This is a genomic window from Pedobacter sp., from assembly GCF_031119335.1.
Lineage (GTDB): Bacteria > Bacteroidota > Bacteroidia > Sphingobacteriales > Sphingobacteriaceae > Pedobacter.
This window is the reverse complement of the sequence record NZ_JAVHXT010000004.1, coordinates 1-46,673: the sequence shown is the minus strand read 5'-3', so window position 1 is coordinate 46,673 and position 46,673 is coordinate 1. Positions and strand designations below refer to the sequence as shown.

The 46,673-nt window shown below is 38.3% G+C and carries 35 protein-coding genes and 1 tRNA gene; 22 read left to right on the top strand and 14 right to left on the bottom strand.

Features of this window, described 5'->3' with window-relative positions:
• Positions 1-535 (bottom strand): hypothetical protein (locus tag REI64_RS05750; RefSeq protein WP_308849150.1); only part of this gene is annotated, 535 nt, incomplete at its 3' end.
• A 231-nt stretch (positions 536-766) separates the two neighbouring features.
• Here REI64_RS05750 and REI64_RS05745 point away from each other — a divergent pair.
• The 19 genes from REI64_RS05745 to REI64_RS05655 all read left to right on the top strand — a co-directional run bounded on the left by REI64_RS05745 (position 767) and on the right by REI64_RS05655 (position 28,922).
• Complete coding sequence (locus REI64_RS05745; RefSeq protein ID WP_308849149.1) at positions 767-1,930, top strand: amidohydrolase family protein; 1,164 nt, start codon at positions 767-769, stop codon at positions 1,928-1,930.
• A 72-nt stretch (positions 1,931-2,002) separates the two neighbouring features.
• Positions 2,003-2,827, top strand: a complete 825-nt coding sequence (locus REI64_RS05740) for a BRO family protein (RefSeq protein WP_308849148.1) — start codon at positions 2,003-2,005, stop codon at positions 2,825-2,827.
• Between the two features lie 14 nt (positions 2,828-2,841).
• A complete protein-coding gene (locus REI64_RS05735) occupies positions 2,842-3,789 on the top strand; it encodes a nitronate monooxygenase (RefSeq protein ID WP_308849147.1) in 948 nt (315 codons plus the stop codon).
• A gap of 212 nt (positions 3,790-4,001) precedes the next feature.
• The gene (locus REI64_RS05730) at positions 4,002-4,286 is read left to right on the top strand and encodes an acylphosphatase (RefSeq protein ID WP_308849146.1); all 285 of its coding nucleotides are present in this window, start codon (positions 4,002-4,004) and stop codon (positions 4,284-4,286) included.
• Between the two features lie 73 nt (positions 4,287-4,359).
• Entirely contained in the window at positions 4,360-5,841 is a 1,482-nt protein-coding gene (locus REI64_RS05725; RefSeq protein ID WP_308849145.1) for a polysaccharide biosynthesis C-terminal domain-containing protein, read from the top strand.
• A gap of 27 nt (positions 5,842-5,868) precedes the next feature.
• Positions 5,869-6,303, top strand: a complete 435-nt coding sequence (gene dut, locus REI64_RS05720; RefSeq protein ID WP_308849144.1) for a dUTP diphosphatase — start codon at positions 5,869-5,871, stop codon at positions 6,301-6,303.
• 61 nt (positions 6,304-6,364) lie between these two features.
• Entirely contained in the window at positions 6,365-8,056 is a 1,692-nt protein-coding gene (locus tag REI64_RS05715) for a tetratricopeptide repeat protein (RefSeq protein WP_308849143.1), read from the top strand.
• Positions 8,034-8,987 (top strand): DUF4292 domain-containing protein, encoded by a 954-nt coding sequence (locus tag REI64_RS05710; RefSeq protein WP_308849142.1) that lies wholly within the window; start codon positions 8,034-8,036, stop codon positions 8,985-8,987. The genes REI64_RS05715 and REI64_RS05710 overlap by 23 nt, the downstream gene beginning before the upstream one ends.
• A gap of 20 nt (positions 8,988-9,007) precedes the next feature.
• Positions 9,008-10,285, top strand: a complete 1,278-nt coding sequence (locus tag REI64_RS05705) for a peptidoglycan DD-metalloendopeptidase family protein (protein ID WP_308849141.1) — start codon at positions 9,008-9,010, stop codon at positions 10,283-10,285.
• Positions 10,286-10,336: 51 nt separating this feature from the next.
• A complete protein-coding gene (locus tag REI64_RS05700) occupies positions 10,337-10,705 on the top strand; it encodes a twin-arginine translocase TatA/TatE family subunit (protein ID WP_308849140.1) in 369 nt (122 codons plus the stop codon).
• A gap of 54 nt (positions 10,706-10,759) precedes the next feature.
• Positions 10,760-10,960 carry a twin-arginine translocase TatA/TatE family subunit gene (locus REI64_RS05695; protein ID WP_308849139.1) on the top strand — a complete coding sequence of 67 codons (201 nt, stop codon included), beginning with the start codon at positions 10,760-10,762 and terminating at the stop codon, positions 10,958-10,960.
• A gap of 29 nt (positions 10,961-10,989) precedes the next feature.
• Positions 10,990-12,432, top strand: coding sequence for an Asp-tRNA(Asn)/Glu-tRNA(Gln) amidotransferase subunit GatA (gene gatA, locus REI64_RS05690; protein WP_308849138.1), 1,443 nt, complete (start codon positions 10,990-10,992; stop codon positions 12,430-12,432).
• 124 nt (positions 12,433-12,556) lie between these two features.
• A complete protein-coding gene (locus REI64_RS05685) occupies positions 12,557-13,957 on the top strand; it encodes a transglycosylase SLT domain-containing protein (RefSeq protein ID WP_308849137.1) in 1,401 nt (466 codons plus the stop codon).
• Between the two features lie 643 nt (positions 13,958-14,600).
• On the top strand, positions 14,601-16,910 hold the full coding sequence (locus REI64_RS05680) for an NADP-dependent malic enzyme (RefSeq protein ID WP_308849136.1): 2,310 nt from the start codon (positions 14,601-14,603) through the stop codon (positions 16,908-16,910).
• Between the two features lie 221 nt (positions 16,911-17,131).
• Positions 17,132-17,716: a Holliday junction branch migration protein RuvA gene (ruvA, locus tag REI64_RS05675; protein ID WP_308849135.1), complete on the top strand. Its 585-nt coding sequence runs from the start codon at positions 17,132-17,134 to the stop codon at positions 17,714-17,716.
• 15 nt (positions 17,717-17,731) lie between these two features.
• A complete protein-coding gene (gene sprA, locus REI64_RS05670; protein ID WP_308849134.1) occupies positions 17,732-24,880 on the top strand; it encodes a cell surface protein SprA in 7,149 nt (2,382 codons plus the stop codon).
• Between the two features lie 163 nt (positions 24,881-25,043).
• Positions 25,044-25,424, top strand: coding sequence for a glycine cleavage system protein GcvH (gene gcvH / locus REI64_RS05665; RefSeq protein WP_308849133.1), 381 nt, complete (start codon positions 25,044-25,046; stop codon positions 25,422-25,424).
• A gap of 2 nt (positions 25,425-25,426) precedes the next feature.
• The gene (locus REI64_RS05660; protein ID WP_308849132.1) at positions 25,427-25,843 is read left to right on the top strand and encodes a VanZ family protein; all 417 of its coding nucleotides are present in this window, start codon (positions 25,427-25,429) and stop codon (positions 25,841-25,843) included.
• A gap of 280 nt (positions 25,844-26,123) precedes the next feature.
• Positions 26,124-28,922 (top strand): outer membrane beta-barrel family protein, encoded by a 2,799-nt coding sequence (locus tag REI64_RS05655; RefSeq protein ID WP_308849131.1) that lies wholly within the window; start codon positions 26,124-26,126, stop codon positions 28,920-28,922.
• 141 nt (positions 28,923-29,063) lie between these two features.
• Here the strand turns inward: REI64_RS05655 and REI64_RS05650 are convergent, their stop codons facing one another.
• Positions 29,064-29,933, bottom strand: a complete 870-nt coding sequence (locus REI64_RS05650) for a glycerophosphodiester phosphodiesterase family protein (protein WP_308849130.1) — start codon at positions 29,931-29,933, stop codon at positions 29,064-29,066.
• A 193-nt stretch (positions 29,934-30,126) separates the two neighbouring features.
• Between REI64_RS05650 and REI64_RS05645 the strand changes: the two genes are divergently transcribed.
• The 3 genes from REI64_RS05645 (at position 30,127) to REI64_RS05635 (ending at position 33,143) form a co-directional block, all read left to right on the top strand.
• Complete coding sequence (locus REI64_RS05645; RefSeq protein ID WP_308849129.1) at positions 30,127-30,342, top strand: FeoA family protein; 216 nt, start codon at positions 30,127-30,129, stop codon at positions 30,340-30,342.
• A 1-nt stretch (position 30,343) separates the two neighbouring features.
• A complete protein-coding gene (gene feoB / locus REI64_RS05640; RefSeq protein ID WP_308849379.1) occupies positions 30,344-32,470 on the top strand; it encodes a ferrous iron transport protein B in 2,127 nt (708 codons plus the stop codon).
• A 70-nt stretch (positions 32,471-32,540) separates the two neighbouring features.
• Entirely contained in the window at positions 32,541-33,143 is a 603-nt protein-coding gene (locus tag REI64_RS05635) for a SprT-like domain-containing protein (protein WP_308849128.1), read from the top strand.
• On the opposite strand, the gene REI64_RS05630 is transcribed toward REI64_RS05635, so the two are convergent.
• From REI64_RS05630 to REI64_RS05575, 12 genes are all read right to left on the bottom strand, one after another.
• On the bottom strand, positions 33,131-33,439 hold the full coding sequence (locus tag REI64_RS05630) for a helix-turn-helix transcriptional regulator (RefSeq protein ID WP_308849127.1): 309 nt from the start codon (positions 33,437-33,439) through the stop codon (positions 33,131-33,133). The genes REI64_RS05635 and REI64_RS05630 overlap by 13 nt on opposite strands.
• Before the next feature lie 272 nt (positions 33,440-33,711).
• Positions 33,712-35,688, bottom strand: a complete 1,977-nt coding sequence (locus tag REI64_RS05625; RefSeq protein ID WP_308849126.1) for a dehydrogenase E1 component subunit alpha/beta — start codon at positions 35,686-35,688, stop codon at positions 33,712-33,714.
• A gap of 96 nt (positions 35,689-35,784) precedes the next feature.
• Positions 35,785-37,173: a LutB/LldF family L-lactate oxidation iron-sulfur protein gene (locus REI64_RS05620; protein WP_308849125.1), complete on the bottom strand. Its 1,389-nt coding sequence runs from the start codon at positions 37,171-37,173 to the stop codon at positions 35,785-35,787.
• A 960-nt stretch (positions 37,174-38,133) separates the two neighbouring features.
• On the bottom strand, positions 38,134-38,676 hold the full coding sequence (locus REI64_RS05615) for a hypothetical protein (protein WP_308849124.1): 543 nt from the start codon (positions 38,674-38,676) through the stop codon (positions 38,134-38,136).
• Between the two features lie 307 nt (positions 38,677-38,983).
• Positions 38,984-40,606, bottom strand: a complete 1,623-nt coding sequence (locus REI64_RS05610) for a M28 family peptidase (protein WP_308849123.1) — start codon at positions 40,604-40,606, stop codon at positions 38,984-38,986.
• Between the two features lie 97 nt (positions 40,607-40,703).
• Positions 40,704-41,156, bottom strand: coding sequence for a ribose 5-phosphate isomerase B (gene rpiB / locus REI64_RS05605; protein ID WP_308849122.1), 453 nt, complete (start codon positions 41,154-41,156; stop codon positions 40,704-40,706).
• Between the two features lie 93 nt (positions 41,157-41,249).
• On the bottom strand, positions 41,250-42,134 hold the full coding sequence (gene tatC / locus REI64_RS05600) for a twin-arginine translocase subunit TatC (protein WP_308849121.1): 885 nt from the start codon (positions 42,132-42,134) through the stop codon (positions 41,250-41,252).
• A 78-nt stretch (positions 42,135-42,212) separates the two neighbouring features.
• Positions 42,213-44,501: a glycoside hydrolase family 3 N-terminal domain-containing protein gene (locus REI64_RS05595; RefSeq protein WP_308849120.1), complete on the bottom strand. Its 2,289-nt coding sequence runs from the start codon at positions 44,499-44,501 to the stop codon at positions 42,213-42,215.
• 200 nt (positions 44,502-44,701) lie between these two features.
• On the bottom strand, positions 44,702-45,034 hold the full coding sequence (locus tag REI64_RS05590; protein WP_308849119.1) for a hypothetical protein: 333 nt from the start codon (positions 45,032-45,034) through the stop codon (positions 44,702-44,704).
• 102 nt (positions 45,035-45,136) lie between these two features.
• Positions 45,137-45,676 (bottom strand): dihydrofolate reductase family protein, encoded by a 540-nt coding sequence (locus REI64_RS05585; RefSeq protein WP_308849118.1) that lies wholly within the window; start codon positions 45,674-45,676, stop codon positions 45,137-45,139.
• Between the two features lie 62 nt (positions 45,677-45,738).
• Complete coding sequence (locus REI64_RS05580; protein ID WP_308849117.1) at positions 45,739-46,518, bottom strand: helix-turn-helix domain-containing protein; 780 nt, start codon at positions 46,516-46,518, stop codon at positions 45,739-45,741.
• Between the two features lie 82 nt (positions 46,519-46,600).
• A tRNA-Glu gene (locus REI64_RS05575) sits at positions 46,601-46,672 on the bottom strand.
• Position 46,673 lies beyond the last annotated feature (1 nt).

The following is a 46,673-nucleotide window of genomic DNA, read 5'->3' as shown; positions in this document are numbered from 1 at the left end:
CTGTTTCTTCTTCTTTCTTCACGTCAACTTGGAAGTAGTTTTTATCACCATCTTTTACACTGAAAGCTGCTGTTGGCGTCCAATCTTTGTATGGATCTGTTCCTAATACTGTTTTAATAGCGTCAGGTAATGCCGATATTTCAATTGGAGTTTTTACTACACTGTCTTGTACCGACACATTTTCTTCGTTAGCAATCGAAGCAGTTGCTTGTGTTAGGTTAGTTCCAGCAAAATCTACTGGTTTACCATCAGCGTCAAATTTTAATGAAGCTGTTTCTTCTTCTTTCTTCACGTCAACTTGGAAGTAGTTTTTATCACCATCTTTAACGCTGAATGCTGCTGTTGGTGTCCAATCTTTATATGGATCTGTTGCCAATACTGTTTTAATTGCATCTGGTAAAGCTGATATTTCGATAGGAGTTTTCACTACGCTGTCTTGAACCGAAACAATTTCTACTTTATTGATTGAAGCCTGAGCTTGAGTTGCTGTAAAACCTGCGAATGCTACGATAGCTGCTACAAATAACTTTTTCATAATATCTATTTTTTTAAGTTTAATACATTTTGTGAATTATACTAACCTAATGCTACATAATGATGCCAGAGGCTGTTATTGCATCGTGCCAAAATGTAAATGGTTAAAAGTAAGTCATTTATGTGTTTTTTGCTGAATTTAATATTGTAGAATTTCTCTACAACTTGTTACCTAAGGCGGCAAAAAAGTTTTAAATTTCGAATTTAAGGTGCATTCCGCTTAATTTGTACTATGCAAAGATACTTATCAGCTAATTGGATATATCCTGTAACCAGCGAGCCTATAGCCAATGGTGTAATAGAAGTTGCTGACACGGGTGAGATCACCGCCATATTAAAGCAGGAAGAAACAATACAGCAAAATATTGAAGGGATAGAACAGTTTGAAGGTGTGTTGGTGCCTGGGTTTGTAAATACGCATTGCCATTTGGAACTTTCGCATCTATTTGAAAAAATTCCCGAACAAACTGGATTGCCAGCTTTCGTGAGAGAAATTGTAGCACAGCGTGCAGCAGCAGATGAAGTGGTTATTGCCGCAATGGATGCCGCCGATAAGCAAATGCTTGAAAATGGAATTGTTGCCGTGGGCGATATTTCAAACCAGCTACTTTCTAAGGAGGTAAAGCAGCACAGCACATTACATTACCATACTTTTGTGGAAGTTTTTGGATTTAATTGGCCTTCGCAACCTATTATAGATGAGGCGTTGAAAATTAGAGATAGCTATTGGCCACTTAAGGCTTCAATTGTGCCACATGCGCCTTACTCAGTATCCAATGAGTTGTTCCAATATATTGAAAGGAACACCCGACCGCAAGATATACTGAGTATTCATAATCAGGAAACAGCTGCCGAAAGCGAATTTTTTGAAAGAGGTACTGGAGATTTTGAAGTGATGTACCAACGCATGGGAGTGCCGAAGAGCGAAGCACATGGCACTGGAGAAAATTCACTGCGATATCACTTGCCAAAAATGCCATCGAACAAAAGTTTATTAGTACACAATACTTTTACCAGCAAAGCTGATATCGATTTTGCTACTGCACAGCATAAAGATTTGTATTGGTGCTTATGTCCAAATGCAAATTTGTACATAGAAAATAACCTGCCGGATGTTACGCTTTTCATCGACCCACGTATTAAAGTAACTTTAGGTACTGATAGTTTGGCGAGCAATCACCAGCTATCTATTTTGGCAGAGATGCAAACCTTACAACAGAAGAAAAGAATACCTTTTGATGAACTGTTGAAATGGGCAACAATTAACGGTGCGGAGTTTTTAGGTATCGATAACCAATATGGAAGCTTTGAAGTTGGTAAAACACCTGGCGTAAATTTGATAGAGCTTAGTGCGGGTAAAATTATCAAGTCTAACGATGTGAAAAGATTAGTTTAATGTATTTAGGTTTGGTGGTTTTTCTTTCGGATATTTAAGAATTATCTATCTACAATTATTAAAAATTATCCTATGGCAAACATTAAACTATTTGAAAGCAAGCAAATACGTTCCGTATGGAACGAGACAGATGAGAAGTGGTATTTTTCTGTGCAGGATGTTGTTGAAACACTTACTGACAGCTCTGATGTAAAGCAGTATATTAAAAGAATGTTGAGCCGAGACGGTCAGCTTAAAAGCAACTGGGGTACAATTTGTACCCCGGTTGAAATGGTAGCAGCGGATGGTAAAAAAAGGAAAATACAAGCTGCCGATACTAAAGGTCTTCTACGCATTATCCAATCTATACCTTCCCCTAAAGCAGAACCTTTTAAACTTTGGTTGGCGCAGGTAGGTTCCGATCGTTTAGAAGAAATAGAAAATCCGGAGCTGGCCACACAGCGAACAAGAGAGCTCTACAAACTTAAAGGCTATTCGGACGATTGGATTGAAAAGCGCATGCGCAGCATTGCTATTCGTGAAGAACTTACCGACGAATGGAAGAGTAGAGAGGTAAAGGAGCAAAAGGAGTACGCAATTTTAACAGCCGAAATATCCAAAGCTACTTTTGGACTTACGCCATCCGAATACAAAAAAGTTAAAGGATTAAAGAGCCAAAACTTGCGAGATCACATGACCGACCTTGAATTGATTTTCTCGATGTTAGGTGAAGCATCCACTACAGCTATTGTTAAAACACAAAATCCTATTGGCTTTAAAGAGAACCAAAAAGTGGCTAAACAGGGTGGGGCAGTTGCAGGAAATGCAAGAAAGGAATTAGAAAGCAAAACGGGGCAAAAAGTAGTGTCGGAACAAAATTATTTACCCGAGAAAAAGAAAATTGATAAGAAAAACTAAAAGTCTGTGAACAGATGAGCAACCCCATAACTTCCCTTTTTAATATCAAATACCCCATTATTCAGGCTGGTATGGTTTGGTGCAGTGGTTGGCGCTTAGCTGCTGCCGTTTCTAACGCTGGTGGTTTAGGTATTATTGGTGCAGGTTCCATGTATCCAGCCGTTTTACGTGAGCATATTCAAAAATGCAAAGAAGCCACAAATCAGCCATTTGCCGTAAATGTGCCATTGCTATATCCAAACATTCAAGAAATAATGGATATCTTAGTAGAAGAAGATATCAAGATTGTATTTACTTCTGCGGGCAACCCAGCAACGTGGACTAGTTTTTTGAAGGATAAAGGAATGATTGTTGTTCACGTAATTGCCAATACCAAATTTGCTTTAAAGGCACAACAAAGTGGGGTAGATGCAATAGTTGCCGAAGGTTTTGAAGCTGGAGGTCACAATGGAAGGGAAGAAACTACTACACTTTGTCTCATCCCAATGATTAAAGCAGCAGTAAATATTCCAGTAATTGCTGCGGGTGGCATTGCTAGCGGAAAATCGATGTTGGCGGCTTTTGCTTTAGGAGCAGATGCCGTGCAAATAGGTTCAGCATTTGCAGTAGCCGAGGAGTCATCCGCACATCCAAATTTTAAGGAACGCATTATTTCATCCGCCGAAGGCGATACCAAACTAAGGATGAAAAAACTGGTACCTGTGCGGTTGCTCAAAAATGAATTTGCTGATGCAGTTGCACATGCTGAAGCTAATGGCGCAAGTACCGCAGAACTTGCTGCTTTATTAGGTAGAGCAAGAGCAAAACTCGGGATGTTCGAAGGAGATATGGAAGAAGGAGAATTGGAAATAGGACAGGTCTCAGCTATGCTTAATGAAATTAAACCAGCTGCAACAATTTTAAATGAAATTTGGGAAGAGTTTTTAGTAGAAAAGCATAAGTTGAACACCCTAGAGTTTTAAGTTTTACCACCTTAGACATTTTAGAAAATCCAAGTTTTTTACGAAATGTAATTGCCTGCATAGGGTGGCAGAAAAATTATTACAGATTATATTTTCATCGATTTATCATCTTAAATGCGCTTAGGTGTCTTAGGTGGTTCAAAATAATTACTTTTGTAGGCAAATAAGTTTCGGGTAGTCTTAATACTCGATACTCATATCTCAATACTAAAATGAAACACATCAAAATAAAAGTAGTAGGCAAGGTACAGGGCGTTTTTTTTAGGGCCAGCACCAAAGCCGTAGCCGACCAAATGGGCGTGAAAGGAAAAGTGAAGAATGAAAAAGATGGTTCGGTTTTAATTGAAGCAGAAGCTGACGAGATTACTTTAGAGATGTTTGTAGAGTGGTGCAATAAAGGGCCTGAGAAATCAATCGTGGAGCAAGTGGTTGTAGAAGAAGGAGAGTTACAAGGTTATACGAACTTTGTGGTAATTAAAAAGAACTTGCTTTGGTAAAGATGGCTCAATTGTTAAATTGTTTTATTGTTGAGATTTGTCACCTATCTCATATCTCAATACGCACATCTTAATGGTTTTAAAAAAATTCCTAGGGCAAACAGCAATATATGGATTGAGCACTGTATTCTCACGCTTGTTCAATTTCATTCTAACTCCAATTTACACCGGAGTTTACAAAACGGGTGTATATGGGATTTTTACAAATATGTACGCCAATGCTTCCATCATCAATGCGGTATTGGCATTTGGTATGGAAAGTACATTTTTCAGATACCTAAATAAACACGAAGACAAGAAACAAGAGGTTTACAATAACTCATTTTGGTGTATTGCATTTATATCAACTTTGTTTTTGGTAACAGGGTTGATATTTCTTGATCCAATTGCCAATTACCTAGCAAGTTCTCCCGAAGATGTTGGTGATTATAAAAAATACACAATTTACTTTTTGTTGATCCTATTTTTAGACGCCATTAGTGTTATCCCTTTTGCTAAAATCAGGGCAGATGAAAGGCCGATAAAATACAGTGCTGTCAAATTTCTTAACATTGGTTTTTTCGTTGGGTTTAACTTAGTGTTTTTGTTTGTGCTTCCAGCTATGATCAAACACCAATGGATTGGTGCACAATGGGTAGAAAGTTGGTACAGAACCCAGTGGATTGGCTATGTTTTTATTTCTAATCTAATTGCAAGTGCAGCAACGCTGGTGATGCTTTTACCAGAGTTTGCTAAAATCCAATTGAAATTCGACAAAGCTTTATTCAAGCAGATGTACGCTTACAGCTGGCCGGTTTTAGTTGCTAACCTTTCATTTACCATCAACGAAAGTTTAGATAAAATTGTGCTGAACAAGTTACTGCCAGAAGACATTGCAGCCAGTGAGGTTGGGATTTATGGCGCAGTTTGCAAGATTGCAGTTTTCATCAGTATTTTTATTACCGCTTTTAGGTTAGGTGCCGAACCTTTCTTTTTCAGCTATGCAAAGCAGGAGAATGCAAAGAAAATTTATGCCATTATACTTCAATACTTTGTAGTTGCTTTGGCTATTTTGTTTGTAGCGCTAATAGCGAATATCGAGATCCTTAAATATTTTATCCGAAATCAAGATTATTGGGTAGGCTTACCAGCTGTTCCATTTTTATTGTTAGGTTACGTTTGCTTAGGTGTTTACATGAATTTATCTATTTGGTATAGATTGTCTGATCAAACTAAATTCGGCTTGTATATCTCGTTAGTTGGTGCAATAATTACCATCGTTTTTAATCCGCTACTTATTCCTAAATTTGGGTACATGGGCTCGGCTTGGGTAAGCATGATTACTTACTTCACCATGATGGTAATTTCTTATGTTTTAGGTCAAAAGCACTATCCAATTCCGTACAATCTCAAAAGAATTTTACTCTATCTAGTTATCTCGATAGTTATCGGTTTTAGTTCATTTTTCCTATTCAATAAAAATATATTCATTGGTAATGGCCTGTTAATTTTATTTTTGGCATTAGTATACTTCTTGGAAAAGAACGAACTGAAGCAATTTTTTAGGAAAGCCTAGTTTCAAATCTCAATACTCAAATCTAATATGCAAATCAAAATCATCAATAAATCTGCCCATCAATTACCAGCTTATGAAACTGCGCACGCTGCAGGTATGGATTTAAGAGCCAATATAGAAGAGCAAATCATAATTAAACCTTTACAGCGTTCTTTAATTCCAACGGGTTTGTTTATAGAATTGCCTATAGGCTACGAAGCGCAAATTAGACCACGTAGTGGTTTGGCTTATAAACATGGTGTTACCGTATTAAATTCGCCTGGTACCATTGATGCAGATTACCGTGGAGAGTTAAAAGTGCTTTTGGTAAATTTGTCGGATACCGATTTTGTAGTGAACAATGGCGAGCGTATTGCTCAAATGGTAATAGCTAAACACGAAACTGTGGTTTGGGAAACTACAGAAGAGTTAAGTAACACTGATAGAGGCGCCGGTGGCTACGGACATACAGGCAAGGGTTAATATACGGCGTTACAAATGTTGTCAGTCTGAGCTTGTCGAAGACTAATTTGAGGTAAAATCAATGAATAAACTATTTTTTGCAGCAGTATTTATAAGTTCGTGCTTTTCATTAAAAGCGCAACAGAAGCCTCTTGCCGTAAAAGATAGCAATGCTATAAAAGAATTTTACTTCGCAGGTTTAAAGGAAAAGCTGAGCGAAAATTATGTAAATGCCAGCAACAGCTTTTCGAAGATTTTAATCATAGACCCAGATAACAGCGCCGCCCATTTCGAGATTGCTAATATCCAACTACGCCAAAATAAACTGCTCGATGCAGAAGTTTCTATCAAAAAGGCGTTAGCGGGACAACCCAACAATGTTTGGTATTTGAAGCTACAAAGCGAAATCTACAAGCGTAGCGGTAACATGGATGCCTTAGTTCAAATTTTCGATCAACTCATTAAGCTAGAGCCAGAAACAGAAAGCTTCTATTTTGATAGAGCAAACGCATTGTACATTGCGGGTAAGGTAGATGAATCAAAAAAAGCTTATGATTTACTCGAAGATAAATTCGGTGTATCAAAAGCATCGACCACAGCCAAGCAGCGTTTCAAAAGTGTAAATGATCCTACAAAAAGCAACGACCTGCAAAAACAGATTAACGATAATCCTAGTGACCTTAAAAACTACCTAGACCTAAGTGGTACGTTGTTAGAGAAAAACCAAAATGATGAAGCTTTGGCAACGCTATTAAAAGCTAAACAGCTAGATGCCGATAACTATGAATTGAACTTAGCATTGGCTGATGTATATTATGCACTTAAAAAGCCGGAAGAAGCTTTTAGTTCGCTTAAAGCTGCATTCACAAATGCCGAAATGCCGTTACCAAATAAAGTGAAGATTTTGAGCCAAATGTTATTGCGTTTCAACAAGCCGGAAGTAGTAAAAAATGCGACAGAACTAGGTTTAATCACGCTAAACGAACATAAAAACGATGCTAAAATAGTGCTGCTTTATGGCGATATTTTATACCAGCAAGGAAATTTAAGTGGCGCTAAGGAGCAGTACTTAGCTGCAATTAAGCAGTCTGAACAACTTTATATTGCATGGGAAAAACTGCTTGGCGTACAAACGTTGATGGGGAGTTATGCAGAGGCAATTAAATCTGGAGAAGAAGCCTTGCAGATTTATCCCAACCAAGCCATTTTATATTATTACCGAGCATTTGCGCTGCATCGTAACGGACAAAACGCTGAGGCAGGCTTTGAACTAAAAAACGCTCTGCAATTGGAGCCGGAAGATGCTAATTTAAAGGCTATGATCTTGGCTTTGCAGGCAGAAGTGCTGATAGACCAAGGGAAGTTAAAAGAGGCTGATTTAGCTTTCGACAAAGCAGTATCATTAGCGCCAAATAATTATCTCACTTTGAGCAATTATGCATATTACCTCGCTTTGCGTAATCACGATTTGCCAAAGGCTGAGAAATTGGCATCTAAGGCAGCATCGGCTATGCCACAAAATTCTTCAATTTTAGATACCTATGCTATCGTACTTTTAAAATTAAACAAGGTTGATGACGCATTAGTTTACATCCAAAAGGCTTTACAAAACAACGAAGCCAATAATCCTGTTTATTTGGAACATTACGGTGATATTTTGTTTTTAAAAGGTGATAAAGAAAATGCTGTAATGCAGTGGCAAAGGGCAAAAGCTGCAGGAAATCAATCGGAGAAGTTAAATAGAAAGATAAATGAAAAGAAATATATTAAATAGAACTTATGCCGTCATTGCGAGGAACGAATCAATCTTACAACGATGGCTAATTAATAGTGGAACTATCGCTTTAAGATTGCTTCGTAAGCTCGCAATGACGCCCGTATTATCGCCATTTCGAGGTATCTTTTACCTCCATTTTTCGGGAAGGCAATCCCCGTATTTTGCAACGTTGTTTATTGCCTTGTTTATGGTAAGCTGTAGACCAAAAAAGGAAATTGTAAAAGCTCCACCAGTGGCAGAAACTGCTCCAGTTAAAGATAATAAATCTGAAAACTTAGCTATTTTACTTGGCAAAGATTTACAATATAATACCCTATCGTTAAGAGGAAAAGCTGATTTAGATATTGATGGAAACACGAATAACGTGACGCTAAACCTACGTATCAAAAAAGATGAAAAAATATGGTTCAGTGTTACTGCTTTAGGCGGAGCTTTAGAAGCCGCCCGTGGTGTAATTACGCCAGACAGTATTTTACTTATGAACCGACTACAGAAAACTGTTTTGCGAAAGCCTTTCTCTTACGTTCATGCTTATACCAATAAGCAAGTAAATTTCGGTTGGTTACAGTCAATTTTAACTGGTAATACGATTAAAGATTTTATGGCAGAAAAATCTGATTTGAAGCAGGAGAATGGCGTTTGGGTGGTAAATGGAACTGAGCAGAATTTAGCGTATAGAACACTTTTTAATACCTTGTTGAAATCGGTAGAGTTAACCTTAAACGATGCTAAAGCTGCCCAAGGACTTAAAGTAACCTACGATAAGCACACGCCAGTAAACAACGGACTTTTTCCATCTGTAATGAAAATTAACTCTGCAGTAGGCAATAAAAAAATAAGTGTAGCCGTTGAGTTTGTAAAAATCGATGCTAATGTTGCTGTAGAATTCCCTTTTACGGTTCCAAAGAGTTTTGAGCTAATCAATTAATTTTTTTATACTTTTGGTTAATGAAGTTAAACAAAGTCCTCCTTGTAATTGTTGCTATATGTCTTTGCGCTAATGCTTTTGCGCAATCTAGTAAAGAATTAAAGCGTAAAAAAGAAGCTTTACAAAGAGAAATTGAACTAGCCGAACGTAATTTGAAAAAAGCGGCAAGTGGTAAAAAACTAACCTTAGGGCAAATCAACACCATTAAAGCGCAGATCAGGTTACGACAAGAGAAAATTTCTACCATCAATTCTGAGATTAAAAACCTCGATCATCAAATTCACGAGAACGCCAATAAGGTTCAAAACCTAAAAGGACGATTGGCCGATCTGAAAAAGGAATATGCAGGTATGATCCGCTTTGCGCAACGCAATAAAAACTCATACGATAAGATGATGTTTATTTTTGCAGCAAACGACTTTAACCAAGCCTACAAGCGCATCAAATATCTGCAGCAATTTGGTCAATATCGTAAAAAGCAGGCAGCTTATATTCAGGGTACAGAGAAGCAGTTGAGCAATCAAATTGTTGTGCTAGATAAAACCTTGAAAAACAAGAGTAGTTTGTTAAAGGAAGAAGAAACCGAGAAGAGCAAGCTAGATAAAAATAGAAGCGAGCAGACGGTAGTGCTCAATAAGTTAAGCAAGCAGGAGAAAACTTACCAACAAGATATCAGAAAGAAAAGACAGCAACAAGCTACCATTGATAGACAAATTCAAGCCGCTATTGCTAGAGAGATCGAAGCTGCAAGAAGGAAAGCCGAGGAAGAAGCAAGGGAGCGTGAGAGAATTGCAGCAGCAAAAGCGAAAGCAGAAAATAAGCCGGCACCTGCAGCTACAGCACCATCAAAGCCTAAGTCTGCAAATGAGGCGTTGAGGTCTACACCAGAAGCCGCAAAGCTGTCTGATGCTTTTGAAGCAAATAGAGGTAGTTTACCTTCGCCAGTAGCTTCGGGCTACATAACAGGTCGTTTTGGAGCTTATAAAGTAGACCAAGCAACCGCAATGCGTAATGGCGTTGTTTTTCAAACTAGTGAAGGTGCTGCTGTTAGAGCAGTATTCAACGGCACGGTTTCAAATGTATTTCCAAATTTTGGAAAGTATTATGTGATTATTAATCATGGAGAATACTTTACCGTTTATGAAGGATTGAAGGATGTGAGCGTAAGTAAAGGCGATAAAGTTTCTACAAAGCAGTCAATTGGGGTAGCAGGAATAGAAGGCGGTGTTCCAGAAGTCGGCTTCCAGATCCATAGAGGTCGTGTTCCTCAAAACCCAGAAAGCTGGTTAGCTCGTTAAAAGTGGATATTTGGCTAAATAAACCCTATATTTGTATAAAATTAGCTTAAAATGTACAACACGCCGTTATTAGAGTTTTTGAATATGGGGGGAGGCGAGATGATTATCATCATGATTGCCGTACTTTTGTTATTTGGAGGTAAAAAATTACCTGAATTAGCAAGGGGCTTAGGTAAGGGCATACGTGAGTTTAAAGATGCTTCAGAAGGTGTAAAGAGAGAAATTCATCGTAACATCAACTCGTTCGATGTAGATGAAGAGGACCGAAAAGCTGACGAAAACAGAAGATACCGAGAACCAGAAGAGGATCACTCGCATTCTATTCATGATGATGCTCCCGAACAAGCAGCCTCAGAAAACCAAAACGAAACATCTACCGTAGATACAAAAGAAGATAAAGAATCGAAAAGCTCGGTTTGAGAACGTTTTTAAGAGGAGCGTTTTAAAAGAAATTGAATAAATAAAAAAACAGTCATGTTACAATCAACAATGCTAGCAGCGCTAGGAACAACCGAAATCATCTTAATTATTGTGGCAATTTTATTGCTTTTCGGAGGTAAAAAAATTCCTGAATTAATGCGTGGTTTAGGTAAGGGTATGAAGGAGTTTAAAGATGGTAAAGACGGAGTTGATTCTTCTACAACCACTACTGATAACACTAACAAGCCTCAATAAGTAGCTTTTTAAACGCTTTATTTTAGATTTTGAAGAAATACACCTCGTTAACGGAGATACAGGGAGAACTTGCGCAAAAGCAACTAACTTTAAAAGAACTAATTGCCTACTATTTTAAGCAAATAGAGCAGCATCAACACCTCAATGCGTTCAATGAGGTGTTTTTTGATTCTGCAACAAAGCAAGCCGAAGAGATTCAAGCTAAGCTAGAAAATGGCTCGGCAGGAAAGTTGGCGGGCATGGTTATCGGCATTAAAGACAATATCTGCTACGAAGGTCATGTGGTTACCGCATCATCTAAAATGTTAGAGAACTTTGTTTCTCCTTATTCTTCAACAGTAGTTAAGCGATTACTCGCCGAAGATGCCATCATTATTGGTCGCTTAAACTGCGATGAATTTGCGATGGGCGGCTCTAACGAAACTTCTTACTTCGGCCCTGTAAAAAATGCCGCAGATGAAGAACGTGTTGCAGGCGGTTCATCTGGGGGGTCGGCAGTTGCAGTACAGGCAGATATGTGTTTGGCTGCTCTAGGAACTGATACGGGTGGTTCTGTTCGTCAACCAGCGGCGTTTTGTGGCAACATAGGCTTTAAACCAACTTACGGGCGTATTTCTCGTTATGGCGTAATTGCTTATGCTTCATCTTTTGATCAAGTTGGTACAATTACTTCATCAGTTGCTGATGCGGCTTTATTATTAGAAGTTTTAGCAGGAGCCGATGAAAATGATAGTACAGTTTCGCAACTACCTGTGCCGTCTTATAGCTCCCACCTCCCCCCTCACGCCAAACGCCAAACGCCAAACGCTTGCAAAATAGCTGTACTAAAAGAAACGATAGAAAGCGATGCGCTAGATCCAGAAACTAAGGAGGCGATACTAGTTGCTATCGAAAAGTTTAAACAAGATGGACACGAAGTAACCGAAGTATCTTTCGATTTATTGGAGTACTTGGTGCCAACTTACTATATCCTCACTACTGCAGAAGCATCTTCAAATTTATCTAGATATGATGGTGTGCACTACGGTTACCGTAACACCCAAGCACAAAGCTTAAACCAGCTGTACAAGAGTTCAAGAGCAGAAGGTTTTGGTGAAGAAGTAAAACGTCGTATCATGTTAGGCGCATTTGTTTTAAGTGCCGGATATTATGATGCTTACTACCAAAAAGCGCAAAAGGTACGCCGCCTAATTAGAGAGAGAATAGAAGAGCTGCTAAAAAATCACGATGTGCTGGTAAGTCCAGTTGCACCTACACCAGCTTTTAAAATTGGCGAAAATGTACAAGATCCATTAGTGATGTACATGGCAGATATTTATACCGTATTGGCTTCCTTGGCTGGTATTCCGGCAGTAGCATTGCCTTTGGGCAATAATAAGGCTGGTTTGCCGTTAAGTATCCAATTAATGACCAAGCATTTTAATGAGCAGGCTTTGCTCTCATTGTCGCATAGTTTTTTAGAAAAGGCATAATCATCGCAAAATTAAAACACATAGACACATAGAAATATTAGGTTTTAAACTGTTTCGATAAAAAAGTTGCTCGATGTTTTTTGAAAATTTAACCTATGTTTCTATGTGGTTAAAAAAATAGCTTATGAGGAAATTGATACTTACTATTTTGAGTTTTGTAATTGCTTTCAGCGCTCAAGCTCAAATTCCAGTTAAAATCCAAAGTGATACAATCTTAAAAAGGTTAACTACTGCGCCTATAACAGACACGGTGGCGATGCCTATAATTGAACAACCTCTACTTTTTGGTCAAAGTTTATTGTATAAAATGCGATTAGATTCTATACAACAAACTGTTCCGTTAGATTATAACGAATACGTACAAAGCTACATCGATATTTATACCAAACGAAAAGCGATGTACGGAGATATGCTTGGGCTTTCAACCTACTATTTTCCGATTTTTGAAAAAGCGTTAAAAACTTATAACATTCCAACAGAAATTAAATACTTATCGATAGTAGAATCTTCTTTAAATCCTCATGCGGTTTCTAGAGTTGGGGCAACAGGTTTGTGGCAGTTTATGTTCGGTACAGCCAAAGCCTACGGCTTAAATATGGATAACTTTGTAGATGAGCGCAAAGATCCAATACAAGCTAGCTATGCAGCTGCGGCATATTTCAGAGATGCTTACGAAGAATTAGGCGATTGGTTGCTGGCAATAGCTGCTTATAATTGTGGTAAAGGGAATGTAAATAGAGCCATTGACAAAGCAGGCTCACGTAATTTCTGGGATATCAGAAAGTTTTTGCCGAAAGAAACGAGCAACTATGTACCTGCTTTTATTGCAGCTGTTTATGTGATGAAATATGCACCAAGTCATCAAATTGTGGCTAAACCAAACGCTTTTGCTTTTAAGACCGATACGGTACAGGTTCGAAATTTTGTAGCGTTAGGAGATGTTGCGCAAGCTATCAACCATAAAGAGGAAACATTGGTGGCCTTAAATCCGAGTTATAAAAAGAAGATCATCAACGGAACTGATATTTCGCCAAAGCGTATTGTTATTCCAAGACCAGATCATCAGTATTATGAACCGCTTTTTGAGGTTTTGAATAATGATATAGAAACAGACAGAGAAATTATTTTGGCATCAACAGATGATGTTAGAGATTTAAGAAAGAAAGCTTTGCCTAAAAAAGAAGCGTCAGTTTCGAACGTTTTGTTGCATAAGGTCCTTCCGGGTCAGAGTTTAACGGCTATTGCTAACAAGTATGGCGTAGAAGTTCAAGATTTAAAAGTTTGGAATAAGTTAAATGTGACCACAATTATTCCAGGACAAAAGTTGAAAATTTACCGAGATACAATTCCATCTAAGATTATACCAAAAGCCAAAGCTAGTTTTGTGAGTTATAAGGTAAAGCAAGGTGATACTTTGTCGAGCATTGCTGAGAAATTTGATGGCATTACCGTAGCTAGTTTGAAGGCTGCTAATGGCTTGAAATCTGCAAAAATTACCGAAGGTATGGTTTTGAAGGTGATGTAGATTAAACACTTTCTCGTCATTTCGATGAAGCAACGAAGAGAAATCTCACGATTTTTAATAATCTGTTGCTGATGGCGCATTAGTCTGAAGGAAACCTTATTGCCAAAAACTAATATTGCCCTTTCAGGGCGTTTGATTAGCATTTATATTCGTCACCAAAGCTGTTGGCTTTGGCTAGTGGATTTAAGGCTTACAGCCTTCTGCATTGCGCTTTTGTTTTTGATAAGGATGATTATGTTGATTAAGCCGAAGGGCCAAATTTAGGTTCCTTGAAAGGGATGCATATTTAAGCCCAACGCATCGCTTTGGGCTTATGAGGCACATAAACATCAATAGCCTGAAGGGCTTATATAACTATGTTCTATATCCATTTTTGTGCAAAAACCTTCGTTTTCTAAACCCTATTGAGGCGGCAGCCCACAGTGATCCGCCTTTGGCGGAGAGCGAGGACTACAGCCGAAAGAGGGACTTTCTGTTGATCGCAGCTGTAAATTGCTTTTCAAAAAAAATACTTTTTCGGTCCCTTCCCTCAATTATAGCGACTAATTTTAGAAGTTTCTGTAGGCCTGTAACCGCTTAATTGCGGTTCACATTGTATCCCTAAAAAAAGATTGTAACTTTGACCGCTACAAAAGATTGAAAAATGAGCAAGACTAATAGAAAACAAGACGCTTTAGATTATCACTCGCAGGGAAGACCTGGCAAAATTGAAGTAATTCCAACAAAACCATATTCATCACAGAGAGATTTAACTTTGGCTTACTCGCCAGGTGTGGCAGAGCCTTGTTTAAAAATTGCAGAAAATAAAGACGACGTTTATAAGTATACCGCAAAAGGAAACTTAGTAGCGGTAATAAGTAACGGTACGGCTGTACTTGGCCTAGGAGATATTGGAGCCGAAGCTGGTAAGCCAGTAATGGAAGGTAAAGGCCTTTTATTTAAGATTTTTGCCGATATAGACGTTTTTGACTTAGAATTGGATACTAAAAACGTTGATGAGTTTGTAAATATCGTTAAGGCTTTAGAGCCAACTTTTGGTGGTGTAAACTTAGAAGATATCAAAGCGCCAGAGTGTTTCGAAATTGAGCGTAGGCTTAAAGAAGAAATGAATATTCCGGTAATGCATGATGACCAACACGGTACGGCTATTATTTCTGCAGCAGCGTTATTGAACGCTTGTGAGTTGCAGAAAAAGAAAATGGATAAAATCAAGATTGTAGTGAACGGCGCTGGTGCTGCCGCTATTTCTTGTTCGCGTTTGTACGTGGCGTTGGGTGCTAAGAAAGAGAATATTGTAATGTGCGACAGAAGCGGAGTAATTCGTGCTGATCGTGAGAAAATAGATCCAATTAAGGCTGAGTTTGTAACCAAAAGAGATTTACATACGCTTGAAGAAGCAATGAAAGATTCTGATGTTTTCATCGGTCTTTCTTCGGCAGATTGCGTTTCGGTAGATATGCTAAAATCGATGGCTAAAAACCCGATTGTAATGGCAATGGCTAATCCAAACCCAGAAATTGCTTACGATTTAGCTATTAACTCACGTAAGGATATCATTATGGCAACTGGCCGTTCTGATTATCCTAACCAAGTGAACAACGTTTTGGGTTTCCCTTACATTTTTAGAGGTGCTTTAGACGTAAGAGCTACAGCAATTAACGAAGAAATGAAAATTGCTGCCGTTCGTGCTATCGCAGAATTGGCTAAAAAGACAGTTCCAGAAGCGGTGAATATGGCTTACAATGCCAAAAACATCAAATTTGGTAAAGATTATATCATCCCTAAACCAATGGACTTCCGTTTAATGACCAACGTTTCTATGGCGGTGGCAAAAGCGGCAATTGAAAGTGGTGTAGCTCGTAAAACCATTACCGATTGGGATGCTTATGCGGAAGAATTGAGAAAGCGTTTAGGTACAGATGATGCCATTATGCGTGCTATCACCAACAAAGCTAAATCTGATCCTAAGCGTGTGGTTTTCGCAGAGGCGGATAACTACAAAATCTTAAAAGCAGCTCAAATTGTTAAGGATGATAACATTGCTATTCCAATTTTATTGGGTAACAAAGAGAAAATCCAACAAATTATTGAGGAAAGTGCATTAGAGTTGGATGGCGTTCAAATCATCGATCCAGCTTTAGAGCCTGCAAGAACTCAGAAATATGCGCAATCGTTATACGAAAAAAGACAGAGAAGAGGCGTTACTTCGGTAGCCGAAGCTGCAAAAATGATGCGTGATAGAAACTACTTCGGTTCGTCGATGGTAGAGTTTGGCGAAGCTGATGCGATGATTTCTGGTTTGACTAAAAACTATGCAACAACCATTAAACCTGCTTTGCAGATTATCGGTACAGAGCCTGGCGTAAGTCGTGTGGCGGGTATGTACATGATGATGACCGAAAAAGGCCCAGTTTTCTTTGGTGATACCACGGTAAATGTAGATCCAACTGCAGAAGAATTGGTAGATTTAACTTTGTTGTTAGAAAAATCGGTGCGTAAGTTTAACATCACGCCTCGTATTGCGATGCTTTCTTATTCTAACTTCGGTTCTAATGATGGCGTTATTCCAGAAAAAACTAGAAAAGCTGTTAAAATTCTTCACGAAAAACATCCAGATATTATTGTTGACGGCGAGATGCAAGGAAACTTTGCCATTAACAATGCAATGTTAAAAGACAATTTTCCTTTTAGTAGATTGGCAGATGCACCAGCAAATACTTTGGTGTTCCCTAACTTAGAATCGGGTAATATTGCTTATAAATTATTACAGGAACTTGGCGGTGCCGAAGCTGTTGGACCAATTCTTTTAGGTTTAAAAAAACCTGTTCACATTGTACAATTAGGTAGCTCTGTAAGGGAAATTGTAAATATGGTTACCATTGCCGTATTAGATTCGCAAGCTAAGGAAGAGGAAGCAGAACCTAAAAAGAAAGGTCTGTTTAAAAAGAAATAAGAGGAAACTATTTAAGCATTGACGAGGACGCCAACGCTTGATACGCTGTTGTTGGCGTCCTCGCCAACAATTTTAGATGTTTAGTTAATGCCAAAAAAATATGGTGACATTTCTAAGCAGTTTCTTCTTCTTTAGATAGATAAGTGGTAAAAAACTTCATTTAATGAGTTAAAAAGCTAAAAGTTTCTGTTACTTTTAGCTTTTTAATTTAAGACGGGATTATGTACGCTTATATAGATGGCAAACTAACTTTTAAAGGGCCTACTTTTATTGTTGTAGAAGCGGGTGGCGTTGGTTATCACATCAATATATCATTAAATACTTATGCTGCTTTAGGTAGCGCAGAGCGATGTAAAATCTACACTTGGCTACACGTTAAGGAAGATGCGCATACACTTTACGGATTTGCAGATGAAGGCGAAAGAAAATTGTTTCTTCATTTGATTTCTGTTTCGGGCATTGGCCCAACCACCTGCCGAATGATGTTGTCGTCAATAACTCCGGCAGAAATACAACAAGCTATTGTAAATGCAGATGTTGCGCTGATACAAAAAATTAAAGGTATTGGAGCTAAATCGGCACAACGTATAGTATTAGAATTACAAGACAAACTAAAAAAAGAAGGTATAGAATCATTAATTTCTATGCCAATTCACAATACAATTAAAGATGAAGCGTTATCTGCTTTGATCATGCTTGGCTTTGGCAAACAGGTGGCAGAGAAAGCTTTGGATAGTGTGATGAAGAAGGCTGATAGTGAACTGACTGTCGAGCAAATGATCAAACAAGCTTTGAAGAATTTATAATAAACCAAACCATATTTGAAAAACAAACTTACCTATTTTGTTTTATTGGTAGGCCTATGTGTGGGCCAAAAATCGTTCTCGCAAGTAAATACTGCTGGGTCTAGGATAGACTCTGCGAAGAACACATTTACCCCAAAAGAAAAACAATGGATGGGATTGCGCAACTTTAGCAATCCATTTTTTAAACTTCCGGAGAATATTAAGCGAGAGGTAGAATACGATGCCGCTAATAATCGCTATGTAATTACAGAGCGCATTGGCGATAAACTCTATACACCGCCACAATACCTTACTGTAGAGCAATATCTGCGTATGGTAAATAGTGATATCAAACGTGAAAACTGGCGTTTGTTCTCTAACCAAGAGATTGATGATATCCGTAAAACTGGAATTATTCCAGAGGTAAAAATCAACAGTAGGATGTTCGAAAAGATTTTCGGAGGAACTACAATTGATATTCAACCTAGCGGCGAGGCAGAATTGACTTTCTTAGGTCGGGTAAATAAAAACGAAAATCCACTTTTTAACGAACGCCAAAGGGTACAAAGCAATTTTGATTTTACACAGCGTATCCAAATGGATGTGGTAGGTAACATCGGTACCAAGATGAAAATCAAAATGAACTACAACACCGAGGCGCAGTTCGATTTTGAAAACCAGATCAAGTTAGATTACACCGGCGGACCAGACGATATCATTAAAAAAATTGAAGCAGGTAATGTTAGTTTGCCATTAAATACATCGCTCATTACAGGTACGCAGGCATTATTCGGTATAAAAACGCAGTTGCAATTCGGTAAATTGGGTTTAACCACCGTTTTTACGCAGCAGAAATCTCAATCTAAGCAGATAGAAATTAGTAACGGAGCGCAGCAAAACGATTATCGCATTAGTGGTAGCGAGTACGAAGCGAACAAGCACTACTTTTTAGCTCAATACTTCCGTAATCGGTACAATACTGCATTAAGCAAAGCGCCAGCAATTTTATCGGGCGTTAATATTACCAAAATTGAAGTTTGGATCACCAACAAAACAGGTAACACATCAGACTCGAGAGATGTTGTTGGTTTTATGGATTTGGGTGAGCAAACACCTTACAATACCACTTTGGTTAGCCCAGGGCCAACTGCATCTCCATCTGCTTTTGCCAACCCTAGTTTTCCTCCGCATTCTAATAATCTATTGGCTAACTTACCTGCTGGGGCTAGATTGTCTAACAATAACGACTTGTTACAATATTTTCAGACTACAGGAGCTACAGATAACTTTGCGAAAATTACCTACGCTCGTAGATTAACTGATAGAGAATTTACGATACATCCGCAATTAGGTTATATTTCCTTAAACGTGCAGCTTAATACCGACGAATTATTGGCTGTAGCTTATCGTTACACTGAAAACGGGAGAGAATACCAAGTAGGTGAGTTTTCTACGGATGTACCTTTTGACCAGAATACGCCAAATGTTTTATTTGCCAAGTTACTGAAAAACGAAACCACCAAACCTCAATTGCCAATTTGGGATTTGATGATGAAAAACATCTATAACATTGGTGGTTATCAAATCAGTAACCAAAACTTTAGGTTAGATGTTTTTAGGTTAGATGAAACTTCTGGCGTTGAGCGTGCCGTAATTACCGAAGGTGCAAATACACAAAATAAAATCTGGGTACAGGCAGTTGGTTTAGATCGCTTAAATCCGCAAAGAGAAGCTAAGCCAGATGGTGTTTTTGATTTTGAATCGCAAAATAGTCCATTTGCTTCGGCACAAAGCAATATCGGAACTACCAATAACCCGAATTTTGGTAGCGGTGTTTCTGCTACATCGTTAACAAATAGTATTAGTGGTTACATCACCATCGATCCACAAAATGGGCGTATCATTTTCCCATTTGTTGAGCCATTTGGAGAGTCTTTAGCAGCGCAGTTTAACGCTGGAGAAACCAACTTGATAGAAAAATATACTTATCCGCAATTGTACGATTCTACAAAAGTGGTAGCGCAACAAAATTTTCCGGGTAAAGACAGATATATCATCAAAGGGCACTATCAATCAGAGATTTCATCAGAATTTAGCTTAAACTCTATCAACGTACCAGAAGGTTCTGTAAAAGTTTTTATGGGTAGTATTCCTTTAATAGAAGGTAATGATTACACCGTTGATTACATGAGCGGTCGAGTGAAAATCCTGAACACTGCTTTGTTAAGCTCCGGCCAGTCTATCCGTATTTCTACAGAAAATAACGAGCTTTTTGGCTTGCAACAGCGCTCTTTATTTGGTATTCGTGGCGATTATCGTGTAAACAATAAGTTAAACATCGGGGGTACGTTTATGAACCTCACCGAACGCCCAATTACACCAAAAGTAAATTTCGGTGAAGAACCAATATCCAATTCTATTTGGGGAATGGACGTAAACTACACTTCTTCGTCTAGGTTTTTAACTAAGATGGTAGATAAACTTCCTTTCATTTCAACAAAAGAGAAGTCTAACATCACCTTCTATGGAGAGTTTGCTCAATTAGTTCCTGGTCATCCTTCAGCATTAAATATGGGCGGTAGTAGAGGTGGTACCAGTTTCATCGATGATTTTGAAGCCTCACGTTCAGTAATCGATTTAAAAAGCGCTATTGCTTGGCAAATTTCTGGAACACCTCAAATGTTTCCAGAATCGGCTTTAAATAATGATTTGGCTTATGGCTACAACCGTGCAAAAATTGCTTTCTACAACATCGACCCAATTTTTTACGGAAGAGGTGGGCAAGGACAACTGCCAGCTAATTTGCGTAACAACAAGAACGAGCTGTCTAATCACTATGTGAGAGAAATTTTAGAAACCGAAGTTTTCCCTTTCAAACAGATCAGTACTGGTCAAGCAATTACTTTGCAAACTTTAGATTTAGCTTACTACCCAACATTACGTGGACCATATAACTTCACCACTACGGGCTTTAATCCGAATGGTACGTTACAAAATCCACGTAGCAGATGGGGCGGTTTAATGCGTAGGGTAGATGTAAACGATTTCGAAGCTAACAATATCGAATATATTGAACTTTGGTTGTTAGATCCGTTTATGTACAAGCCAGGTTCACAGGGTGGAGATTTGTATTTCAACCTTGGTAATATTTCTGAGGATATTCTTAAAGACGGTAGAAAATCTATGGAGAATGCTTTGCCAGGAAACGGCGATGCCTCTAAATATGATGAAACACAGTGGGGTAGGGTAGCGAAGTTGCAACCAGTTATTCAGGTTTTTGATAACGATCCTAATGTTCGTAGAGCGCAAGATGTTGGTTTAGATGGATTATCAAACGCAGATGAAAGAACATTTGTTCACTATCAATCTGCCATTGCTCAAATTAAAGCCTTATTAAATCCAGACGCTGCTGCGGCGTTCGATAATGACCCTTCATCAGATGATTATTCTTATTTTAGAGGTGGAGCACTTGACCAAGAAGGTGCGGGTATTTTAAAGCGTTACATGAACTTTAACGGTTTAGAAGGCAACTCGAAAACTTCTCAACAATCGCAAGAAGAGCTAGGTTTAGAAAACTCTGCTTCAACCGCTTTACCAGACGCAGAGGATGTAAATCGTGATAACAACATGACCCCATCTGATGAATATTTTCAGTACAAAGTATCTATTCGTCCGGGTGATTTGCAGGTTGGACAAGGTTTTGTAACCGACAAAGTGGTTTCTGCAGTGAAGTTGGCTAACGGACAAACGCAGAATGCGACTTGGTATCAAATCAGGGTACCAATAGCACAATATGAAAGAGCTTTTGGGTCTATCCAAGATTTTAAATCTATCCGTTTTGTAAGAATGTTCATGACCGATTTCGCTGATACTGCGGTATTGAGATTTGCAAAAATCCAATTTGTAAGGGGTGAGTGGAGACAGTACAACGTAAAGAACGAGAGCAACAAAGTAATTGCAGATCCAAGTTTGGGTTTAACACCATCGGCTGATAATTCTGTTTTGGAATTGGGAACGGTAAACATCGAAGAAAATGGAAGAAGAACGCCAATACCTTATGTTGTGCCTCCTGGTATCGAGAGAGAAAGAGATTTTAGTAACTACCGAGGTGATACTCGCCAAAATGAGCAGTCTTTATCATTAATCGTTAAAAATTTACGAGATGGATATGGCAGGGCAGCATTTAAAACCGCAGTCAACGATTTCCGATCTTACAAACGATTGGAAATGTACGTCCATTTAGAGGGAGATGGAATTCATCCGCTAGAAAACAATGACCTTAATGCGTTTATAAGAATTGGTACCGATAATAACGATAACTATTACGAATACAACAAACCGTTGCGAGTTACCAATCCAGGTACGAGCGATCCTTACGCCATTTGGCCAGAAGACAATAAAATTGATATTGAACTGGAGCTGTTCCAGAGAGCTAAAATTGCTCGTAACCAGAGCGGTTGGCCAGTTAATCAACCTTTCCGTTATACGGACGGAGTGAATACGATTATCGTAAAAGGGCAGCCAGACATGAGTAAGGTTCGCGTTTACATGCTTGGTTTGAAAAATCCGTTGAGAGGTGCTGTTGGTTCGCCAGCAAATGATGATGGATTAGAAAAATTCGGTCAGGTTTGGTTCAATGAATTGCGTTTAACAGAGTTTGATGAACGAGGCGGATGGGCAGCTACCGGCAGAATGAGTATGAAATTGGCTGATTTTGCAGATGTTAACGTGTCTGGAACAAAATCTACCATTGGTTTCGGTTCTATCGATAGCAAAGTGAGCGAACGTAGCAGGTCAGAAAATCAGTCGTTTGATTTATCATCTAATATGGAGCTCGGTAAGTTTTTACCGCAAAAAAGTGGTGTTAAAATACCAATGTACGTAAGCTACTCTAAGCAAGTTGCTACACCTCAATTCGATCCTCGTACACCAGATATTGAGTTGTCTAAAGCGCTAGATAATGCATCTAAATCACAGCGTGATTCGATCTTAAACTTTGCCCAAGATTATACCACTCGTAGCAGTTTGGCATTTACGAACGTGCGTAAGGATAGAGTAGGAGAAGATGCGAAGGTAAGGTTGTGGGATATCGAGAACTTCAACGTTTCTTATGCACAGAGTAAAATTTCGCACCGCGATTTTATCAATGAAGTTACCATACAGAACACTTACAAAGCTTCGTTAGCATACAACTACAGCTATAATTCTAAGAATTATCAGCCGTTCGATAAGCTCATTAAGTCTAACACTTTAAAGTTATTGAAGGATTTCAACTTCACTTTGGTGCCAAATTCAATCAATTTTAGGGTAGATTTAGATCGTTTTTACTCTGAAAATACGTTAAGGAACAACGATCCGAATACCTATATTCCTATCAATACCACTTTCAACAAAAACTTCTTGATGACTAGGGTTTACGGTATTGCTTGGGATTTAACCAAATCATTAAGTTTAGATTTCGATGCTACCAATTACTCAATTATCGATGAACCTGATGGTCGTATTGATGGCATTAAGAGAGATATTGTTTGGAACAACTTGAAGAACTTAGGTCGTACTACAGATTACAACCATAGCTTAAACGTAAGGTACAATTGGCCAATTGGCAAAATACCTTACATGGATTGGATGACCGTTGCTACTACTTACGGTACAACCTTTACTTGGCAAACGGAGGCTTTGGCTACTTTGAACGATCCAACCATCGATCTAGGAAATACAGTGCAAAACTCTAGGACCATACAGGTAAATCCAACCTTGAACATGGTTTCTTTGTACAATAAGTTTGGTTTTATTAGACGAACATTGAACAACAGAGATACAACGTTTAAGCTCTCGAATTTTATGGTTGGTTTGCTTACCAGCGTTAAAAATGTAAACGTAGCATTTACGCAAACCAAAGGTACTTTCTTACCAGGATATTTACCTCAAACAAGGTTCTTTGGTATGGATCAAATGGGTGCGCCAGGTTTGGGATTTGTGTTTGGTAGTCAGCGAGATATTAGGTTAATGGCAATTAATAACGGCTGGATTACCTTAGATGAACAGCAAATGCAATTGTACGTAAATACCATGCGTGAAGATTTCCAGTTAACCAGTACCATAGAGCCGTTACGTGATTTAAAAGTAACACTAACGGCAACTAAAAATAGAACACTTAACTATTCTACCAATTTCAAATATGATACACCAACTGGTGGATTTACCAACCTAAGCCCAAATACAACGGGTGATTATAGCGTTTCTACCATCACCTTTGGTACAGCATTTAGAGATAAGAGCGGTGCAACATTGTCTAGCGTGTTTAACGAATTTATGAGCAACAGACAGGTGATCTCCCGCAGGTTAGGGGCTCAAAATCCTAATTCTGGAGGTGTTGTGAATGGTTATGCTGCAGGTTACGATAAAAGTTCGCAAGACGTGGTGGTGTTAGCATTTTTGGCGGCTTACAGAGGTAAAGATCCTGGGTCATCAAGTTTGAATAGCTTGCCAAGAATACCTTTGCCAAACTGGCGTTTAACTTACGCAGGATTAACGAAATATCCTTTCATTGCCGACCGTTTTTCTGAAGTAAGCTTAAGACATGGTTATCGTTCTACGTACAACGTTAATGGCTTTAACACCTTATTAAAATATGAAGAAACTAATGGGGCAGTAAGTAGCACAGACGTGAACGGTAACTTCTTGCCGATGTATCAATTTGCTCAGGTCGCTATTTCAGAGCAATTTGCACCATTAGTTGGTATTGATACCCGCTTAAAAAATAACATGACTTTGAATTTCGAAATCAATAAAACGAGGTTGTTAGGTTTAAGTTTGGCGAATAGCCAATTGGCACATCTTTCTGAGAATAACTTGGTGTTTGGTTTGGGATATCGTACCACTAAATTCAGATTTCCTTTCGGATTATTTAAAGATCTGAAGATGGATAACAACATGGATTTCAAACTTGATGTTTCGGTTAGAGATAATAAGACGGTAATTTATAGAGCTGATATTACAGAAGCCGAAGTATCGTCTGGTGCAAAAAACATTACTTTACGCCCAAGTGTAGATTATGTGCTTAACCAACGTTTTAATGTAAGATTGTTCTATGATTCTAATATCACCAAGCCTTACACTTCTCAATCGTTCAATACATCGTTTAGTAACTTTGGTTTTAGCTTAAGGGCAACTTTAAACTAGGTAGGCTGAGTAGATATTGTAAGGGTGAATTTTTTTTCGCCCCAACTATTTCGCCAACAAAAATTATTAACTTTGACATTATCAATTAATCGGGAACAAATGAGTTGAAAAGCTTAGCATTTTCGTTAACAAAATAGTAGAAATAAAACTTAATCATATAAAAATGAACTTTCCATCAGAATTAAAGTACACTAAAGACCACGAATGGGTTTCGGTATCTGGTAACGTTGCAACTATTGGTATCACCGATTTTGCTCAAAGAGAATTAGGTGATATTGTTTATATCGATATCAATACTGTGGGTTCTGAAGTTGCCGCAGAAGAAGTATTCGGTACAGTTGAGGCGGTTAAGACCGTGTCTGATCTTTTTATGCCCGTTGCTGGAGCGGTAGATGAATTTAACGCTGCATTAAATGATAATCCTGAGTTGGTAAATTCTGATCCTTACGGCGAAGGCTGGATGGTTAAAGTTACTTTGGCTAATGCTGCTGACGTTGACGGTTTGTTAAGTGCTGACGAGTACAAAGCGTTAATTGGCGCATAAAAATGGCCGGTTTCAAAGCACTAAAGTACCAACGTTGGGCCATATTGTGGACTGTACTAACTTTAGTGCTTTGTAATATTGATCTATCTAGTGGTAGCAATTCAGGCTTTTTCTTTGTAGGTTTTGATAAGTTAGCCCATTTGGGCTTTTTCTACGTTCTAACCATTTTACTTTTCTACGGGAAAATCAAATACCAACATAACTATAGTTTCCGTTCCCTAACCATCTTTAAAGTTATCATGATTTCGGTAATAATTGGTGGAGGAATAGAATTGCTGCAATGGAAAGTATTCACTTATCGTTCTGCAGAGTGGTGGGATTTTGCTTGCGACATGATTGGTTGCTTAATGGCAGTATTTAGCTACGTGTTGTTGCACCTTTCAAATTACAATGAAAACAGCGCTGTTAATGCAAAATGATATGATTAAGAGAAGGTTTAATTTAATTTGGATTTTTTTTATTTTAATTCTGCTCAATTCTTGCAGCATTTTTAAACCTAGCTGTAAATGTCCTAAAGTAAGTCAAACTAGCTTTAAAGCAGTATAATCATATCATACTGTGAACCTTTACTTTTGTTTTGTAACGATAAAGTTAGTTGTATTTAAATTGTTACCACGCTTTTCATGTTCACTGCCAAACCTTTTCGCATTTGTATAGTCTGATTAGGTAATTTCAAAAAAATATTTTTCTAGAACATCAATGAATAAACATTTACAAAGATTATTATTTGTAGCTATGCTTTGCCTAGCTAATTTAGCCTTTGCACAGGCGCAGGGAACTGTGAGTGGAAAGGTGCTCAATCAAAAAGATAAACAACCAATAGACTACGCATCTGTAGCTATTAAAAAATTAAGTGCAGACTCTACCGTAGTTGGCGCAGGTTCTACCAATGCAAACGGTACATTTTCTTTAGCCAATATTGCTGCTGGTAAGTACCGTTTGTACGTAGTGTATCTTGGTTTAAAAACTATCAATAAAGATTTCGAATTAACTGCTGCAAAACCTAGTATTAACCTTGGCGAATTGTTAATGGAAGATACTGGCGTTACCCTTAAAGGTGTTGAAATTAAAGGAGAGACACCTCCAGTAGTAGTTAAAAAGGATACCTTAGAAATTAATGCAGCTACTTTAAAAGTTAAAGAAAACTCGGTAGTGGAAGATTTGTTAAAGAAAGTGCCAGGAGTAGAGGTTTCTAAAGATGGTACGGTGACTACCCAAGGCGAGACCATTAAGAGGGTACGAGTAGATGGTAAAGACTTTATGGGTAACGACCCATTGCTAGCTACCAGAAATTTACCTGCTGATATGGTAGATAAAATTCAGATTATTGACGATATGTCTGAGCAGTCTAAATTCTCAGGGGTTGATGACGGTAATCGTGAGAAGATCTTAAACATCGTTACCAAAAACGGCGTTAAAAATAAAGGATACATTGGCAACAGTACTTTTGGTTATGGTACCGATGAGCGTCATGATGTGAATATCAACGTTAACCGCTTTGATGGTTCACAAAGAATTTCATTGCTGGGTCAGTTCAACAACGTAAACAAACAGAATTTTGGTGGTGGTATTGGCGGTGGCGGCGGTGGCCGTGGAATGATGTTTGGCGGCGGCGGTGGCGGTCAGCAGCAACAAGGTATTACCACTACAAGTGCAGCGGGTATAGATTTTGCAGATACTTTTGATGATGGTATGCAGTTTAATGGAAGTTACTTCTTCAATAAAACATCGTTGTTCAACACTAACACAACAAGCTCGCAAAACTTTATCAATAACAATACTGTAACCAACAATAGTAATTTGGAAAGTGATACAGAGCGTTTAAACCATCGTTTAAACTTTATGATTGATACAAAGTTGGATTCTGCTACTTCGATCAGGATACAGCCTAACATATCGTACACAGAAAACTCGGCAAACAGTTTAAGTAATTATGTACGTAATAATATTATTGGAAATGCAGTTGGTTCTCAAAATTTGATTACTAATTCTACCACACCATCTATTAGCAATAATATATTGTTAAGGAGAAAGTTCCTTCGTCGCGGGCGTACACTTTCATTAAATATCAATACAAACATTAATGATAGTGAGTCAAGTACGAACAATAAGAACCCTGAGGTGGTAACAAACTCGGGAGGTGTAATAGTCAAAAATCAAGATCTAGATCAGCTAAATGATAATAATGTAGGTTCTTTTAGTAATACTTCTAGATTGGTGTATACTGAGCCTCTTTCAAAAGTTTTAAGTTTGGAACTTAATTTCCAAAATGGTTATTTTCAGGATAACAGACAACGAAATGTTTATGAATTTAATTCTTTAAGCCAACAATACGATATCGTAAACACACTTTATAGTAACGATTTCGAAAATACTACATGGACAAATGCAGTTGGCTTTAGCTTAAACAAAAATGAGAAAAAGTATAACTGGAATGTTGGTGTTGCCGGACAGCTTACTAATAGAAAAAATGAAAACATAACATCGGGCAAGATACTAAAGCAAGATTTTGTAAATATTACACCCACCGCTCAATTCAGGTATAACTTTAGTAACAATAAGCGATTAAATATACGATATGATGGAAGAACAAACCAACCAAGTATCGATCAAATACAGCCAGTTGTAGATAATACAAATAATCTATCAGCTCCAGTAGGTAATCCAGATTTGAAACCGTCGTTCGTGAATAATTTGAGAATTTTCTATAATAATTTTGATTTTGCAACTTACCGTACTTTATTTATTGGTGCTTTTATCACACAAACTTTTAACGATTTTGGTAATCAGCAGAGAGAAATAGAAACTGGAGCTGATGCTGGAAAAATTGAAAATAGATTTGTGAACGTTAAGGGTAATTATAACGCAAATATTTTCGGTAACCTTGGCATTCCAATCATCAAAGGAAATAAGCTAAACCTACAAATAGATGGTGGTTTGTCTAATAGCAGAGGTACTAATATAACTTTCACTGGTGCTGAGAACGTAACAAAAAATTTCGGAGTAAGAAATGGTTACAAACTAGTTTCTAATATGGATAAGCTTGATTTGATTGCCGGTGTTTCTGGTAGATGGGATCATGGAACTTATACCGTTGGCGAAGAAACCAATTTTTATACATTTTCTCCAAATATCGATATCAGTTATATGTTTCCTGGCAATATCCGTTTGCAAACAGATGTTACACATAATAGATTATCTGGTAGAGGTGAAGGCTTTAACACCTCGTTTACTCAAGTAAACGGTTACATCAGCCGTCAGTTCTTCAAAAATAAAGGGACCTTCAAGCTTTCAGTTTACGATTTGTTTAACGAAAATATTGGAATTGTTCGTACTGCGAGCGCTAACTCAATTGTCGATCAAAACTTTAACGTGCTAAAACGTTACTTTATGTTCTCGTTCACTTACTCTTTAAGTACTATTGCAGGTATGAACCCGCAACAACAGCAAGGAAGAGGGCAGGGGAACTTCAGAATGGGTGGCCCGGGAAGAATGTAAGGTTTTTAAAATAAATAATAGAGGCTGTCTAAAACGGTCGTCATTGCCAGCTCGACTGGCAATCTTAATGCGGTAAAAAATGCTTTGCGTATTGAGATCTCCTTTTAAGGAAATGATGGTCTAAGTTTTTAGATAGCCTTTTTATTTTGCAATATTCAATGCTTTTTTGGCGTGGATATTATCTGTATGAATAAAATCTGGATCCTTGGCAACAACTGGTCTTAGTTCATCCCTAAAATATGGAGTCCAAAGCTGTACCTTAAGACCAGCAGCTTTTGCTTTTTGTACTTCTTCGGCCGTAGCCTTAATTCCTTCTACACTAACACCATCGTAACCTCTGGCCAAGGCAGTAGCAATATGGGCTTCCATGCCTCCGTCACCAGTATAATACCTTACCATTTTTTGCGTTTTTTCCTGTAGCTTAAGCTGTGAAAGAAAACGTGGGCTATCAAACTCTAGAAATATTTTCTCTGTTCCATCTGCAGAAGTAGGTAGACTAGCTAAACTAGCTGCAAACCTATCATAATAATTCGAGCGCCCCCCGGCCAATTCAAATACCCAAGAAGGAAAAGTTGGCTTAACATCTAAGGAAATGTAAAAACTTTTGCCTCTGCTTTCCCAAAAAGCTACCAATTCAGCGAACTTATATACCCTGTCTTTTTTACTTTCGTGGCATAGCATAACTTGCTCTAACTCCTCGTCACGCATTGCAGGAATAAAACGCTCGGGTGCTTCATCACAGGCGTAATCGTTTACATCTTGGTTATGATACATCCAAATGGTGCCGTCTAAGCTCATAGCAACATCTGTTTCAACACCATCAAGGGTTTCTATGGCTTGTGCAAAAGAAGGGATGGTATTTTCCATGTGATCATCATTAAAAAAATTGCTTCCCGCCCCTTTATGACCTAGAAATTTAACGTTGGTAACTAATTTATCCTTTTTACAGCTGAAACAACAAACAACGATTAGGAGTAAGCATGAGGTCGATAATTTTTGTGCTAAATTCATAAGTGGTTGTGTATAAGATGCAAAGGTAATAATTAAAGCTGGTTTGGGCAAGAATTGCGTCGTTTTACAATAGTATCTCTTTACCTTATTGTTACACTTGCTTATTTTGATTTATTATAAATAAGGGTTAACTTGCGACAGTTTAAACAGCGCATAAAATTGTATTTTTAAGCGTGTAAGTAAAGATTTTTGTATGACACTTTCGCAATTAAGCCCAGGCCAAAAAGCAACCATTGTTTCTTTCACAGATACTGAAATGGCAGTAAAATTAATGGAAATGGGTTGCCTTCCTGGCGAAGTTGTTGAAGTGGAAAGATGTGCTCCTCTAGGTTGTCCTATTGCTATTCGCGTAGCCGGATATCAACTTTGTTTACGTAAAGCAGAGGCAGCTGTAATTATAATTCAATAGTATTTTGGCTGATTTAAAAGTTGCTCTAGTTGGGAATCCGAATACCGGAAAATCTACCCTATTTAACCTTCTGACAGGATTAAATCAAAAAATCGGAAATTTTCCAGGTATTACCGTTGATAAGAAAACTGGTTTCTGCAAATTGCCCTCGGGCAAAACAGCAGAAATTATTGATTTGCCTGGAACTTATAGCTTGTATCCAAAAAGTAAGGATGAAAGTATCGTTTTCCAGGTACTGGCAGATAGGAACAACAAAAGCTATCCAGATGTAATTGTGTTGGTGGCAGATTCGACCAACTTGCGTCGTAATTTGTTGCTTTTTTCGCAAGTGGCAGATTTGGGTATTCCAATGTTATTGGTGCTCAACATGGCAGACATGGCCAAGAAAGAAGGTATCAATGTAGATGCTAACAAGCTTGCTGAACGTTTGGGTGTACAGGTAGTTAATATATCTGCCAGAAAAGGAGAGGGTATAAATGTGCTGAAAGATGCGATAGCACAAACTACAAACATTGCCACTCAAAACAATACCATTAATGCTAGCGATTTTGCTCCAACTGCTATTGAAGCTGTGAAGCAAAAAATCGGTACAGATAACGATTACTACGCATTACAAGTATTGCATCAGCATGAGCATTTAGGTTTCTTTACTGAAAAAGAGCAGCAAGAAATTGAAACCATAGAAATTAACAATGGCTTCGACACTGTAAAATTGCAAGGAGAGGAAACTGTAGCGAGATACAAACATTTAAGTAAAATACTAGCCGATGTAGTTACTGATACTGGAGCTGCGAAAAAATTCACGTTAACAGATAAGCTTGATACGATATTAACCCACAAGATTTGGGGTTTCATCATTTTCTTCTTTATCCTCTTCTTCATCTTCAACGCTATTTTCTCTTGGTCGTCTGTACCGATGGATTTAATAGAGGGCGGATTTGCATGGTTAACAGAATGGGGGCATGAAAATCTTCCGGCAGGTGTATTTACCGACTTATTGTTAGATGGTGTAATAGCTGGTTTAGGTGGTATTGTGATATTTATCCCTCAAATTGCGATACTTTTTGCACTGATCTCTATTTTAGAAGATACCGGATACATGGCTCGTGTTACCTTCATGATGGATAAGATCATGCGTAAATTTGGGCTTAGCGGTAAATCTGTAGTACCTATGATTGGTGGTATTGCCTGTGCAGTTCCTTCCATCATGAGTGCTCGTAACATCGAAAGTTGGAAAGACAGGATCATCACCATTATGGTTACGCCTTTGGTAAGTTGCTCGGCCAGATTACCGGTTTACACCTTGTTAATTTCTTTGGTAGTACCCGATGAGAAGGTTTTAGGCGTATTAAATCTACAAGGTTTAACCTTGATGGGTATGTACCTCATTAGTATTGTGGCGGCAGTTTTGGTGGCTTTAATTTTCAAATTCATCATCAAAGCAAAAGAGCGTTCATATTTTATTATGGAGTTACCTGTTTATCGTATGCCACGCTGGAAAAATGTGTTGTTTACGATGTATGAAAAATCGAAAACTTTCGTGGTTGAAGCCGGTAAAGTGATTATTGCTATTTCAATCATTTTGTGGGTGATGTCTACTTACGGCCCTGGCGATCGTTTTGATGCGATAGATAAGAAATACGATGCTATTGAAGCTAATGCGACAGACACTGTAAGATTGGCTACCTTAGAAAGAGATAGGTCTGCAGAGAAGCTAGAAAATTCTTATGCCGGGATTATAGGTAAAACCATTGAACCAGCTATTAAACCTTTAGGTTACGATTGGAAAATTGGCATTGCTTTAATTACATCTTTTGCTGCTCGTGAAGCTTTTGTGGGTACCATGGCTACAATTTACAGTGTAGAAGGGGCTGATGATGAAGATGGAGAATTGCGATTACGTGATAAAATTGCTGCAGCGAAAGATCCAGAAACTGGCTTGCCGATATTTACACTCGCTACAGCATTTTCATTGATGTTGTTTTACGCATTTGCGATGCAATGTATGAGTACCGTTGCCATTGTGTATAGAGAAACTAAGTCATGGAAATGGCCAATGATACAGTTGGTTTACATGACCGTAATGGCTTATGTTGCTGCATTAATTGCATATCAGCTATTGAAGTAAATTGTTATATTGCCTTATTGTTAAATTGTTGATGTCAGTTAAACAATTTAAACAATTAACCGATTAAGCTTTGGATAAGAAGGATGTTTTAGCACAATATATGCCTCCATCGGCGGCGCCTATTATCGCTAAGTGGATAGATTATTTCCAGTGTGAGTTTAAGATATCAAAAAATAGAACGACTAAACTAGGAGATTACCGGCATCCATTTAAGGGAAATGGGCATAAGATATCTGTTAATAACGATTTAAATCCTTACGCTTTTTTGGTCACAACAGTGCATGAGTTTGCACATTTGCTTACTTGGAACGATCATAAAAACAAAGTAAAGCCCCATGGCACAGAGTGGAAGATCAATTTCAAAAGGATGATGAAGCCATTCTTTGATTTAGAAGTTTTTCCGCCTGATGTTAACCAAAGTATTATTGCCTATTTAAATAATCCGGCAGCATCTAGTTGTACCGATTTGCGATTAGCAAGAGCGTTGAAGAAATACGATCAGCAGGAAGAAACCCAGCATGTAGAACAATTGCCATTGAATACTATTTTTAGCTTAAAAGATGGAAGGCGATTTCAGAAGGGAGAGCGGGTGAGAAAGCGTTTTCGTTGCACTTGCTTAGATAATGGAAAAATTTACCTATTTAATCCACTGGCGGAAGTTTACGCCGAATAGTTCATTTGGTTAGAAGATTTGTTATCGAACAACATTTCTTTATCTTTTTGAGCTTTAATTAAACGTTGCGTTGTACTGCTGTTAACATAATGCTCGTACTCTAAGCATAGAATAAGGTAATGTAGTTCAAACCCGTAAAAAACAGCAATTAGCCTAGCAGTATCAAGCCTTAGCATGGTTTTATCTTTTTCTAATTTGGCATAGGCGGTACGCTCCAAATTTAAAAATGTGGCAATATTCTCTTGCGTAACCCCTTTGTACTTTCTAAGTTTCCTTAAGATTTTACCAATATTCATAAAAGCGTATCATAGTGAATCGACTAAAGATACAATTTCATCAAATGCGAAAATGTGAAAAAAAGTCACATTTTATGCTTAAATGTTGTAAATGAATATTTTTACAACCATATTAAATCCGTCATTTTAATAACGCTCAATTATTATTGCCCATCATCTGGATTAACGCTCATCGTTTCCATGTGTTAGGGCAATTTTATTTTATAAGGTTGCTAGAGTTTGCTATTTCTGCTAAAATGATTGCAAGATACTTTGCTTTTTTATATAGTCTCTTAATATTTAAGTAGTTTTTCAACGGTTTCTCCCAATCTAGCCTTTGCTAAAAAATCGTCTTCTAATACTTTGCTCATTGGAATTGCAGTATCTAGGCTGGCGCAACGCATCACTGGCGCATCAAGGTGTTCAAAGCAGTTTTCATTAATCCAGGCAGCTATTTCTGATCCGAAACCATTGGTAAGTGTATCTTCATGCAAAACAATGACCTTTCCCGTTGCTTTAACGGATGCTGCAACAGCTTCTTTGTCCCAAGGTTGCAAACTAACCAAATCTACCAAAGTAGCTGAAATCTCTGGATTAGCTTTTAAATAATCTAGCGCCCAGTGAACGCCTAAGCCGTAGGTAATAATGCTTATTTGTTCGCCCTTCTGTAAAATGTTTGCCTTACCAATTTCCATGGTATAAAATCCCTCTGGAACAAGGCCACTTAAACTTCTGTACAAATATTTATGTTCGAAATAAATTACTGGATTTGGGTCTTCGATGGCGGCAAGTAACAAACCTTTCGCATCGTAAGGAAAAGCAGGATAAACGATTTTTAGCCCAGGTGTTTTAGTAAACCAAGCTTCGTTGCTTTGCGAGTGGAATGGCCCGGCACCTGTACCTGCACCTGTAGGCATGCGTACAACTACATCTGCTTTTTCACCCCAGCGGTAATGTGTTTTGGCCAGGTTATTTACAATCTGGTTGAAGCCAACCGTAACAAAATCTGCAAACTGCATTTCTACCACAGCCTTGCATCCATTGATAGATAAACCCAAACCTGCGCCAACAATGGCAGATTCGCAAATAGGTGTATTCCGAACCCTAGCTTTGCCAAATTCAGCTACAAAACCATCTGTAATTTTAAAAGCACCACCGTATTCTGCAATATCTTGTCCCATCAACACTAAATTTTGATGACGTTGCATGGCGACTTTTAACCCGTCGCTAATGGCATCCAAATATCTTTTTTCGGTAGTAGACGAGGATGGTGCAAATGCTGCTACATCATAAGGATAATACATATCACTTAATTCCTGCGCCGAATTTGCTTGTGGTTCAGGTTCTGCAAAGGCTGCTTCAACTTCACCGTCAATTTGTTTTTTAAAGCTGCTTCTAATTTCTGATATCGCACTTTCTGTTAAAACACCTTCGTCTAACAGGTAGTCCTCAAAGTTTTTTACCGGATCTTTCTGTGCCCATTCATCAAACAAATGCTGCGGAACGTATTTCGTACCAGATGCTTCCTCATGGCCACGCATCCTAAAAGTTAGGCACTCTACTAAAACAGGTCGAGGGTTTTGACGAATATCTTCAGTCAATGCACTTAATTTATCGTAAACTTCTAGGATGTTATTGCCATCCAGCTGCACGCCTTCAATGCCGTAACCAATTGCTCTATCTACTAAGTGCTTGCATTTAAATTGTTCGTTAATTGGGGTAGATAAACCGTAACCGTTGTTTTCGATCAGGAAAATTACAGGTAAATTCCAAACGGCGGCCACGTTAATGGCTTCGTGAAAATCGCCTTCACTGGTAGCGCCTTCGCCAGTAAACACTAAAGTTGCTTTTGGTTTTTCAGCAATCAAATCAGCAAGTGCAATACCATCTGCCAATGCCATTTGTGGCCCAAGATGCGAAATCATGCCAATAATTTTATATTCCTGCGTACCAAAATGGAAGGAGCGATCTCGACCTTTGGTAAAGCCAGTCAGTTTGCCTTGCCATTGCGCCATCAATCTTTTTAAAGGAATATCTCGGGTAGTAAAAACTCCCAAATTGCGATGCATGGGTAGGATATATTCATCGCTCTGCATAGCTAAGGTGCTGCCCACGGCGATTGCTTCTTGCCCAATACCCGAAAACCATTTGCCAATTCTACCTTGGCGCAACAAAATCAGCATTTTTTCTTCTACCATGCGTGGATAAACCAAGCGCTTGTAGATATCCAATAACTCTGAGTTGGTTTTTTTCTTACGGTCGAACTGCATAAGGGTTGATATTGGTTTGCAGTAAAGATAATAATTAAGTTATCAGTGGATAAGAAACAAGGACAGTTTTTAAACTATTGCCCAATTCTCCAACAACTAATCAATATCCTTCTTTTTCTGATGCTCTTCCCAACGTTTGGCAAAAGATTTAGGCGCTACCTCTGGCATTTCGCGATACTTGCCCCAACCTTTTTTGAAGAAAGTTTTAAGGAAGAAGTTCTTCATTTTTCCACCGAAGAAATCCATCAGCGAACGCTTTTTCATGCCTCGCTTCCACAAGTTCCATCCCATATTTTCAGCAGCGGTGTTAATATTGCTGGCCGCCGCATCTCTACGGTTTAGCAACAACATTTTATGGATATCAATCTTAACCGGACAAACTTCAGAACATTTACCGCACAAACTAGATGCATAGCTCAAATGCTTGAAATCTTCCATCCCTTTAAAATGCGGGGTAATGATAGAACCAATTGGTCCGCTGTAAGTGGTGTTATACGTGTGACCACCAATATTTTTATAAACAGGGCAAGCGTTTAAACAAGCCCCGCAACGAATGCAATACAAAGCCTGGCGCTGGTCTTTTTGTGCCAATAGGTTGGTTCGACCATTGTCCAGTAAAATAACGTACATTTCTTCTGGGCCATCAGTTTCGCCAGCTTGCCTCGGGCCACTTAAAATGGTATTGTAAACCGTTAAGTTTTGCCCTGTGCCGTGGCTAGAAAGCAGAGGCCAAAATAAATCCAAATCTGTAATAGATGGCACTAACTTCTCTATACCAACAATGGCGATGTGTATTTTCGGGAAAGTGGTTGTTAACCTAGCGTTACCTTCGTTTTCAGTAAGCGCAATACTGCCACTATCTGCAATGAGGAAATTGCCACCAGTAATACCAATATCTGCAGTTAAATATTTGTCACGAAGCAATTCGCGAGCTTTTTGCGTTAATTGCTCTGGTGTAGCATCTATCGGAGTGCCAAACTTTTCGTTAAATAACTTGGCAATATCTTCCTTGCTAAGGTGCATGGCCGGCGTAACAATATGGTAAGGCGCTTGCCCCAACAATTGCACAATGTACTCGCCCAAATCGCTTTCTAAAGACTCAATACCGTTCTTCTCCAAAAACTCATTCAAATGAATTTCCTCGGTAGTCATCGATTTAGATTTGATGACCGACTTACCCCCAACACGCTGAATAATTTGAAGAATTTCCTTTTGGGCTTCTTCAGCATCATTTGCCCAAATTACCTTTCCCCCACGCTTTTGGAAATTAGATTCGAACTCGGGTAAAAGTTTGTCCAAATTCTCCATCACACGCCATTTTACAACGTGCGCCTTACGTTTCGAAGCTTCCAAATTCTCAAATTTCGACAGGCCACGAGACACCGCCACATTATACTTCCCAATATTGTAATTGATCGTATTGCGGTGCGACTGGTCGAACGCTTTTTCATCGGCTTTTACAAGAAATTCTTCGGCAACCTTCATAAGTGTTCAAATATAGTTAAATACGCTAGGGCTTTAAAATTTAACGGCAGGTTGTTGATATAATTATGAATTCTGCAAGTCCTAATCGTTAATTTTTTTATTTGAAAAGCAGTTTCAGTGTTCCATTTGTACCGAAAGTCCCGCACTTCGCTATTAGTCCTCTCCCGATGAAACCTGTGCAACATGCAAGCATAACTTTAAAACAATAGATAAAGATGCTTAAATCGGGATGCGGGCTAACCGCTTCGTTCGGGTTTATTTTAGAAAGTTTAGTGGTAAGAAGAAACCTCTCCCGAACCCTCCCGATTTTCATCCTATCGTGTGGACACATCTCGTTCCTCCCCCTTGAATCCCCCTCTTCGAGGGGGCAGGGGGAGGAAAATGACATTTGCTAATATTTTTCCCTTTGATTGGTGTTGTCACCAACCACGATAAGTAATTTTTGGACGGTTGGATAGATTGTGGTTGGATTGGTGATAACACCAACCAAAGGATGAATGTTAATACACTCGTCATTGCCAGCTAGACTGGCAATCGTAATGCGTTAGATGGTTAAATACATCGCTTTACGATTCCCGCATAACGCGGGAATGACTGGATTTTTACACTACTGCAAGCTATCAATCTCTTTCATGTAAGCCAAATAGGCTTCTTTGTAATTAAGTTCTTTGTGTTCGGGCTTAGATATAAATACCAGAAAATCTTCTAAGTCGGCTTCGGCAAAACCTATTTTCCTAAAGAGTAATTGGTCATTTTCCTTTGGTTGGTGTTGTCACCAACCACGATAAGTAATTTTTGGACGGTTGGATAGATTGTGGTTGGATTGGTGATAACACCAACCAAAGGATGAATGTTAATACACTCGTCATTGCCAGCTAGACTGGCAATCGTAATGCGTTAGATGGTTAAATACATCGCTTTACGATTCCCGCATAATGCGGGAATGACTGGAGTTTTACACTACTGCAAACTATCAATCTCTTTCATGTAAGCCAAATAGGCTTCTTTGTAGTTAAGTTCTTTGTGCTGGGGCTTAGATATAAAGAGTAGAAAATCTTCTAAATCGGCTTCGGTAAAACCAAGTTTCCTAAAAAGTAATTGGTCATTTTCCCAGTTACTTGGGTTTACCTTTATAGCTGCCATTTGTTTATAAAGTAAAATACCCTTTCTAAATTCGGTGTAACCAATGTTTTGTTTAAATGCTCGTACGGCTTCAACTAATTTTTTATAGGTAACTACGGTATCTACATTGCTTTCGCTCAGTATAGTATATAAAATTTGAGGTTTCAATATTTCTAAGTCTACGCTGTCTAGCACCACAAATTTTTGAAGGACAGAAATATCTTTAATAAAAAGAGAATCGCTTGCTTTTAAGCGTGTTTTAAGAAAATTAGGTTCTTGGGAAAGTAATTGGCTATTATTATTGTTGTGTTGTGCAAAAGAGGAGATACCAACCAACAGCAATGAAGTGAAAAAAATATTGAAGATCGAAATGTTTTTCATTGTACAAAATTACGGTTTTGATATAGAGACTTACGAAGTTTTTAAAACTTCGTAAGTCTTGTGAATTACTGATTTAGTTTTGCATTGTTTAGGTAAGGTTTAGTTTTGCATGCACTTGACTGCTAGACCCGATGGAAACGGAAACCCCGCAGGCAAGCGTAGCGCAGCCGAGAAGTTGGAGCTATCCCGATGAAAAATCGGGAGAAACCAAGCGGGACTTTCTCGAAATAGTAGCACAGAAACTGCTCTTCTAAAAACAAAAAAAATCCCGCTAGTTGCCTAACGGGATTGAATATTTTGAAATGGTTTATTTAGTTTTTAAAGAACCATCTTCGTTTTTATTCACTACTGGACGGTTGGCTGCGTTTGCCAATTCCCAAGCCGTATAATAAACTAATTGTGCTCTTTTCGCCAACATTGGGAAGTCGATTTTGCTTACTTCGTCGCCAGGTTGGTGGTAATCTTTGTGTACACCATTAAAGTAGAAAATTACCGGAATGCCGTGTTTTGCAAAGTTGTAATGATCTGAACGGTAGTAAAAACGGTTCGGATCTGTACGGTTATTGTACTTCTCGTCTAACACGATGTTCACATAATCGGTATTTGCTTTTTTGCCGATTCTATCTAAATCATCACTTAGCATGTTAGAACCAATGATGTAAACAAAATTGTTGTCGCCTGGACGGTCATCATCGCCACGGCCAATCATGTCGATATTTAAGTTTGCAATAGTGTTTGCTAAAGGAAACACAGGATAATCTGAATACCATTCAGAACCCCATAGGCCTTTCTCTTCGCCTACTACAGTCATAAATAAAATACTACGTTTAGGGCCTTTTCCAGCTTTTTTAGCTTTGGCGAAAGCCTCTGCAAGCATTAAAACACCAGTAGTTCCAGAACCGTCGTCATCTGCACCGTTGTTTACCTTGTCGGTAGCGTTTGGATCATCTACTAAGCCAATGTGATCATAGTGACCAGTAACAACCAGTACTTCGTTCTTTAATTTCGGATCAGAACCTTCTAGAAAACCTAAAACGTTATCTGCTTTAATGTTTTCTTCTGCCAATTTAGCTGAGAAAGCAACAGGTGTGTTAATTACCACTGTAGCAGGTTTTAAGGTTTCTGTAATTTTTTTCTTTACATCGGCAAGGTTAGTATTTGCAGCTGCTAAAATTTGGTTGGCAACAGCTGTGCCTACAGTTACAACAGGTAAAGAATTGTTGTTTTGATCAGCTTCAGCTCTTTTCAAGCCAGCAGCACCTTCTGTTAAATAAGCTTTTGCAGCATCGGTTAGGTTATCTACTCTCTCGTTAATAACCAATACACCAGCCGCTTTGTGATCTGTTAAATACTTGATTTTCGCTTGTTGGCTACCCACACTGCTTTGTGGTCTGCGGCCTTGAGCCGGTTGTGCAGGAGTTTTTGCAGTAGGATCGCCAGTAGCGAAAATTATTACCACTTTACCAGCTACGTCTATGCCTGCGTATTCATTAAAGTCATCTTTACTTAAACCGTAACCTGCAAAGATGATGGAATTTGCTTTAACATCGAAACCAGCTGCAGGTGTTGTTTGAGCCAAGATATAGTAATCTTTAAGGTTTTCTTTGGTTTGTGAAGCAACACTTAAATTTATGCCAGTTAATTTTTTGGAAACGATGCCTACCGGTTGAAAATAAGGATCTGCACTGCCTTTTACTGGGCCTGTTAAACCGAAGCTTTGGAATTGCTTTTTGATATAATCTGCGGCCATCCAAGCACCTTTTTTGCCCGTTTCACGACCTTCGTACTCATCTGAAGCTAATATAGAAAGATGCTCGAAAGCTCTCTCCTTATTAACTGGAGCACTAAATTTGATGGCGTTTTTGTCTTGCGCCATTGCACCAAAACTAAGCGCAAGTGCTAGTGAGGTGTAAACAAATTTTTTATTCATTTTTATATGTTGTTATAGTTAGTCTTTTTGGTTTTTTGCTCTTCAAGCTTTGGTCTTTAAGCTTTCTTTTTTAGTCTTTAAACTTTGTTCTTTCCGTCTAGCAAGAAATCTTGTCTACTCTATTGGCATGTCGGCCACCTTCAAAAGGTGTTTCTAAAAATGCGGTCACCATTTCTTTAGCCAATTCTTCGGAAACGAAACGAGCTGGAATACAGATTACATTGGCATTGTTGTGTTGTCTTGAAAGTTTTGCGATTTCTGTTAACCAAGTTACCGCAGCTCTAATTCCTTGATGTTTGTTGGCCGTAATGGCCACACCTTGAGCACTGCCGCAAACTAGAATTCCAAAATCTGCTTCGCCTTTTTCAACTGCGCTTGCTGTTGGGTGTGCAAAATCAGGATAATCTACAGAATCTAGTGAATGGGTACCGAAGTCTTTTACTTCTGAAATACCTTCGTAAGTACTTAAAAAGTCCTTCAAGATTTCTTTGTACTCGAAGCCTGCGTGATCTGCACCAATGGCTATTTTTAATGGGGTTGCTGTCGACATATTCAAAGTTATATAGAATTATGTAATGTATCTAGTAAATATTTTGTTGCTTCTACCGTTGTCATTTTTTGAGTATAACGAAGAATCTATTTGTTAACCTTTACCATAAAAAGCTAACTCCGCTTTTTGTCTTTTCTTTTCGATATTGGCTGATATCAAAATACTTAATTCATACAATAAGAACAATGGGAACGCAACAATTAGCATGGTGTATGGATCTGCCGTTGGCGTTACAACAGCTGCTACAATTAATATTAAAACTGCCGCATATCTTCTGGTAGAACGCATGAATTTTGGCGTCATGATACCTAGTTTAGACAAAATGTAGATGATTACCGGTAGCTGAAAGATAATTCCCGAACCTAGGGTTAGCGTTAAAACAGTAGATAGGTAACTCGAAATAGTGAAGGTGTTCTCAATACTTGCATCTACAGTGTAATTAATTAAGAAGTTGATAGATAACGGACAAATGATGTAATATCCGAACAATAATCCTAACGCAAATAAAAACGAAGCAAATGCTACAAAACCACTGGCAGATTTACGTTCGTTTTCTAATAAGGCAGGTTTAATAAACAACCAAACTTCAAACAACAAATACGGCACACCTAAAATAACACCAGCCATTACGCAGGAGTTCATTTGTAAGGTAAATTGTCCAGACATTTCTGTGTTGATGATTTTAGCTTTGATGTCGGTTATGCAAAACTCGTTACCGATTGAAGGGAAGGCTTCTACTAACTTGCACATCATGCGGTAGGTCCAAAAATCAGCATTTTTAGGAGCCATAATCACATCATGCCAAATAAAGTCTGTAAAATAAAAAGCCACACAAACTAACAGAACAATTACTGCTAACGCCCTTAGCAAGTGCTTGCGAAGCACATCTAAATGGTCAAAAAAAGACATCTCTGCCTCTAAAGTTTGACCTTTTTTCTTTATCGAATCTATTAAATCTTTGGCTTTATTATTACTCATTGTAGCTATTTGAAAACAAAAATACCATTCTATTTGGTTAGAATGGTATTTACGTTTAAAATCTAATAAAAGATTTACTTAGTTGATATTGAAATTCTTTTTGAGCGATCCAATTTTTATGCTGAACTCGCCTGGTTCAACTACAGATTTTCCATCAAGGTGTGTAAAAGAAAAATCTTTTTTGCCGAGTTTAAAAATTACGGTTTGCTTTTCGCCGGGCTTAAGGTTGATTTTTTCGAAGCCACGAAGTCTCTTAGAATCTGGGGTTAAAGTAGCATACAAATCGCTTAAGTAAAGCTCAACTACTTCTTTGCCTTCTCTGTTTCCAGTATTGCTAACTTCTACAGAAACGGTCAACTCTTGGTCGGAATTAATTTTTTCTGCACTTAACTTTAAGTTATCGTACTTGAAAGTAGTGTAGCTTAAGCCAAAGCCGAATTCATATTGAGGATTGTATTCTGCATCGTAATTGTAAACACCCTCCATTACGGTTCTGTTTTCAGATGGTTTGTGGTTGTAACCTACCAAAGAGTTAGGAAACTTAGGATAATTGTAAGGTAATTTGCCAGAAGGGTTTATATCACCAAAAAGGATATCAGCTAAGGCATCGCCACCAAAATTTCCAGGCAAGTAGGTTTGCAAAACGCCCGCCATTTGAGCTTCAAATTTGCTGATTAACCTCGGTCTACCTTCGTTAAGTACTAAGATTATAGGTTTGCCAGTTGCACCCAGCTTCTGAGCTAATTGTGTCTGTAGGTCCGAAATGTAAAGGTCGCTTAAATTACCCGGACTTTCGGTGTAGGAATTTTCTCCTAAACAAAGTACAATTGCATCAGCATCCTTTGCGGCCGTTACCGCTTTGTCCATGCCATTTTCAAATTCTTCGTAGTACTTGCCATCCATTTTATAGCTCACGCCCTCAACAAAAGTTACATTCTCTTTTCCGGCTTTTGCCGAAACCGCTTCTAAAATGGTATTGTATTTCGCAGCAAATTCTTCCACTTTTTCGCCTTGCCAAGAATAGGTCCAGCCACCGTTAAGTGTACGCATAGAATTTGCATTTGGGCCAGTAACTAATAGTTTTATGCCTTTCTTTAAAGGTAAAATATCGCCTTTGTTCTTTAGCAGAGTGATAGATTCGGCAGCACTTTGATAAGCAGCCTGTTCAAACTCCTTGCTTCCAAATTTTGGATATTGTTTTAAATCATACACTGCTTTTTCGAAGAGGCCTAATTTATATTTTAAGGTAAGGATGTTTGTAACGGCATCGTCTATTCTAGATTCTTTCACTTTTCCTTCTTTAACCAATGCAATTAAATTATCGCAAAACCTTTCGTAATCGTAAGCAATCATCGACATATCGATACCAGCATTTATGGCAAGCATAATAGCTTCTTTATGATCTTTAGCCACTTTGTCTCGAGTATGCAAGTTTTCGATATCTCCCCAATCGGTTACAATCAAGCCTTTAAAGCCAAGTTCTTCCCTTAGCAGTTTAGTTAGTAAGTGATAGTTGGCATGAACCGGAACTCCATTGATTACACCAGAATTAATCATGATACTGTGTGCGCCAGCTTCAATAGCCGCTTTAAAAGGAGGGAGGTGATGATCTCTCAATACGTGATCTGGAATGTAGGCTGGAGTTCTATCCTTACCAGAAGCTGATACTTGGTACCCGATGAAGTGTTTTAAACAAGAGGCAACGCGATAAGGGTCTGCAATATTATTTCCTTCGAAACCTTTAATCATTTGCACACCTAGCTCGCTTATCAGAAATGGATCTTCGCCAAATGTTTCCCATTGACGAGGAAAACGAGGGTCTGGAGCTAAATCTAATACTGGTGAAAAATTCCAAGGAATAGCACTAGCTCTGGTTTCGTAAGCTGTAATTTCAGCTCCTTTGTAAACCAAGTTTCTGTTTCGAGCTGCCGCTTGGCCAATTTGTTGTGGAAACATAGTAGCCCCAGCAGTATAAGTAGTGCCATGTATAGCATCAATACCATATAGTACTGGGATTTTTAGTCGTCCTTTACCTGTTTCTTGTATTTTATTGATGATTTGATGCCAAACTTGCGGCGTACGAGCTCTGTTGTTAGCCGTATTTAGCACTGAACCAACTTTGTATTTCACTAAGGCGTGTTCTAATTGTTGCTGATTTAAAGCCACGGGTTCGTAACTACTGAACCTGTCTTTACCATTGGTAATTACATCCATGGTAATTTGTGCCATTTGTCCAACCTTTTCTTCTAGGGTCATTTTACCTAGTAAGGTTTTTACTTTTTGGTCGATAGCTTGATCTGTTTTCTGCTGGGCAGTTGCCAAGAGCGATAGGGCTAGGAGCGGGATAGTTAGAAATTTTTTGTTCATACTAATTCGGGTTGATTAGGTTTTTGTGTATTTGTAAAATATTCGGTTGATGCAAATGCCAAATATCAATTTTAAAGGATTGAAATACGAAAAACCCACCTTCTCAAAACCCCTACAAAGCATAAAAAAAATGCGTCCTAACCTAAGTTAGAGCGCAAGAAACTAAAAATTAAAAAAAATGGGCTGTTACTCTATCGCAATTAATCCCAAAGAGTACCAGCCAAACCTAAAACTGTGCCCATCCATAATGCGATGATAAAAACGACGAAACTAATGGTGTTGGCGACGATGGTATTCCATCCTCCACGTACACGTAATATGTCCATCATGTGATAGAATAGACCACCCATTGATCCAGCTAGGGGTACGACTATTAGTGGACGTAACATCCAAAGCTTGCCCCACTCTGGCTTTACATTATCAACGCCATAGAGAAAAACAGAGATGATGACTAATGCAATGGCGGCGCCTAGAAGCATACGTTTGGCTATTAAATTGGAGCGTTTATCAGCAGAGTTAATGGTTGTTTTCATTTTATAAAGTGCTTTGAAATTCAAAGTTAATTAATTTTACTTTGTATTTCAAAGTAAAAGGATGAAAATTTTACAAATCTATTTAGATGAGATTTAGGTTTATTAATCGTGATCGGTAATTTGATACCTCAACGATACCAAACCAGTTTCATAATTTTTGCTTTCTAATAAGGTTAGTTTGGTGCGTTGGTCATTCTTTTGAAACAACAATTTGCCGTTTCCTAATAAAATAGGATGTACGGATAACCATAATTCGTCTACTAGCTTCGCTTCCATCAGCTGTTCGGTGAGCGAAGCCCCACCAAATAGCCAAATATCTTTGCCTGGCAGTAGTTTAATTTTCCGAGCTTCGGAAATTCCATCTTCAGCAATCAAAACTGCTCCTTTTTTTACAGATTTCAATGTTCTTGAAAAGACATACTCGGTAAGTGCTGGCATGCCGGGGGTGACCTCGCCATTATTGTTTTCAGCATGTTGCTGTGCTATCTCGTAACTTTTTCTGCCGATGAACATTGAATCGATACGTTCAAAAAATTCATTTAAACCATAATCTTGATCGGTAAAGCACCAATCGTATTCGCCATTTGGCCCTTCAATGTAACCATCCAAGGTAATTGCTAATCCTAATATTAATTTTCGCATAACTATTTATTTAGACTGCAAATTGGCCAGGTTTATCGAACAATAATTGTATAAAATAGACATCAATATAAAATACTCTTATCACGAGCCACCTGGCTGGGTGTGTAGCCCGTATAAACTTTACAATCTCGTATAAAATGCGCTTGGTCGTAATAGCCATTTCTATAAGCAATTTCAGTAAGCGATAGACTTGGATACCTTTTTAAATATGCTAAAGAATTGATAAATCGGTTGGCGTTTAAATATGCCTTTGGTGATAAGCCTACTTGTTGTAGAAACTTTCTGTTAAATTGTCGTTGACTGATGCTAAAGTTATGATTGAGCCCGCTTGCAGTCAAACCTGCAGAAAAATTAATGTTTGCTAAAGCATTTACCATCGGTACTGTTACTTTGTTTTTGTTGAGCAGTTCTAATAAATATTGTTGTACAATTTCTACACGAATGTAGTTGCTTTTAGCTGTCGAAAGTTTCTCTTCAAGATGAAATGTTGTTTGTCCCCAAAAATTAGTTAACGGAATTGTCTTGTTGCTGAGTAAATCCATTGACGTATTAAAGAAGTGATATGCCATGCCAGGTTGAAAACAAATTGCAATGCAACCAGCACCTTTACGCATCCTTACGTCCATAGAACAATTCATCCTAGAAGTTACTATACTATGCTGATGCAGTTCATTTCCAATGATAGCCAGTGGAGTTTCGGTATAATTCAAGAAAACTTCAACACAAGTATCGGGAAGCACTCTTATTTGATGGGTGTCAACATTTTCATCACAATCCATAGTGCAAATGAGCTTAATGTAAGGTTGCAATAACGGATAGATTTGATATAGCTTTAAACGCATCCTTTAAAGGTAGGAAATTTGGCTAATAGGATTGGTCAAAAACTAAAAATCCTGCTTTACCTTAAAGTAGAGCAGGATTTAGTAGCCCGTAGGGGAATCGAACCCCTGTTTCCAGAATGAAAATCTGGCGTCCTAACCCCTAGACGAACGGGCCA

Coding starts and splice junctions, on each gene's coding strand:
- REI64_RS05745 (WP_308849149.1), top strand. CDS start 767: ATGCAAAGATACTTATCAGCTAATTGGATATATCCTGTAACCAGCGAG.
- REI64_RS05740 (WP_308849148.1), top strand. CDS start 2,003: ATGGCAAACATTAAACTATTTGAAAGCAAGCAAATACGTTCCGTATGG.
- REI64_RS05735 (WP_308849147.1), top strand. CDS start 2,842: ATGAGCAACCCCATAACTTCCCTTTTTAATATCAAATACCCCATTATT.
- REI64_RS05730 (WP_308849146.1), top strand. CDS start 4,002: ATGAAACACATCAAAATAAAAGTAGTAGGCAAGGTACAGGGCGTTTTT.
- REI64_RS05725 (WP_308849145.1), top strand. CDS start 4,360: ATGGTTTTAAAAAAATTCCTAGGGCAAACAGCAATATATGGATTGAGC.
- dut (WP_308849144.1), top strand. CDS start 5,869: ATGCAAATCAAAATCATCAATAAATCTGCCCATCAATTACCAGCTTAT.
- REI64_RS05715 (WP_308849143.1), top strand. CDS start 6,365: ATGAATAAACTATTTTTTGCAGCAGTATTTATAAGTTCGTGCTTTTCA.
- REI64_RS05710 (WP_308849142.1), top strand. CDS start 8,034: ATGAAAAGAAATATATTAAATAGAACTTATGCCGTCATTGCGAGGAAC.
- REI64_RS05705 (WP_308849141.1), top strand. CDS start 9,008: ATGAAGTTAAACAAAGTCCTCCTTGTAATTGTTGCTATATGTCTTTGC.
- REI64_RS05700 (WP_308849140.1), top strand. CDS start 10,337: ATGTACAACACGCCGTTATTAGAGTTTTTGAATATGGGGGGAGGCGAG.
- REI64_RS05695 (WP_308849139.1), top strand. CDS start 10,760: ATGTTACAATCAACAATGCTAGCAGCGCTAGGAACAACCGAAATCATC.
- REI64_RS05685 (WP_308849137.1), top strand. CDS start 12,557: ATGAGGAAATTGATACTTACTATTTTGAGTTTTGTAATTGCTTTCAGC.
- REI64_RS05680 (WP_308849136.1), top strand. CDS start 14,601: ATGAGCAAGACTAATAGAAAACAAGACGCTTTAGATTATCACTCGCAG.
- ruvA (WP_308849135.1), top strand. CDS start 17,132: ATGTACGCTTATATAGATGGCAAACTAACTTTTAAAGGGCCTACTTTT.
- gcvH (WP_308849133.1), top strand. CDS start 25,044: ATGAACTTTCCATCAGAATTAAAGTACACTAAAGACCACGAATGGGTT.
- REI64_RS05660 (WP_308849132.1), top strand. CDS start 25,427: ATGGCCGGTTTCAAAGCACTAAAGTACCAACGTTGGGCCATATTGTGG.
- REI64_RS05655 (WP_308849131.1), top strand. CDS start 26,124: ATGAATAAACATTTACAAAGATTATTATTTGTAGCTATGCTTTGCCTA.
- REI64_RS05650 (WP_308849130.1), bottom strand. CDS start 29,933: ATGAATTTAGCACAAAAATTATCGACCTCATGCTTACTCCTAATCGTT.
- REI64_RS05645 (WP_308849129.1), top strand. CDS start 30,127: ATGACACTTTCGCAATTAAGCCCAGGCCAAAAAGCAACCATTGTTTCT.
- REI64_RS05630 (WP_308849127.1), bottom strand. CDS start 33,439: ATGAATATTGGTAAAATCTTAAGGAAACTTAGAAAGTACAAAGGGGTT.
- REI64_RS05625 (WP_308849126.1), bottom strand. CDS start 35,688: ATGCAGTTCGACCGTAAGAAAAAAACCAACTCAGAGTTATTGGATATC.
- REI64_RS05620 (WP_308849125.1), bottom strand. CDS start 37,173: ATGAAGGTTGCCGAAGAATTTCTTGTAAAAGCCGATGAAAAAGCGTTC.
- REI64_RS05615 (WP_308849124.1), bottom strand. CDS start 38,676: ATGAAAAACATTTCGATCTTCAATATTTTTTTCACTTCATTGCTGTTG.
- REI64_RS05610 (WP_308849123.1), bottom strand. CDS start 40,606: ATGAATAAAAAATTTGTTTACACCTCACTAGCACTTGCGCTTAGTTTT.
- rpiB (WP_308849122.1), bottom strand. CDS start 41,156: ATGTCGACAGCAACCCCATTAAAAATAGCCATTGGTGCAGATCACGCA.
- tatC (WP_308849121.1), bottom strand. CDS start 42,134: ATGAGTAATAATAAAGCCAAAGATTTAATAGATTCGATAAAGAAAAAA.
- REI64_RS05595 (WP_308849120.1), bottom strand. CDS start 44,501: ATGAACAAAAAATTTCTAACTATCCCGCTCCTAGCCCTATCGCTCTTG.
- REI64_RS05590 (WP_308849119.1), bottom strand. CDS start 45,034: ATGAAAACAACCATTAACTCTGCTGATAAACGCTCCAATTTAATAGCC.
- REI64_RS05585 (WP_308849118.1), bottom strand. CDS start 45,676: ATGCGAAAATTAATATTAGGATTAGCAATTACCTTGGATGGTTACATT.
- REI64_RS05580 (WP_308849117.1), bottom strand. CDS start 46,518: ATGCGTTTAAAGCTATATCAAATCTATCCGTTATTGCAACCTTACATT.